Genomic DNA, 57671 nt, shown 5'->3' on the forward strand with positions numbered 1-57671 from the left:
ATGAGCCAATAAAAAAGGAACATGTCGCACTTTCCAAGGCCAGCGATCCACCATCACGCAGACAAGTTGGGTCACAAGAAGGCCCATAAAGAAATACATCCACGGTCCATGATAGATTATTTTTTGTGCATATTCTGAATCAAATTTAGCTTCGTAAATCGTGCCGATGGCTGACAAAAGACCCAGAATGAGGATGACAAAAACGGCAAGCTTGACTGAAATAAAAAGCTTAAATATTCGATATAAAAAATTTATCATAAATCGTTCCTTGTACCCACTCTTAAAACTCCGGAAGCGCTAAGTAAACCAATTTTACAGCTTCTGAGAGCTTACTCCGAACTTCCTGCAAATTTCCTTGCTTTATTTTTTTGCTCACTTCATCCATATATATGGACCTATTCAATTCAACCTGTATAACGTGCTGACCCTTTTCAGGGCAACCGTAAGACTGAGTGATGCGCCCACCAAGATACGGCCAATTGACAGAAACTGAAAAACCCGCTGCCGTATAAGAGCTCACGACAAGATCTCGAAACCATGAACCACAGCTTTTGCCGTTCACATCACTGATAACAACTTGAGCCCTCTCTTCTCCTTTATCGCGGTGGGCTTCTGTCCCCCGGCTCGGCATACTGTGCGCATCAATATGATAAACATCAGCAGCACCCGCCTCACGAAATCTCCCATAAATAGACTTCAAATCTCGATGAAAGGGATTAAAAAACTTTTCCACCATCACGTCGTGCAATTCATTGGAAATGGGCTCCTTCATCAATCTAATTCCCGCAGTCGTCTTAACCCAATGAAACCCATGCGTGAAGGCACCTTTTGGGTGATCTGATCCAATCAGACTTTCTTCATCCACATCTGAAGGTAATCGATTGAGATCCACCACATACCGATGCCAAGTCGCAACAACCCAAGGAATCTTCAGGCTTTCCACAATGGGGCGATAAAGTAGGTCCACGTAACGATCCACATCAAACATCAACAATGGCTCCGCCAAACCTTCAAGCCACGGAGTTTCCTTGGGAACCTGTTCTCCAGAATGGGGGATAGAAATAAAAAAAGCGCGCAAAAAGGCCTCCTCTTTCTCTTTCTGGATATCATGGCAGAAATAGATGCCCTGACAACTTCTATTTATTACTCGACTCATCGATTCTGGAAAGCTGTTGGCTGAAGAGGCCTTTTTGTGGTTAGATGTCGCGATGACAACAAAAATCTATACCGGTCGCGGAGACCTGGGACAAACATCTCTCGTCAGCGGAAAAAGGGTTTCAAAATCCCACACACGCATTGCGGCCTACGGAACAATTGATGAGCTGAATAGTTCCCTGGGACTAGTGGGAGCTGAACTGCAATCTTTGAGTAACCTCGCGAACCTTGCCGGTTTTGTTAGACAGGGTCTTGATGAAATTCAAAACCTTCAAAACCAACTTTTTTCTGTCGGCAGTCATCTCGCTTGTGATGAGGAATCATTTAGCCACCGTTTACCCATTCTTGGTCCGGGAATGTCTGAACATCTTGAAAGACAAATCGACGAATGGACCAAACAACTCCCCGCGCTCACTGAGTTTATCTTGCCAGGAGGGTGCAAAGCTTCGGCATTTCTCCACCTTTCACGCACTATATGCCGACGCGCCGAACGCTTAGTGACTCAGCTCATCGAAGAGGGAGGGCAAGTGGAGCCCTTTATTCTGGTCTTTCTCAATCGGATGAGTGATTATCTTTTTGTTTTTGCTCGGTACACTAATTTGCAGATGGGCTTCTCTGATTTAACCTGGAAAAAATAATGCGTTTGGTGCGAGCGACACTCGAAGACAACGAAAAATTGACTGCCTATTTTAAAAGTGCCTCACTTCCTGGGGCTGTGGACCTTTCGTTCGAGAGAAAGACCTCATTTTTTAACCAATACAGATTGCAATCGGATGATTTTACCACCTACGTGCTGCTTGGTGATCAAGGGACACCTGAAGCCATGGCTTCACTTGTCTTTCGCCGTGCTCGCATCGAAGGAAACATGGAAACGATCTGTATTGCAACCGATCTAAGGGTATCTCCCTCGCGCGGAGCCGTACTCAGCTGGTCTCAACACTTCCTGCCCATCCTAGAAAGGGAAAAAGAGAAGCGCCAGTGCCGTTATGTTTTTTCCGTGGTCGCACAAAATCAAAAGCAGGCCTACAATGCATTCGTTCGCCCCCGCTCAATGAAAAGAAAGCTGCCTCGCTATTTCCTCTTTCGTCGCTTTCAAATCGTGAGTCTCCATGGCATGTGGCCCTTGCGACCAAAGCCATTGCCGTCAATTAAGATATCTTCTTTCCAAGAATCTGATCGCGATGCTCTCGTTGACTATTTGCTCAAGAAAAAAACGATAAAGCCCCTCTGCTTTTCTCCTGAGCCAGAAAATGTTGTCCAGTACATTGACCGTTGGGAAGGCTTGAAATGGGATCATTTTATCTTGGCTAAAGACAATCGCAAAAATAGTCTCGGCGGCACGGCAAAATGGTCCCCGTCTAGAATTCAAACGATTCTTCCTGCCAATTATTCCCCTCATGCCACTACCTTAAAAGAGGGACTTCATTTGCTCTCCTTTTTCGGATTGGCAAAACGAATGCCTCCTATTGGGAGGCCTCTCGAGTTTTCGTTCCTGACCCACCTGTTCGCAGAAAATCCGGATATTTTTATTCACTTTTAGAAAATAGCTATCGTTCAACTGCTGGCAACGAGATCCTTGTTTACACCCACTTTGACAATTACTGGCTGACAACGCCGCCCCGAGGCTTCATCTCCGCCACAATTCCGGGCGGTTTCTATTGTATGCTCTCTCCTGAACAGTCAGTTCCCGATTTTCTCAAGCCAACGCATCTTTATGAGCCACCAGATTTTGAGCTCGCCTACTGGTGACTCCGTAAAGCCTCTTATTGAGCGAGTGCCAATTCACGATGACGAAGCCCCTGCCAAAACCAGCTCAGCATGGGATCGAGATCTATTGATTCAAGCACTTGAATGTCGGCCAAGCGCAAATCCCCTTCCAAATTAGAGTAAAGCAAATTTCCAGGACCAAAATTGACGAAGCGACGAACTCCGTAGTCACCCACCAGAGCCGTAATGATGCGGGAAGGATCGATTTTATCCACCGGAAGATCTTCTCTCAATACCTCTCCTCTCACGTCCTTTGATTCAAATATCGCACCGTATTGGGTGAGGGATATTCCGCTCAAATAAGGAGTAGGCTCTTGAAACGACATCGGAACCAGGGGGCGAGTGACTTTCAAGGCAGGACTCGTTGAAATCATTTCGCTAAAGCTCATTTTTCCGGATGTCACGAGCATAGCAGAATCCCCATTCGTATTTCCGACAAAAATGCTGGGTCTCTGGTGGAATCGCAGATAACGATCAAAGAGACCCACCTGAACAATTGCAGAGGCCATACTCTTAAGACGAATATTGCCCAAAAAAACTCGATCCTCCGAAGCAATAAAATTGCAAAGATCGAGAGAATTCGCTCCGCTCGCATCCCAACTTTTTTGAGCCTCTGAAATTCGTTTTGTCACTTCTGGAATTCGAACCACGTTGGCACGAATATCGATAAAATCCAATGCATTTAGCCCCTGAAAGACCACTGCTTCAGACACAAATACCCCCCGAGTTCACGGTTTTCAAAAAAACACTGCCTAGTTTTTAAAAAACCTTTTGAACTTTCCCTTTACGAAAGGGTCCCCCAATACTAGACACCCATGGGATGAGTATCCAAACCTAGCTATCAGCAAGTGCCATGCCGAGACCAAAAAATGACCACGATTCAATCAGATTCGATCCTAGCAAAATGCCGCATCTCCCCTTTGACGAATTTTGATGAAATATTTATGTGTAACCATGAAAAAATAGGATAGCTTTTTTTCCCTTTGGACCAAAAACTGACTTGTGACTTTGGTCTGGTCCAGGTTAGATTTTGATGAAGCGGTTTTCTGTAATCAGTAAAGTCCTCTGAATCATTAAAAAAAATGAGATTCCTTTAGCCTAATCATCCCTCCATTTGCTAAGATTTCATCCAATGAGGTGGCTTGGGGGCAAAGGAACATTTTTTGATTCGGTGAAGGGTGGCGGTCGGCCTCCCTTCGAAGCCGTCTATGTCTATTTGTTTGCCGCCTTTCTTGGATATATTCTCAGTGATCTTTCGATTCTGTCCTACCGTCCATCGATGCTCCCAACTGAGGCTCCTCCAGCTAAGGTCACCGGGCCCACCCGTGTTCGACAGGCCAATAAACTCGACTATGAATCGATCGCCGACCGCAACCTCTTTAATTCAGACGGCAAGATTCCTCCCCCCATGTCGGCAGAAGGAGGCGGTGAGGGAGAAGCTGACCGCCCGGCCATTCTCTCCCAACTGCCCCTCAAACTCGAGGGAACGATTGTTCATGCTGACACAAAGAAATCGGTGGCTTCGATCAACTTGAAGAATAAAAATGAAACCCAGGTTTTGCGACTCGATGAAGAAATTGATGGAATTGCGCGAATTACCAAGATCGAACGACGCAGAGTGACTTTTCGTAATCTTGCCAACAGCCGTCTCGAATACATCGAAATTCCAAAAGATGAGAAAATCAACTTTGGCCTCAAGTCACCGCGAGCCTCTGGCGGAAGCGAAGTTGAAAAACGTGGGGAATATGATTTTTCGCTCAGACGCGAAGATCTCTCTAAATACACGGCCAACCTCTCTGAAATCCTAAATCAAGCTCGGATGGTTCCAAATATTGTTCCAGGCTCGGGAGGACGGGTGGAGGGTTTTCGTTTCGTATCAATCAACCCTGGCAGTATTTTTGAAAAACTTGGATTTAAAACCATGGACGTCATCAAATCAGTGAACGGCGAAATGGTGAATAGTCCCACTCGGGCCATGGAGTTTTACAATACCCTGAAGTCAGCAAACAATATCCAACTGGGCGTCGAACGCAATGGAAGAGATGAAAGTTTCAGCTACACAGTGACAGAATAATTGCAGATTGAGCGATGAGATTTGAAATGAGAATTATTTTTTGAAAAACGAAAGAAGAAGTGAGAAGGAAGGATCCCCATGAAAGCGACAATAACTCTGATTGCGACATTTGCCGTCCTTTGCCTTGTTCTCATGATCCCATTGACGCAATTTCATGAGGCCAAGGCCCAGACAGAAAGTGCCGCGGGAGCGCTGGAAAACAGCCCCGGACAAGCTCAGCCTGCGCCCACAGACAAACCAAGTCCCGACGAAAAAGATCCTAAGAAAAAGGCCTTCGCGTTCGCTAATCCAGAAGATATCACGAACGAAAATTTTCCAGATTTAATTGAAAGTTTCGATTATCCTAATGCTGAAATTTCGGACGTCATTAAGGCCATTTCTGAACTGACAGGAAAAAACTTTATCGTCGACCCTCAGGTCCGAGGTAAAATCACAATTATCGCCCCAACTCAAGTCTCTGTCGCCGAGGCCTACAAAGCATTTTTGTCAGCTCTGGCGATCAACGGTTACACCGTGGTTCCCTCAGGAAAATTTTTGAAGATCAAAGCCGCTCGAAACGCCCAACGCGATAGCATCGAAACCTACTCTGGAAACTACTTCCCAAACTCAGATCAACTCATCACACGAATCATTAAACTCAAGTATATTAATGCAGCGGACGTCAACAAGGAGCTCCGCATTCTCCCTTCCAAAGATGGAGAAATGGTCCCGTATGCGCCAACCAACTCCATCATTATTTCTGACTATGGCTCGAACATAGAGCGGGTCATGAATATCATCAATCAACTCGACGTGCCTGGATTCGAAGAGCAATTGACTGTTATCCGTATCCGTTACGCCAAAGCCAAAGACGTGGCCGACCTTCTCGATCAGATCATCAACAAGGGTGAAAAACGTGGTTCAAACAGGTTTTCTTCGGGAGTGCCTCAATTTCGGCGCAGTTCTGGCAGTGAAACAGGTGGCGGTTCGGGTGCCGAATCCTATTCTCTTGTTGTGAACGACGATCGGACCAATTCCATTATCGTTGTCGGAAACAAAGCGGGTATTGCCAAAATTCATCAGCTGATCGCAAAGCTTGACTTTAAACTCCGTCCCGAGGACCAGGGGGGAGTTTTTGTTTATTATGTCCGACACAGCGAAGCAGAACAGATCGAAAAGGTCCTCAATGGAATCGCGGCTGAAGCAAAAAAAGCAGGCGGCGCAGGAGCCGGAGGCGGGGCGCCGAACAATCCCACTGGTATAGCGAATCCCCTTTCGCAGGGAGCTCGCGTCTTCGGAGGCGAAGTTCAAGTTGCTGCCGACAAGAACACAAACAGCCTGATCGTCACGGCCAGCAAGCAAGATTATGAAATCGTCAAAAATATCTTGTCAAAAATTGATATCGCCAGGGATCAAGTCTTTGTGAAAGCCATCATCATGGAAATGAATTCTACCAACGGCCAGAACTGGGGGGTTGATTACTACGCCTTTGACCGAAGCAGCAATGGAATTGGACGGATGGGTTTTCGATCCGGCGAGTCCATCGGCTCACTCATCGATCCCGCCGGTGATTTGGGAGGAATTCTGGGTTTTGGCAGTGGACAAACCTTTGAGCTCAAAACAGCAGGTGGAACGGCAACTGTGTCCAGTCTCGTTGGCCTCGTCAAATTCATTAAAAGTTCTGCCGGTGGCAATATTCTATCGACTCCCCAAATCATGGCTCTCGACAACGAAGAAGCGACGATCGAGGTGGGAGAAAAAATTCCAGTTAACCTCAGCCAAAATCAATCGGCAGTGGGGGGGAACGTCTCCACAACTGCCAATCGTGAAGATGTCACAATAAAGTTAATCATCACGCCCTTTATTAGCCCCGACACTGAATCAGTCAAAATGAAAATAGAACAACATGTGGCTCAGCTCTCTCAAACAGAGGTCAAGGGCGACCTTGGGAAAGCAGCGGTCGCAACCACCAAGCGACTCATCAAAACGCAGATTGTCGTCAACTCAGGAGACACGGCGGTTCTCGGGGGGCTCATGTCGGACTCTGAAACCGAGAAAGTCACAAAGATTCCGGTACTGGGAGACATCCCCATTCTGGGTTGGCTTTTCAAAGGAAAAAATAGCCAAAAAAGCAAAGCAAATTTGGTGGTGTTTATCACTCCTCAAATTGTCCGAGACTCTCAGGATAACGCTGATATACTCAACTTCAAAATCAATGAGCGAATTGATTTTATAAAGAATTCTATGGGCGGCAGAGATCCCCATGGGGAGATCATTGACAAGCTCCCACGACGCGCAAGCAACAGTCGATCGAGTTCAAGAAAGCGTTCGAGCGGAGCCGTGAAGCAGCTCCCCCCTGAAAACCCAGATGAGATTTCGGTCGCACCGGAACCAGAACCGGGAGAAATTCCTGAGCCTTTGGAGGAGCCGGCCGTTGAATCCTTTTAAAGAGGGGCCCCTTGCTGTAAGCCTCGAATCTGGATACGATAGCGGGGAATATGGCGACTCATAACTACGAAACGCTTCTTATTAAAGGTACGGGCATTACGGCGGAACAACTCCCGTCTTTGCTCAAGCTATTGGATAAAAACGGACGATCCCTCAAAGAGGTGCTCGAAACGAAGGCCTACAACAATCCCGAGGAAGCCCTTGCTGATCTTTGCGACTTTTTGGAAGTGGCATTTATCAAAGAAATTCCCTACGGAGATATACCCGTCGATTTGATTCGGGATATTCCCATCAACTATGCCAAGAACAACGAGGTTCTCCCTTTTCGGCTCGAGACAGATAATCTCGTCGTTTTGACCTCAAATCCTATTAATCTCAAGGTATTGGATGACCTCCGTGTTTTGTTTTCCAAACGCATAGAAGTGAAAGTCACGACAAGTGCGAAGCTCCAGGAGGCGATCAACCGAGTCTATGAAAAGAGCACCGCGGCTCTTGAAGGCCTCGATGATATCGAAAGCGAGGAGTACGACCTCGATGACCCAGTTATTGATCTCCTGGAGGCCGGAGATGACGATGCTCCCGTGATTAAATTGGTCAATACCTTGCTCTTTCGATCGGTGAAAGAAAAGGCTTCCGATATTCATTTGGAGCCTTACGAAAAAGACATGGTTGTTCGATTTCGTATTGACGGGATTCTTTTCGATATCTTTAAGCCGCCAAAAAAACTGCAAAACTCAATCACTTCTCGAATAAAAGTGATGGCCAATTTGAATATTGCCGAGAAACGCCTCCCGCAAGATGGCCGGATTCCTTTGAAGCTGGCTGGAAAAGACATTGATGTGAGGGTAAGTTCAGTCCCCACGGCTTTCGGAGAGCGACTTGTCCTTCGTCTTCAGGATCGATCGAATGTTGTGCTCGAATTGGAGCAATTGGGATTTTCTGAAGATAGTCTTAAAAATATCAGTCACCTTCTCTCGAAGACGTATGGGATTTTTCTGGTTACGGGACCAACAGGAAGCGGAAAATCAACGACACTCTATGCCTGTCTCACAAAAATTAACTCAATTGATAAGAATATTATTACGGTCGAAGATCCGGTGGAGCAGCGAATTCATGGAATCGGGCAGATACAGGTCAATTCGAAAATCGGGCTCACCTTCTCGACGGGATTGAGATCGATTTTGCGACAAGACCCGAACGTCATCATGGTCGGTGAGATTCGAGATCTCGAAACCGCAGACATCGCGATCAACGCCTCACTCACGGGCCACTTGGTTCTTTCAACGATTCATACCAACGATTCTGCTGGAGTCTTTCCGCGACTCATTGACATGGGCTGTGAGCCTTTTTTAATTGCGACTTCTTTGCTTGGAGTGATAGCGCAAAGACTTGTGAGGATTTTGTGTCCTCACTGCAAACAAACTTATGAACCCACGGATGTTGAATTGGCAAGCCTGGATCTAACGAGAAGCCAAGTTCGCGGCGCCAATATTTGTCGGCCTGTGGGCTGCAATGAGTGCAATCAAAAAGGTTATATCGGACGAACTGTCATTCAAGAGTTACTTCTCATCACCGAAGAAATTCGGACCCTTATCATGCAGAGGCAGGACGGCGGTACGATAAAAAAGGCCGCTCTTCGTGATGGAATGAAAACCTTTCGCGAGCACGGCATCCAAAAAGTTTTAAAGGGAATTTCAAGTATCGAAGAGGTCCTTACAAATACTCAGGTTGATGCCTAAATGATCAATTATAAGGGCGGTCCTAGTCATGCCACTCTTTGAATACAAGGGCCTCAATAAGGCCGGAAAAAATTTGCGTGGAACCCTCGACGCCGAAAATGCTCGCACGGCTCGCGCCAAACTCAAAAAGGATGGCGTTTTTGTCATCGATCTGAAGGATAAATCAAAAGCCGTCAAAAAAGGAAAAGTCAAGAAAGCCGGACACAACAAGGGTGTCAGCGTCAATGATCTCTCTATGATGACTCGACAGTTAGCGACTCTGCTCAAGGCCAATATCCCATTGGTCGATAGTCTCGGGGCCGTGTCTGAGCAGGTTGAAAACGAGATGCTCTCTGAAGTGATTGCAGATATTAAAAATAATGTGAATGAAGGATCTCCTTTTCACAAGTCCCTCAGGAAATACCCCAAGATCTTTAATGTCATTTTTGTCTCAATGTGTGAAGCCGGAGAAATGTCAGGAACATTAGATGTCATTTTACTTCGACTGGCGGAATTTACAGAATCACAAAATGAACTCAACAGTAAAATCAAATCTGCCATGATCTATCCAGTTCTCATGATGGTCTTTATGTTGGCGATGCTGTCCGTATTATTCGTTTTTGTGATACCAAAAATGGTTCTTGTTTTTGAGTCAAATCCCGAAATGACCTTGCCCTGGTATTCGGTCATGGTGATCGATTTTAGTGGCTTGTTGGTCAATTACTGGCACGTGATTACGGTGATCATATTCGCCGTATTTTTTGTCTTCAAGAGTTGGAAAAACTCCCCCAGTGGCAGCGGACAATGGGATGCGATACTTTTAAAACTTCCGGCCATTGGCAAACTGGCTCGGATGGTGGCGGTTTCTCGTTTTACCCGAATTCTTTCGACTCTGCTCAGAGGAGGGGTTCCGATGTTGACCGCCATGTCCATTGTTCGAAACGTTGTCGACAATGAAGTCTTGGCAACAGCTCTCGATGACGCCCGTGAAAATATCAGTGAAGGAGAATCTATTGCAGGACCCCTTAAAAAGTCAGGTCAGTTTCCTCCTATCGTCATTCACATGATCAATATTGGTGAAAAAACAGGAGAACTGGAAAATATGCTGACGCAGGTCAGCGATGCCTATGACTTCCAAGTTCGGAATGCCGTTGAAGGCCTGACTTCTCTTCTCACTCCTTTGATGCTTATCTTGATGGGTTGCGTTATTGGGGTGATAGTATTTTCCATCATGATCCCAATATTTGAAATGTCTAACATTGGCGGCTAGGATGACCACTCATTGTTGTTAAGCTTTCGGAGGTTGAAATGGTTAACATGATTAAAAAAATTAAGGCGATAAACCCAAATCAAAAAGGCATGACACTGGTCGAAATCATGATCGTGCTATTAATACTTGGGGGATTGGCTTCAATTCTTGCCACGACTGTGATGGGTCGATTAAAGAAGGCCAAAATAGGCGAAGCGAAGTTACAGATCTCAGAACTCGGAAAATCCCTGGATATGTTCTACGCAGACTGCGCGTTCTATCCCTCATCAGATCAAGGTCTTTCGGCCCTGGTGCAAGCTCCGAGTGGAGAGCCCAGCTGCTCAGGCTGGGGACCTGATCCCTACATCAAAAGAGTTCCTCGGGACCCCTGGAACAATGAATATGTCTATGAGGCCCAGGGCAACTCATACGTCTTGAAATCTTTGGGTGGGGATAAACGTGAAGGCGGGACTGGCGAAGACGAAGATATCTCTTCTGAGAATCTCTAGATTCTGTTCCTTGGCAAGGAGGAGCTTGTACCGCCGGGACCAGAATCGGGACGATGCAGGTTTTACGCTCATAGAAGTCATGATTGTCGTCGCAATCATGGCTTCTATCGTTGTCATGGTTCTTCCTCGCATTGGAAACAAAAATAACCAACTCAAAGAAGTGATCAGAAGATTTACCGTCCTCTCTCGCGAAATTCGCCACCGAGCTCGTCTTGAAAACGCAACTTACCGCATCGTGATCGACATGAAGGATGGAGCTGAAAATGGCAAGTCTGAGCATCAGTATTGGATCGAAAAGAGTTCCTCACGAGTTCTTCTCTCGAAGTCTGATCGCTCCGAGGAGGAAAAAGACAAAGATGGAAATCCCATCGATACGGATGGTTTTGCTATTGACGAAACAATTCTAAAAAAGAAGCAAGTTTTGCCCTCTCCCCTTTGGTTCGAAGACATTGAAATCTCTGGCAGTGACCGACCCCTCACCTCCGGCCGCGCTTTTATTCACTTTTTTCCAGAAGGTCTCGTCCAGGAAGCAGCCATCCATTTTCGAATCGCGGAGGGAGAAACTTGGACCTTTGTCATTAACCCATTGACCGGAAAAGGTGAGGTTGTCACAAAACGCTTGGAATTAAAGGAACTACGAGACCAGTGAAAAACACTCATCAACTTTCTGTGCGTGGCTTCACCTTACTTGAAGTCCTTCTCGCAATAGCTATTCTGACGGGAGTTATTATAACCGTCTCACAGACCTGGTCAGGAAACTTTAACCGCGTTCGCAAGATCACTCTGTCCAACAACGTCGCCACATTGCTTGAAAGAAAAATGACAGAAATCGAAGCGAAATATCAGAAAGCCCCTGTATCAGAGATTCCCGAAGAGGAAGAGGGAGACTTTGGAGCCGATCTTCCTAATTACCGTTGGAAACTCAAGTCTCAGAAGTTTCAAATGCCAGACCTCTCGGCCCTCCTCACTTCAAAGGATGGCGGCGCAAACGAAATGCTCATCACGATGATCAAGCAGCTCTCCGAGTTTGTTTCAAAGGCCGTAAAAGAAGTCACCGTTAGCGTGCTTCTTAAATCAGGAAGCAAAACTACAACCTACGATGCGACCACATATTTCGTCGACTGGGATCAAGAAATTGCCATGCCTGGGGGAGGAGGCGAAATCCCGACAGGAGGTGCTCCAGGGGGTGATCCAAATGAGCCTCAGCCAAATGGAAGTGGAATAACCAAATGAAGAGAACCTCCACTCTTTCACAAAGCGGTATGACTCTCATGGAAGTGATGATTGCCACAGCCATTCTGGCTGTCATCGCTGCTTACACAGCAGAAACTGTTCAGAGAGCTGTGAAATCAAAAATCAAAGTTGAAGGTGACATTGATCGCAAATCAACGGTGAGGGACGCCTTGCGCATTATCGAGCGTGATGTAAACCTCGCATTCCATTACCGCGACATTGGTGTTCAACTCTATAATATATCCGAAAAGGAACGCCTGGAGCGTCTGAAAAAAGGAACAAAAACACCAGAAGACCCCCAAAAGAAAGACCCACCCCCTTCAGGGGACCCTCCTCCGCCACCTCCGAGTCCGACTGAACCTACCAAGCCCTTTAAACCAAAAAAACAAAAAATATTTACACATTTTATGGGCGAAGAGAACCGAATGGATTTCACAACGCTCAATTATGCGCGTATCCGAGAAGACGATCGGTCCAGTGATCAAGCTGAAATCGGGTATTTCTTGCGAGATTGCCGCAACCGCTACGATAAGACAAAATCAAGCCAGTGCCTTTGGAGACGCATTGATCCGCTGATCGATGATGATGTGACAAAGGGGGGTACCGAAACCGTTTTACTGGAGCATGTGCTGCGTTTTGAGCTTCGCTACTTGGGACCGGGCAAAGAGGAGGAATGGACCAAACAGTGGAAAACAAACAAGGGAGGGGATGCCAACTCGGAAAATAATTTTCCCTACGCGGTTGAAATCACCCTTGAATACCACAACAAGACAATTCCTTCAGAAAAGCCCGTGAGCATGACTCTCGTCGCAGCAGTCCGATTTCCTAACAACCCAACCAAAGAGGAAAAGAATGCCGAAGCGAAAAACCCGACTGACGAAAATCCTGACCCCGCTCAGTAATTCTCGTGGTGTCGCTTTGATGATGGCGATTTTCATCATGACCATTCTGACTTTTTTGGCCGTCGAAGTCTCCTATCGTACCAGCATTGAAAACAATATTGCAACTCAAGGTGTTTCAAGAATTCGGGCCTATTATGCCGCTCGCGCGGCTATCGAACTAAGTCTGTTTCGAATACACTTGTACAAGAAAGCCTTAGCCGCTTTTGGCGATAAACTCGGCGAAGCACGATTTATGCTTGACCCCCTTTGGCAGTTTCCTTTCATGTGGCCCCCCGTGCTACCTGACGAGATTCACGGTGTTGATAGGGCTCAGATTGAATCTGTGGTCAAAGAATCCTCCATGAAGGCCTCTTATTCGGTTGCAATTGAATCCGAGGGGGGAAGAATAGACATCAATGACCTAGGAGCTGACTCGAAAGATTTGGTGAAGGCCACTCGCCAACAAATCCTTCAAGTCTTTCAAGCTGAAGTTGACTCTAACGAAAAATTTGCCAAACGCTACGGTTCTTTTAATTTCGAAGAACTCGTCAACAATATGATTGACTGGGTTGATGATGACAGCCAGAGCCTCAATGGCGGAGCAGAGAAGGGTTACTATCCTGATTTTAAAAGCGACGCCGTTCCACCAAGCGCTCCCTTCAAAACCCTCAAAGAAATGCATATGGTTGCGGGAATGACGGACGAACTCTTCGAGGTCTTGGCAAGACGTGTGACGGTCTACGGATCTAAAGGCATCAACGTCAATTATTCTGCGAAGGAAGTTCTTAAATCTCTTGACCCTCAGTTGACCGACGAGATCGTCGACAAAATCATGAAACGGCGTTCAAACTCAAATGAGGGAGGTCCCTTTCAATCAACTGATGATTTTTACAGATTTATCGAGTCCTTGGGAGTCCGCACAACTTCATTCAACCCAGCGAAAATCCCGCTGACATTTGATGCGGAGCTTAACTTTCGCATCAGAGCCACAGGTGTCTTCGGCCGAGTCTCGAGAGATATCGAGGTTGTGACTTTTGATTTCGACAACATCAAGGAAAGGTATATCGAAATCTTGACCAAAGCCGAGAAAGACGAACAGGAACCCGCTGGTGGCGGCGGTGGCGGCGGCGGCAGTGGTGACCCCACACCCAGTGGGGCCGAAGATAAATCAAAGCCTCCAGATGACAAAAAGCCATCCAAAACAAAATTAAATGCGCCGAAGGGTCGGCCCACTATAGTATATTGGAATGAGAACTGATAGCATACGAATGCGAATCGTATGAAGAATCAGAGCTTTTAGAGGATGGAGATCTCTCGCATGAGAAGTGTTGGTATTGATATCGGCCGATTCAGCGTGAAAATCGCAGAAGTCGAGGCCACTCAACGCTCCTTCACCCTCACCCGTCTCGAGGAATTTCCCTTGAGCACGGATCCCACCAAAGATACAGAAATCGAAGTTCTCGATATTTTACGCACGATCAGCAGCCAGTACAACGATCACTCTTCGACTCTTTTTGTCTTTGGTTTGCCCCAAGAACAAGTCATTGTCAGACTTCGTGAGTTTCCGTTTAGAGAACGTCATAAAATTCTAAAGAGCATCCCCTTTGAGCTAGAGGACGACATTCCTTTTTCAAGTGATGGAGCCATTTTGATGGCAAGGTCACTCGGTACAAAGGCCTGGCTGCCGAAGTTCTTGCCTGCACAACTCCTTTGGCTCGAGTCAAGGCCCAAATTCAGAAGGCCCACGACGGGGGCATCGACCCCAGTATTATTTGCCCAGAGGGAATCGCCTTTGCTAATCTGTTTGAAGACTGGAGTGAACCTCCGATCCAAGAGCCAGCCCCTCTTGCGGCAGAGGCAGACGTTTCTCCATCTGCTCCCCATGCTGCTCAGGCCATACTCAATATTGGACACAAATCGACCTTCCTTATTGTTCGCTCTCAAAATCGGCTGGTAGCTATTCGTACCCTGGACTGGGGAGGGACGGATATCGCCAATGCTCTCGCAAAAAAATACCAGATTCATATTGTCGAGGCGCTCAAAGAATTACGTAAAAAGGGATTTATTCTCACCTCGGACGTAGGAGCCACCAATGATCAGATTTCCTTTTCTGATACGATCAAGGATGTGGTTGATGGATTGGCCCACGAACTGCATCTCACTCTCCTTGAAATTGAATCCGACCAAAATATCCGTATAGAAAAGGCATTTTTGTGTGAAGGGGCTTGTCAGCTCCAAAACTTAGGGCCCTATCTGACTCAAAAGTTAGAGATTCCGTTTAATCGACTGAAAGAAATCTCAGGTAATGCCTCACTTAATTTTGAAAGCAACAGTGCAGGTGAAGTTTCGGGAGCCGTGGCCATCTCTTTGGCGATCGAAGGACTCAAGCGCCCCAGAAATCCAGCGGTTAATTTGCTTCGTGGAGTCCTCGCAAAGCAGAGTCAAACCTTCAAGCGTGTCATGGAGAAGTGGGGACATACACTCACAATCGCTGCCGTGAGCTTTGCCGCTCTCCTCATTTGGTCCATATTACGCGAGTCCTTCTCTGAAACTATGACAGAGAACGCTCTTGAGCAGTTAAAAGTACAAGCACAAAACATCACCGGCGGAGAGCTAAAAGGGGCACGAGCCAATTCGTCAAATATTCGAAAGTACATTCAAGAAAAGGAAAATGAAGCAAAAAATCGCAAACTGGCTGAAAAAGTTCATAGCATCTCTTCTGCCTTGGATGTCCTGAAATCGATCACTGAGTCGACACCAAGCAAGAAGAAAATCGTGGTTGATGTGGCGTCCGTCCGAGTCGACAACGACCAGGTCGAAATTCAAGGCTCCGTCGCTTCACCCTCTCAAGTAGATGCTCTGGTTGCCTCTTGGAAGGGACTTTCTCTCGATGGAAAAATTGAAAAATTTAATCCGACAGTGAAAATTCAAAGTGGAAAATCTACATTTGGTTTGCGTTTTCGCGTTGAACGAATAAAGGGCAGTTAAGTGCTAAATCTCGATGATATCAAAGATAGAGTGACCGAAATGTTAAATACGGTCAAAGACGCCATCGAAGAGAGCTCCTATTACAATAATCTCCGAGAAAAATTCGAGATTCTTCCGGCGAAGACTCAACGTGGAATCATCATTGGATCTTTGATCTTTCTTCTCATTATTTTGTTAAGCATCCCATTTTCGTTTTTATCTTCTTCAAGGAACTTTGTCTCAGAGTTTGAGGAACACCGCGGTCTCATTCGTGCCTTATTAAGAACTCGTAGCCTAGCGAGCGGCCCGCCTCTGCCACAGGGCTTAGATAGCAGCGAAATGGAATCTAAGGCCAAAGCAAGCCTTTCACAGGCCGGACTACTAGAAACCCAAATAGGTCAATTGGAGAGTCTTCCCGAGGGAGATCCTGAGAATACCTTGGCCCCGAAAACCGTTCAACAGCAAGGATTGAAAGTCCAACTCAAAAAACTCAATCTTCGCCAGGTGATTGATTTGGGTTATCAGTTGCAAAACCTCGATAGCAGCGTCAAAATGACCGGCCTCGAGATAGCCGCTTCTTCTGAAGACCCTCACTATTTTGACACAGTATTCAAGCTGATTAGCTATTCACTTCCTCAGCCCGAAAAGAAACCTGAATCCGAGGGGCCTCGCGCAAGAAAAAGGGGAGAGAAGTAACAAATGACTTTCATTGCTCGTATCGCTGAATTCTTAAAAAAATACTTAAGTACCATAAAAAAAAGATTTTGCTTGTTTTTATCAGTTCCAGTTTATTCACTTTGATTTTATTTCCCTATGATGACCTCGCTGACGTGGTCACAATCCAAGTCAGTAAGCTTTCTGACAACCAGGTCTTTATCCAGTTCGACCATTTGGGAATTGATTTCTTTCCCACACCTGGAATCAATCTTGAAAAAGTTGAAGTTCAGACTCCACAGCTCCCAACGATTAGGGCCGATGAATTGACTCTGTCGCCCTCCATTGCCGGACTGCTCACCTTCAAGCCAGGCCTTGTGGCCAGAGCTGAAGGTTTTCTTGAGGGGAATGTCAGTTTGAAGTTCAAGTCCGGCGAGAAGGTGGAGGACGGGGTCTATAGAAAGGACATTGAATTGCGAGTGACCCAGCTTGAATTGAGTCATCTCAAGGAACTCGTCGAAATTCCCGTCAAATTGACAGGAAAGGCGAATCTCAATACATCTTTTGATGTAGATCCGACCTTTCGCGATCAGCCCCAAGGAGAAATAGAATTCAACACGGGAGAAATCAAACTCCCTCCCTCAACAATTCCAACCTATTATGGACCACTGAGTCTTCCGGCATTTAATTGGACACAGATGATGATGAAGGGACGGATGGTGGGAGGTAAATTTATTATTGAAATGGCTGAGCTTGGCGGTCCTAAAGATGCCTTTAATGGACAGCTCAAAGGCTCCATTGATGTCACAATGAGCTCCCGCGGGGGCGGGTTAGTTCCTCAGTTCGGCGCCTATGAATTGAAATTAAAGCTCAATGTCACAAAGGCGGCCCAAGAAAGCTTGTCGCTAGCCAGTTATGCCGTCCGGATTTCGGGCTCGCGGTTTGGGGTCAATCCGTCCTTTTCTGCATTGGCCGCCTTTTGATTGATGCCTCATGTTATGCTCCCTCAATAAGAACGTCCCTCCGCAAGACGGGTTGCAAGGCTTTCACAAATAAGCCATAAGATGCTGACACACACTTTATAAGGGGAATTGGAATGTCTGGAGTGAACAAGGTCATTCTCGTCGGTCGCCTGGGTACAGATCCCGAAGTTAAAACTATCTCTTCTGGAAATACTGTGGCTCGATTGAGTCTCGCCACAAGTGAAAATTGGAAAGACCGCGATGGTCAGCGCCAGGAACGAACAGAATGGCATCGAATTGTTCTCTGGGGCAAACAGGCAGAGTTGGCTGGAAAATATCTCGTGAAAGGTCGTCAAGTTTATATAGAAGGCCGACTGCAAACACGTTCGTGGGAAGATCAACAGGGACAGAAAAAATACACGACTGAAATTGTCGCCAACGTCATTCAATTTTTGGGCGGAGGCAATCAGTCCGAAGCAGGGCGTGGGAACATTGATGACATGGGATCTCAGGATTTCGGACCCGAACCAAAATTTGATGCTGATGAGGAAATACCATTTTAGTGATCGGCTCTCCTTTTCCTGGACCCTTTTTAAGTCCCAATTTGTCCGCTCCGATTTAGAATGAAATCAAAAGGCGGATAATGGAATGATAGGCTGGTACTGTGTCCGTATTTACGGGCTGCTTCTCCCTCTCTTGCTGGTCTCTCTTTCTCTACCCAATTCAGGTTGCAGCGTTTGGCAATCGGAAGGAAGAGAATTCCTTGAAAAGCAGGGATTAGAATTTGCAGCCCAACATGTTCAGAGTTTTATTCAATACAAGAACGAAGACTGCTCCCCTCAGCCACTTTTTGATCCACATCAGCTGAGCCTCACTGGAATTTTTGAATTCCGTGTGGAGGAAACAATCTGGACGATGAAAACTTATAGTTCGAATGAAGGTCTAGGGTTTATGAAACATCTCATCAGCTTGGACAGCAATGAAGGGCAGGATATCCTGTATTGCCATCCTCTCTCAATTCCTCTGGCCAAGACTACCCTGCTCATTCAGGACGTCCTCCCCCTATTTTTTGCGCGCCCCGAAGATCCAAGGTCCTGAAACAGGCCTATATAAGCCTTTCTTTTTGCGTCAAGACAGCGATTTTCCTAAGATAGAGAGAGTGCAGGAGTGAAAATATGAACCTGATCATTAAAATTGTCGCATCGTTGGCCACTATCATTTGTATGGTTCTCTCTTCGTCTCCAGCCTGGGCTGCAAAGGTGAGCAAGGTTAAGGGGAAAAAATTACTGATTGAACTTGAGGGCGAAACTGCAGAAAAGGGCCAAGCCTTCTACATTGTAGGTTCAGGCGGTAAAAAAAAGGGAATCTTAAAAATCGTTTCCATTAAAGCTGATAAAGCTATCGCAAGCCTAGGAAAAGGTAAAGCCGCAGAGGGAGATACACTTCTCGCTCGTGAATCGAGCGGATCTTCTGGCAGCTCAAAGGCTAAGTCGTCATCTTCTGCTCGCGAACACAAGTCTTCATCGACATCCACCATGGCATGGGGAATTTTACTTGGGATGGGAATGAACTCCATGTCGGTTGATTTAGATATTACACCAACCCAGACGGCGAGTCTTGCGGGATCAGGAATCAGTTACAAAGCGCTGTTCGACTACGCCCTTTTTGAAAAGATCTGGTTTCGCGGCACTCTTGGAATGGAAAACTTCTCGGCCGAAGGGGACGTCGTTTCAACGGCCTGCGGAAACGCCATTTGCAAAGTCAATATTCAGTATCTCACTCTCGATTTTTGGGCCCGCTACCTTTTCTCGCTCAAATCCTTTCGTTCCTGGCTTGGAGCCGGATTTACACTTTGGTTCCCAATGTCTAAGGAAACCACGGCTCTTGAGGAAAGCTCTATCACTAACACGAGCGTGATGGCCATCGGGGGAGGATTTGATTGGTATATGAATGATAAATTTTTTGTGCCTTTTCAAGTTGAGTATGGATTGCTACCTGCGAGTGAACAGGTATCCGCAACCACTATTGCTATCAGACTTGGCATTGGGATGAATTTCTAGAACTCTACTCAAAGTCCGCGCATTTGCTATTCCGAAAGCAGTTCTGAGTTTCACGATGAAATCGGCCTAATTTCAAATCAAAGTCTAAAAAAATACGATTATTCAACCAGGGCTCTCGGATAGATTCACGTAGGGTAAAATCAAATCGAGGCTGCTCCTCAACTGGAAACTTTCTATATTCTGAAATTTTTTTCTCCAAAGAATCTCGAAAATGATTCACTCGCCCAATCTCCCAATCAACACGATGTCGAATTTCCCTATCAAGATGGCGATCTAACTCAGGATTAAATTCCAACATCAGACTTCCTCTGTTCCTTACAGAACGATTTTCGAAATAAGTCCTTCCCAAACTAAAATATCCCTCTCGCCGGGGCGTAACCCGATCAATTTCATGACTCGCCTGAGGATCTTCGTTCGCTCCACTGTCCTTTGCCAGTTGCACCAGATTAAAATTAAATCCCAAAATATCGGAAGTAACCAGAAGAGAAGGAAAATCAAATAAACCAAGAATTTCTCGAACACGAGATCTTGCGGAGTCAAAATTGAGCAAAATTGTGGAAAAGAAAATTGGCTCATACTTTTCCTGCCTCTGCAGGCCGGTATACAGTCCGGCCTCAAAGGGACTTATCTGAGTCAGCTTCAAAAACCCACGGTGCTCCTCAATGATATCATCGGCCGAAAATAAACTCTGACCCCCATCTGTCATCTCGCTGCTCTCCAGTCGATAGAGACTCACCATACTTGAAATTCGCTCCTCCCATCCCGCAACTCGAGAACCATTCAAATTCCAGTTAAGGATTGGTCTGTGCACACGAAAAATAAGCCGCATTCCACTCTTTACGAATTCTTCCTCCGTGTCCGTGAATAACAAGTACTTTTCCTCAGACGGACGACCAGCCTCAATCTCAGAGATCATTGAATTTCCAAAGTTCATTTGCACGTTCGGAGCAATCGCTTCTATTGTTTCTCTTTCAGTTTTCAGGCCCTCGCTGATATAGCGGCCAATGCGAACCAACAAATCCAGGCGGTGGTATAAGTATCCATTTTCGTCTATTTTATCCAGACCAGGAAAATCCTCCGGTAGCCCCTTAAAAACATACTTTTTTCTTATTTCCTGGTCCCGGAGGATCTTGTCCCCTCCTTGACGTCTCAACGCCCTAATATCCCTATACACCTGCCGGAGGTAAGCCTGCTCTGCCTTTATCACCTCATTTTGAATTTCTTCTTCCTTCGTTACCAAAGGTCGTAAGCACCGGCCTGTTTCCTGATACCTTATCGAAGCCTCAGCCAGATAGTCCCGGCGAAGCTTGGTCACCTCATTTATCCAGGCATCAATTTTCGAAGTTCTCTTGGAGATCTCCCCTGACTTGATGCCCATTGGACCCCTCAAGTAGCTCTCGTAAGACGCTTTCATGGCTCTCGCCATTCTTAAGGCCGATTCCAAATCTATTCGCAACTTCTCAACAGACTCCGAAAATGTCACATCCATAAAATTTAAACCTTGGCTCTCTTTCGCCAAACTCCCGCCGCCAACCCCCGAAGTTCCGCTCTTGCTCGACAATCGCATCAATACTGGATTAATCAAATTACCAAAATAGGGAGAGTTCGCCACTTCGGAAAAATAAAAACGACGGTGCTCAGGTGCGGAGCCACCGAACTCATGGCAGATATTCCGAAATATGCTATAACTTGGAGCTTGCTGGAAGCGCTGCCGAATGGCATTTAAACTCCTGCGAACATATTCGACATTATTCTCTCCAAATCGCTGAACAGCATCCGCAATAAACTGATCTGGATCGATCCCAGAAAGGCCAAATAGATTTGTTCGCAAGGCAAAATCAAAGGCATAAAACATTTCGAGGCTGGAAATCTTAGCTTTGTCCAAAGAATAGTTGAAAAGTGGAGGGAAATCACCACGATAAAGATAGCTCATGAGATCTGAAGAATAAAGAGTCTTAGAATACGATGGCATTTGCAAATGTACTTCAAAATTCTTTTTTGATAAAATATAAAAAAGAATCATCATGTGCGGATAGACGGCGACTAACTTAATGCTTTTATCAATTTCTCCAAACAAGGATTGATTCCTTTTCGCTGAAGAATCACCGTCGCTTCCCCCCCTTGCTATGGCGACAGAAAGCTTTTCGAGAGGTCCCAGATTCGCCCTCAAATCGCTCCAAACTTTACCAATTGCGCTGCTTTCGCTGATCGCATTCCAGAGCAAACGTTCGCTCTCAACAGGAGCACTGAAAATTTTATCCTTAGCCAACAACGTGGCTTTATAAAGGGAGAATAGAAATTGAATCCGTGCATAATTGTGAATTGCTGAAAACAGCTGACTTTGATCACGTTTCGTTGCCAAAAATAGTTCAGTTCCCAAAGCAACCGAAATTTTTTGATTAAAAACGCGATCAACAATAAAGATATTCTCATCAAAACGATCAATTGGAGAAAATCCCACAGCCTTGGGCAAAAAGACCCTTTGGCTAGACAACAAATTCTGCCGTTCCTTAAAACCATCTTTCTCAGTCAATTCTTCATTGATAATGGATGTCATCTCAGAACGTAATTTCCCTGATGACTCATATAAAAAATCTGAAGAAGACATAAGTTTTATCAGTGCTCCCCTTGCGACTTCACTCAATCCAAAACTGTCTCGAAAAATCAAATTCAAAGCTCCAAGCTTTTCCAAAAATTCTCTATTTTCAGATTTTGATCTCGAAGACATCTGCAGATTTGATAAGGAAAATTCAACCACAGACTTCAGTAAAGCACGATGATCCTCTGAAATCATTTTTCCTCTTCCCTCCGAAAATCGGTAAGCCAGCATTTCCAATAGTTCTGGGTCAAACTGCTGATTTTTTAGCGCCAGTGCCAGAGCCAGGCGCCGATAGTAGTCTGTCACGTCCACAGCCCTTTTTGCTGCGATCTTCAAAACCTCAGCCGAACTCGGACTGCGTCGGAAATTGCGAATTCCCGGACAACTCATGACAATCTGCTCGCAAGAGACGTTGACAGATGCAACATACTCCCCGATAAGGCGCTGAACTTCACTTGACGAAGGATTTTTGCGGCTTCCTTTAGCAAGAGTCTATTGAATAGATCTAAACTACGAACCCAACCCGTCTGGGAATAGAATTTAGGAGACTCGATTTCCTTTTGATTCAAAATCCTCAGGGCCAGAGGGGACAAAATCTCAGAAATGACATCGCTTGCCATCGTCGCCTTCGCCTCAATTTCGGCCAAATCTGAAAATCGGTCAGAAGCAGAAATCTCTCCCCCATCTCCCGCTGACTCTGCTCTCTGTCGCCCATCTCCACGAGCTCCCTCATGAGGGCGAATTGGGCGTCCTTTTTCAGTACAAGCCGAAATCAAAATCCCTATGAATGTAGTTCTCACAATATTCCACATAGATAGGTGCCTCAAAACAAATAGGACAGAGTTAACTTTAACAACCGGCGATATGCATCGATGTACCAGAGATCAACATAGCCATCGTCAGTAAAACCCCCATTTTCGTAGCTTAGACCCGTTGAAAGTTGGCCCCACTTCGCAGAGATGCCGTATTTATTCGAATAAGAATAACTCAAATAATCATCTAGATATTGAGTCATCTTAAAGCCAAAGGTGTAATTCAGCGCCAATGATTTCATAAACGAAAGACTGTTACTGAAGGAGTAATTGTAATACAAGTTTGGATTGGCACTTCCTTCAGTAGAATATTCAAATGTATTCGCCATCTCCGAGATAACAAAACTATGCCCCATCACAAGACCCACATCGGAAAAAACTAAATTCATTTCTGTTCCCACCGAAAAAAGCCCAAGATAACCCTCAAGCCGACTGCTCTCATCCAGAAACACATCGAAGCCCCCAAAAAACTTGAGCGAATTATTTCCAAAAAACAAAAACTCATAGTTCAGAACGATTCCGGCCTCAGGATCTATTCTCTCCCCTTTCGACTGCTGAGGTGCCTTATATATTTGATCTCCCACAGTTCCTGCCCTAAAACTGACATCGCCACCCAATGACCAAGAGGAATTGAAAGAATACTCAAGACTTCCCAAGAAGCCGTGGGTGTATGAGCGAGGATTCACCTCCTGAGCAAGATCAGTTAAAACGCTGTATCTTATAACTCCCGACCAAGCGCTTTCTCCTACCCTCTTAGAAGACGTGTCCACGACATTAGCAGACGCAAGCCCAAAACTAAATATCACAAAAAAGCCCGTCACGACTCCCGGAAGGACTCTCAGAAGGACAGAATAAATATTGGAACTTAAGCAGTTCATCCTGCCAACTCCATCATTTCACTTTGAGAACGGATCTGGTTTGATAAAAATCATCTGTTTGCTGAACAAAGCTCTTTTTGATGATTTGTAAATTTTCAAGCTTTTGCCTATCTACCAGATTCAGACTTCCCCCCTTGTTCCACCAAAATACGGGAGCTTTGTCCTCCAGATAGAAGGACTGCTTTAATCGAGGATAAAGATCGATCAGGTTCTTCTCGGGCAGCTCCAACTCGCCAATTCTATCAAATATCTCCTGAACCCGTGTCAGGACATGATGGGCCCTCGATCCATACCGCAACCGAACGGCATCTCGAACTTCAGATCCTGGTGGAAAAATAAAAACTCCCAAATTATTCAATGTGCGTGCAAACGAAGTCGCCTCGACAATTGGTCCAGTCCACCGATTTGGATTGACACCCTTTCCTTTGTTATCGATTCGAATCCCAGCCGTCTCATAAATGCTATTCATGAGACCGTAAAAAAGAGGAAGTCTCGCAAGTGAGGTCTTTTCAAAAATCCAATCTTCAAAAAACTCCTTCGGCATTTTTCCTTCGATTCCAAAGTCCTGAGCATTTTCGATATCGAGTTCATTTAGGGTATAACTTCCCAAAACTCGCAGATACATCTCTATCAAGTCATCAGCAGAGACCACCGAAGAGTCAGAACATTTTTCACTTTTCTCTGAACACGATTCATGCTTAGATCTATTTCCTCCTATCAGATAGAGCTCAACGAGCGTTTCCAAATATTTCTTCATATCCGACCCTGAGGCAATCTGAGCATTCCATTCGACAAATGCATCCCCCTTTGAATTAAAGACAGCCATCCCTTGCTTGATAAAATCAGCCCTCTGCATTCCCAAGCGATATGAAATTGAGAGGCTTGTTCCTTTCGACACCAAATCCTCTCTGTCGAGGCCGACTGGCATATAAACCTCCACAGACCGAGGTCTCAGGAGACGAGAAAGATCCTCCCCGTATATTTGCTTTTCTCTTTCGGATGGAGTCATAAAGATATCGTTTTCAATACTCCTCTTTATTCTTGTCAAAAGATCAAACTTGGACATTCTGTAAGTCAAACCATCAATCCGATCAAACCTGTAGCCATTTTCAACATTGCGAAAATACATTTCATTGATGTATTTGGCTCTCTTGCCAAATTCAATTTCATTTTTTTCTTCTCCAAGGGGAGATATCAGATCGTATATTCTTCCTAAGTGCTGACGTTCCTCTTCGTAGATCCTGTTCATCCTTCTCTGTTCAATTTCACCGAGTGTCAAAAAGCAATCGAGATATTTTCGATGATTGGAGATAAAAAAATTCATGAATCGCTTTTTTAGAGATTCTAGATTAACGAGATACTCGCGGACCTTTACCAAATCCGGATGACTATCGCCTCTTTTTCCAATTTTCTTTGAGCGCAATAAATCAGCCTCAATCAAATCGACCATAGTCAATAGGTGACTTATCCTTTGATCTATGACAGTGCGAATTGAATTTGCCGGTTTAAAAGCTCCACCTAGAAACTCCAATAACATATCATTAATGCCATTTCTTCCGGCACCCGAGTAGGTGTAACGACCGAGATTAAGAAAATTTATCATCAAGTGCGGAGTTCTTCCTCTCCCTTTTGTATCAACCTCGTATTGGCAAACTTGCTTAACTTCATTAAACATTTCACTTCCGATCGTGTCCCTCTCGAATTTAAGCACATCATCGTTTAATTCACGGAGTCCTTCATCAAGGTATTTTGTAAAAATGAGATCGAAGAATTTGCTCCGATTTGAGCCCGTTGATCCGTTCGAGCTGTTTGATCCATTTGAGCCGTTTAAGCCGTTTAAGCTGTCTTCTTTTGCCACAAAGGTATTGAGAGTATTCGTGCTCATCATATACTGAAATGAGTAAAGGATCATTTCCTTACTCAAAACCTCAGCGTCAACCCCAAATCGAAACCACAAATCGACCATTCTCCCTTCAAATAGCTCTTCTAAAATTGTGTCCGCGGGAATATCGATTGTCTTTCCCCACCATGTCTGTGCCTTCACTGCGCCTCTCATCTTGGCCAAATAATAGGTCATCACGATCATATTTGGATACACAGAAAAGTAATGCACATTCCGATTAACGGACTGTAACATTTTAGACGTTTCCAAATAAGATATCGAAGAAGTGTTTTGCCCCTTGAAATAACTGCCGAGAAACTTATCCATTACATCAATTCGAGACTGCAGACTCAACCATCGACTAGAGATATCTCTCGACTTCAAAACAGCCTCTTGAAATACCTGATCACTGCCAACCGAATTTGAATTATAAATATCATTCATAAACTTGTTCGTCTCAACAATCATATAGACCAAATACATCCGAACATAAATGCTGACGATCTCTGGCAATTTATCTAGAGCCCTTGATCTGTTGGCATTACCGAGGACTCTTTGAATCTGGGTGTGATTCAAATGGTCACGAAACAATCTATCAACAATGAAGAAGAATTCATTAAAAAATTCTGGATCCTTTTCTAAAATCCTGCGTGCGTCCTTTTCTATTCCCAAATTCTGAAAAATCTCAAATCCGGCACTCTTTTGAATATCAACAACTATTTGAGAAAATGAGGGACCAAATCCATCTGCTTCCTTCTGTCCCTCTTCGATCGCCTGGACCACGGAGGGATTCAGCTTTTTCTTGTCTGAGTCCTGATAAAGGCAACAGCGAGCACCTAAATCAAACATGATTTGGGTGCCATACCTAAATAGGTCTGCCGATCTGTTCGAGTAAGTCCATGGATTAAAATATTCGACAAATTCTCTAAACTCTGGATCATTAAGGCTTCTCGGTTTATAGCCTGAAATGAGAATTTCAAATATTTTTCCATGAACTGAATTCAAATAACTCAGCGACATTCCTCCATGACCCTTTTCAGCGCCGAGAGAGGATTCTCCTCGCGATTTGTCCTGCCACCAGTCCATCAAAAGAGCATAGATTCGAGAATACTTCAGATAGGAAAAGGAAAAATCTTCATCTTTCAACTTATTCCTTTTTGTCGCAGTGGCCATCGCCAATCGTCGATACCTTTCTTCGACCAATGTTCGGCAGAGTTCACTGCCATTGATGCAGTCACGTGGAGTCTTCATTTTTATTAATTCTTGGCGGATTTTCTCATCAAGGTCAGTCGCTAGTATGACTAATATTTTGGAGGTTCGACTGTCCGAGGAAAAAATATTTTTATTAGTGCAATCCTCGCGCAGATCCCGTGAGCAACCGGAGAAAACTGTCGCATAATACAAATCTTTAATCTTTTCTATTTCGGCCTGGTTGTCGCCATCTTTCTTCTCAGTGAGAAGAATCAACAGACCTTTGTTAAAAAGGGCCAACATTTCGGAAATCCGATGAAAGTACTCTGGAGATTCAATATAGGTCCGGTTAAGCACAAATCGAGATAAAGGTTTGACAATCTTTTCAAGAAGGTCGACAGATTCGGGCGCAGCCAAATCCTTATAAGCTTTTGCCAAATCATAAGCATAGAATTCTTTTGCTTCAACCGAGAGATCCTGAGGGGTTTCACTTGGAATCCACTCTCGTTTTGGTTCGTGCACAAAACGAGGACCACTCTTTGGAACACAGCTTGAGAATAGAAATAGGCCCATGAGGATGGAAACAAGGTGAATTTTCGTCAAGATCTTCACAACTCCTCCCTCATTTCACTAAAAATTCTGGGGTGATTTTTAGCCAATATCCGTTGATGATGGCTGCGGACGCAAGAATTTGCCCAACTCCCCTGATCGACTCATCACAGAGAGAACGCATGTTTTTCTGAGCAAAGCTTGAGGGCACTTTCCCTTTCACCTTTTCCTCGTACTTTGAGAACTCCCTTTCGATGGAATCATAAAATAATCCCAATTTTTCCTTTCCCGTTTCACTGGACAAGCCGGGAGGTATATAAAATCCCTCGAAATCTTGGTTGGAATTGTCAAAATAGTGTGTCAAACCGCTACCGGAAAATCCATCTACGCAAATTGATGCTATCTGATCGTGTAACTCTGTCATTGAGAACTTCACGCTGTCCTCAAGCAATCGATCTCCTACTTCAAAATCATAATCTACCTTATAGGCAATCACATAGGAGCTCGAACCCTCATAAAACTTCATTTTAGTTATCGGAAAGATGAACATCCCATTGGCGCGCACGAAAACATTGCCTTGTGGTAGGACAAAAACGTCTCTGGCCGTGGAGCTCTTTCCAGTAAAATAATCAAAAATCGTGGCTGTAAACTTCTTATAGTGGTCGGCCTTTACACCGGAATTTACATCTGGTGTGGTGGCAGATATGAGAACAGCTACCATACTCAATCGAAACTCAGTCTGTTGATTCAGCGTTTCATTGTATGATCGAGGCAGCTTCTGAGAATCATTACTATAATTAATAGATCCAGGAACCATATAACCGGCAGCCAATACGGAACGCCCCATGGCGGTGACGTCGTCGCGTCCAGTTGCAGAAAACCGAAGATTGGATTTTACCGTGTCAGCAACCAACTTGGTGTACTCGCGAGGATAGAGGGTTCGATACAAATAGCGGTCATCTGAATTGTCATAATACGGATTCGAACTGAACCCACTGTCTAGCATCAAGTAAGGACTTGCAGTCGTTAGGGTATGAAGGGAGCTAATCTTCAGTGGTAGGTTAGCCAACTGGTACCATGAACCAAACATGTGCCCCCAGTCGCGACTCACATCTCCAGCCAAGTATCCACCACTGACATATCGATTTTGGTGATCAACTCGAGTGTAATCCCCCTCAGGAAGGTTAACGAAAAATTTGAACTCCTTGAGGGCCAAGTTATTTGCACGGCACAGATCAACCATTTGATCTGAAGCAAATAGTTCTCGTAGAGTTTTGTTTTTGACCTGTTCCGAATCTGTAGGATCGGCTTTTTCGCAGGCCTGGGAAAATTCAAACAGCCCCTCTTGATCGTTTTTTAATTGATTCCAAAGCGGTCGGAGAGTCTCGTCGCTCCGCAACCGCCTTCTCATTTCATCGTAAAACAGGCGAACTCGCGAAAATGTATCCAAGGCCATCCACCAAAGACGGGATTCTGCTTGCCACTCATTTCCAGAACCTCCAACCATCGAATAGAGGTTCGCGATCAAATTGTCAGAAATTCCAGAAAAATAGGATGAAACTATGTCCACAGCCTGACTACCTCGGTCCCAACGATTGCAAAAAGGGTCCGCTCCTAGCGAGGCTTCATAGTCATTGCAAGCAGGAAAATAAGAAACTGGAAGGCGGACTTTCGCTTTTCCCGCATCGACTTCGGTGAAACCTGGTATTTTTCCGCTCACAGGCAATTGAACAAAGCGAAAATCATCTTTTGATTGGTCAAAAACTGAGTACTCCCCCCTATAGAGATAACGCAAAACCAGTTCATCGTGTATCTGTGGTTTGAGCTCACTGGCAGGCAAAATCATTTCGGTTCGTGGGTTTCGATACCCCATGACAGTCGACATGTTTGTGAATCCGCTTTTGGCGTTTGCTCGCAAGGAGAGTTCCTTTACGTAGCGGGAAGGCACTGTTCCCGCTTTAGGAAGAATATTCTCCTTAAACTGATGTCCCAATCCGAGCAAATGGCCAACCTCATGAAGAGCGAGATCCATCACGACGGAATCCAACATCTCACGATAGGTACGTACTCCGTGGGCTTCCGATTGACTCCAGGGCCCCGCAAGATTTTGCACGGTTAGGTCTCGCTCAACGAAAAGTGCCGCCGCCCGAGGCAGAAATAAGCGCAAACTCTCCAAGCGACGCTTTTCGTTTTTGTCCTTTAGCATCTCCACTATGTTCTGCTTTTCCTCACCCTTAAAACTCTGCCGGATATCGCCTTGTTTAACCTGAGATCCAAATCCCATTTGATCGATGAGATTGAACTGCTTGAAATATTGATTCGTAGACTCAATTTCACTTTTCGCTTGCAAAATAAGATCAGAGGCCACGCGCTGAAGACCCGATGAATTTGTCTTTAGACTTTCAAGTTGAGTTTTCAAATTTTCGATGTCGTCCTGAACGGAGGATTTTCCATTGTAGTTCTTAGCTTCTCTGTTTCGAACTTGTTCCGCCAAGCGTTCAATTTCGCTCCCGACAAACTGACGGTGACCAGTTGACAATCCCTCGACCACTTGTGACCGAAGATTAAAATCCATGCTTTTCACGGCGGGAATTGATTCCAGTCTTTGCGGAATTGGCGAGGCAAGAGATCCAATTGGGAAAATTCGGCTCATTGCCTGATTTTCGTTCGATGAGGATGTGACTGGGGAATAGGAATTGACATATTTTTCGAGCATACCTCCATAGAGAACGACGCCGCCCCAAATGATTTTTCCGTTGCGAACATCAGCGTGAGCCATTCCAATGCCCAAAGGTGAGTTCAGAGAAATTCTCTGATCGCTGATCCAGGTAATACCTGGATATCGTAAGTCAAAAGGATGTTTTAAATTGGCCACAACCGGTTCAAATGCATTGAAATCAGGAGCGACTGCACCAATATTTTGGAAAGCCTTATTCCACTTTTTTACGACTTCTTTGACTGTGGATTCATGTTCTGCGGGAACCCCGTTCAAATAGATCTTGGTTTGTTTTCGCAAATCCCAGCGAGCCGCATAGAGTTCTGGCTCAATGCCCTCTATCCTTCGACCCATCACATGCAGGATGTTCAGATATTTGGAATTCTCTTGATGATAGGGAATGCGTTTAAAACTTTCATCATGGTCAAATTTCAAGAAATTAACTCGAATTTTCGTCTGCATCTCAGAACTCATCAAACTACTCACAACATTCATTGAAAACCCAAGAAAATTACTATCTTTGTCCCACTCAATTTCTTCGACATTGGTGGTTCGATGTGGTCCTCCCCATAAAAAATCCAAGATCTCTATTGAGGCCAGATCGAGAGTCATCATAGGTCGAGCTGACCAGTGGCTTCGACTGCTGTTTTCCACAAATTCATTGGTTTCCCGACCGTAGGAGTCCTTGTTTTTTTCGTAATAATAATGTTTTGTAATGGGGATTTTGAGCGCCTCTTGCCAACGGTTCCTGTCGTCCGGAAAGCTCGGATGAACGATTTTTCCGACTAAATAACGCTCAGTTACTTCAAATTCGATATTGCAATGAGGTGAGTTATTCACCATTAATGTAACGTACTCACCCACCCAACCACGTCCCATCTCTGGGGCCCAAGCACAGAGAAAAGTCTTGGGTTTTCCTGAGGGATCAACAAAAAAACTCTTTTCAATTCTCTCCTCAGAAGGAGGAGGGGTTTCTGTTGCCCTGTCCTTAAACAATTTTCCACGAATCAATGAGTTACAACTACTCGAAGTTAACAAGAGAATAAAAAGCGTCCCGTAATAAAGACTCCTAGAAGGTCTTAGGTTGCAGAAGGATCTTTTATTGGGCACTAAGGCCTCCAAAATTTCTAGGGTCGAAGTTTTCAATTTCCTCCCCTTTAGGGCTTATTCTGCTCCTTATTGAGCATTGATTGTGCCAGACTGGGAACCGTCAGATTAGAGCCAAGACCGTTCTGTCTGGAGATTTAGGCCCATTTATGTCACTTTAAACCGCATCCGTTACCTAAATGGTCTACTTAAGTTCCTCAATCATTTTAGCGATTTCTGCGCGCACAAATTCAATCAGATCTTCAAGATCCTTGCGAACTTTGAGTTGGTCAGGATTATCTGGATCTAGGAGCGCTATTGAGGACTCAGCTAATTCGACAAATTTGTCTTCAATCTTTTCGAGTTGCTGAGACAGTTTTTTGCTCGCCTCGTCAGACAATATGACTGATAAAATATCCACAATTTTCCAGAGCGATTTAATATATTTTTCTATTCTTTCAATAATTTTGTTGGCCTTCTCCACCACTCCAAAGGAATTGAGGTCACACCTCTCATCTGAATTATTGATTTGAAGGCAATCGATTCCAAGGTCTAACGACTGATCAATGAGCTCCAGCTCCTGCGCCTGCGACTGTTCATTGAGCGATCCCGAATTTTGCTTGTTAGATACAAACCCAGCTTGGCAACCAAAAATAAAAAGTAGACATGTTGCCGAAATAAATCTGAGGATCAAGGCACCTGAATATCCTGCATTTCTCTTCATATGTGTTCTCCTATGAAATGATAGGAATTCAAGACTCGTTCCAATTTTATCTCATTTTAAATTCGGTGCCTTCGCAGCAAATCTGAGAAAAGCGTGCAAAATCAAAAACTTGGATTGATGATCAGGATGGTGCACGAATGACTTGATTCAGCAGTTTGAAGAGTGACACTTCTCAGGATCCACCTGTCAACGAAATGAACAGCGAAGAGATTCGAAATTCATTGGATGTTAATTCTATGAAGATCAATTTGTATTCAAAAATTATCGATTGCCTCGATAGGACTCGATAGGACTCGATAGGACTCGAATTCCTACCCCATTTTGAATTGCTTTTGGAACGATATTTTTGGGTATTGTGATCCCTCTTTTATGTGTCTCTTGTTCTAGCCGCAGGACTGGCGAAGCTTCCACACCTTCGATAGCTTCAATCCGCGAATACTTTGAATGCTTTAAAAAATTGATCTTGATTCTACAGTCTTTGAATTTATGAATGTGTGATACGAGTCACGCCGATGATTCCCTTGAGCTTCATAAGGGCACTCATCACGTCACTCAGCTGATTTGTATTTCGAACACTCAGATCGAAAACGCATATGGCCTTGCGATCCTTTGTCGTGCGAGCCTGGGCATTATGGATGTTGACTCCAGCGATAGAGAACACTTCCGTCATGTTTTTCAATAGACCAGGAATATCCTGACTCACCACTCTCACTCGAACCAGTCTTCCTTCGTCCTGACCCTTATCCCCGCTCCATTCGACATCAATTCGTCGCGCCTGATCTAGATCAAAGGATTTGTCACAATCAGCTCGATGAACAGTGATCCCTCTCCCCCGTGTGATAAATCCAATAATTGGATCACCAGGGATCGGAGTGCAGCATTTTCCAAATCGTACCAAAAGATCGTCCATACCTTCGACTTTAATCGGTGAGGCTGATTTCTTACGCTTGTTTACTGCTGACTTAAAGGCTTTTGCCAAAAAGGAGCTCTCTTCATCCTTCTCAGAAGAGGGACTTTGCTCGTTCGTATCAGGAACGAGCCGCTCAAATACGTGGGCTGGGATTAACTTTCCATAGCCAATCCGAATCAGCAAATCCTCTACGGTATTCGCTCCGTTTTCTTTGAGCAACTTTTCGTATTCGATGCCCTGAGCGTATTTCACGTAGCTTGAGCCATGTCGGCGAAATGTCTTTTCAAGAAGTTGATGCCCAATTTCGGCCGCTCTCTTGCGTTGTTCCGCCTTGACGTGCGCCCTAATTTTTGCCTTTGCCTTTGTCGTTACACAGTATTTCAACCAATCTTTTGAAGGAGTCTGACTCTTGCTGCTTATGACTTCGACAGAATCTCCGTTTTTAAGTTGGTACTTCAATGAGACCAATCGTCCATTTACACGTGCGGCTACAATTCGGTGGCCAATGTCCGTGTGCACGCTGTAGGCAAAATCAATCGGAGTCGCCCCTTCAGGAAGCTCTTTTACTTCCCCCTTTGGAGTAAAAACATAAATTTCGGAATCAAAAAGATCAGTTTTAACGCTCTCTAAAAACTCATCAGGATTGTGAGTTTGCTGATGCAAATTCACTAACTCGCGAAGCCAATTGAACTTTTCGGCTACTTCGTCAGAAACTCCCTCATTGCCCTGACCTTCTTCCTTGTACTGCCAATGTGCCGCGATTCCCCGCTCCGCCACCAAATGCATTTCGTTGGTTCGTATCTGAATCTCAATGCGCTCACCCCCAGGCCCAATCACAGTTGTGTGAAGACTCTGATAGTTATTGACCTTAGGCATCGCTATAAAATCCTTAAATCGGCCGGGAATGGGCTTCCACAATGAATGAACAAGTCCCAAAACTTCATAACATTCTGGCATTGAATTCACGCACACCCGAAAAGCCAAAACATCAAAAACCTGCTCGTAATCGATATTTCGTTCCTGCATCTTTCGCCAGATCGAATAGAGATGTTTCGATCTACCCGTTATCTCGAATTTTGTTCTGGTTCTTTTACCGAATTCATTTATGAGAACTTTCTTAACCTCTTCAATATACTTCTCACGTTCACGCTTTTTCTTGGCAACCTTTTGAGCGAGAGCATAATAACTCTCAGGGAACGCATAGCGAAAGCTCAGATCCTCAAGCTCGACTTTGAGACTGCTAATTCCCAAACGGCTCGCCAAGGGAGCGTAAATATCAAGTGTCTCAGTTGCAATGCGGGCCTGCTTTTCATACGACATATGGTTGAGCGTACGCATATTGTGCAGGCGATCGGCCAATTTAACCAAAACAACCCGCACGTCCTTCCCCATAGCTACAATCATCTTACGGATATTCTCAGCCTGCTTTTCATGGGTATTCCGAAATTTCATACGAGAAATTTTTGTCACACCATCAACGAGCAGGCCTATCACCTTGCCAAATTCCTTCTCAATGTCAGAGATAGTGACCGAGGTATCTTCCACTGTGTCGTGAAGTAAACCCGTCGCAATGGTAGCCAAATCCAGGCGCAACTCAACCAGAATGGCAGCAACACCTAAGGGGTGAAATATGTACGGCTCGCCACTTCGCCTTATTTGTCCAGCATGGGCCTTCTCAGAAAACTTGTAGGCGCGTTCAATGAGGCTCAGGTTTGCACCTGGGTAAAAAAGTTGAATCTGTTGAAGGAGGTCATCCAAACTTTGTGGTGAGTCGTCTTTTATCGCTTCTGGGGTCGTCGTTTCACTCATGACTAAGTCGTCTTCCCTCATCTTCTTTTTCGGAAAAACAGAGCCATCCCTAAAGTAGAAACTCTCATTCAAAATCCATCAGGCCAGAGGGAAGAAACAACCCGGCCCGCTGCTAGCGATTAAGATCCCGAACAATCTGAGCCTCAGAACTACCCTCGGTCTCGTCAATATCAAAAAATACATTTCCCGAGGCCACTTCTCTCAAAGCCACAACCACAGTTTTATTGCTCTTCATCCCCAAAGTAGCCTGAGAACCCTTCATGAGTTGCTTTGCCCTCTTGGAGACCAACAATACCAAAGCAAAACGATTATGGACCTTTGTCAGACAATCTTCCACCGTTACACGAGCCACTCTTAGTCTCCCTTTTCAGATTAGCGTCAAGAGCCCTGCAGACTAACGGGCTTTTAGAGTTTCTTCAATTAGTTTCTTGAGTTCTTTATAGGAAGCCTCGAGGTCTCGGTTCACCAGCTGATAGTTGCATTCGCTGGCTAAGGATATCTCCCTTTGAGCATTTTTCATTCTCACCTCTAAATCTGAGGTCACAGAACCTTCTCTCTTGATCACTCTCTGACGCAGTTCATCAATTGAGGGTGGATGGATGAATACTGTCACTGCCTGAGGATATTCGCGGGCCATCGCTCGAGCTCCCTGAATATCTAGGTCCATGATCACCCCCAGTCCCTTCTTCCATGCCTCCTCAATTTGGGCTCTGGGAGTTCCATAAAGGTTGCCGTGCACCTCAGCCCACTCAATGAAGAATTTCTCATCTATCAAACTCAAAAACTTATCTCGAGTCACAAAATGGTAAGGTGAGCCCTCTCTTTCTCCAGTCCTCTTCTTACGAGACGTAAAGGTCACAATGTCACAAATATTGCCGAAGTCTTTTAAGACCCTATCAAGAAATGTGGATTTACCCACTCCACTCGGCCCAACAAGAATAAAAAATAGATTTTTAGCCATGTTATCCTTCATCTCAACTGACCCTTGCCTGTTAAGCGGCTATTCAACATTCTGAACTTGTTCCCTGATCTTTTCGATACGAGTCTTCGCATCTACAACCAGATGGGTCAATTGTATCACTTGCGATTTCGACCCAATCGTATTGACCTCTCGGAGTAATTCCTGGGAATAGAAATCCAGCTTCTTCCCTTCACATCCCTGTCGCTCGACCTCTTCAGTAAACGCAATCAAATGCTCCCTCAATCGGGTGATCTCTTCACCAATGTCCGCACGATCAACAATGATCGCTACCTCTTGAGAGAGCCGAACTTCGTCGACCTGCCCTGTCAGGTTGGCCTGTTTAAGCCGAAACTCCATTTTCTTAAGAAGTTCACCATTGGCTTCAAGCCTCATTTTTTCCATCTCACGCGCCAGACCCTCTAAACCTTTCAGGTGCTTTTCGATGTCCGCTTTCAAGGCAAGGCCTTCCCGTTGGCGCTCCTTTTCCAAATTTTGCAAGCATCTCTTCAATTGAGAAAAGAGGAGCAATTTCTCCTTCGAATTCACGTCACTTGCCCCCTCCATTTGCAACACATTTGGAATTGCTGCCAGTGTTTCCAAACCGACCAAGCCTGAGACTCCCGCTGCTTGAGCCAAATCCTGGTAGGCCTTCATCCACCTACCTACCAACTTCCGGTTTACAACAATTTTCACTCCAGATGCAGAGTCGATAACTCGGCGCTGTACATAGATATCCAGACTTCCCCTTCGAATACGTTTAACTATTTCCTTTTTCATTTCTGCTTCGAAGCAAAAATACTCTCGAGGGAGGTGAAAACGAGCGTCGAAAAACCGACCGTTAATGGACTTGATGGATATCTCCAAATTCAGGAAGGAGTTACTCCCCGAAGATGTCCCAAATCCCGTCATGCTTTTCATATCATTCCTATCTCAATGTAAATTGAATTTCAGCTTAAGCAGGAAGGGTAGTCAAGGTAGACCACTCTTCAGAAAACCCCTACCAAAACTTCTGGCCTTTAGCCACTCGGTTTCGACATCAAACCATCGAATATCTTTGTCGCGACGAAACCAAGTTCTTTGTCGCTTTGCTAGTTGCATGCTGTTTGCAGTAATTGCAGTTATCAGCTGAGCACGATCCCCCAGTTCACCACGCAAGTAGGACAAAGTCTCTTTATAGCCCACGCTCCTCATAGGTGCCCAGTCTGAGAGTTGATCAGCAAGAAGAGTCTCCACCTCTTCGATTAGACCAGCTTCGATCATCTGACCCGCCCTTCTTTGAAGGCGTTCTCTCAATTGGCTGCGATTGATCTGTAAGCCCAATGTTGCAAATCTATAAGGAAATGCAATGTCGCTATTCTTCTGAAATTCGATCTGAATCTCAGTCAGAGTTTTTCCATGAGTTCTTAACAGACCTAGCCCTCTCAATATGCGATAAGTATCAGTTGGACCCACCTTCAACGCCAACTCATGATCTCGCGCAAGCAACTCCTCAAATAGAGGGGCGAGTCCCCTCTGTGCGAGCTCCTGTTCAAGCGAAAGACGAACGGACTCCGATACCTTGCTGACTTCGTACATTCCTTTTTGAAGTGCCTGAATATAGAATCCACTCCCCCCAACCATTATAACGGGAGTGGAGGGAACCAAATTCTCTAAAACCGAAAGCGCTTCGCGCCGAAACTCCCCGGCCGTAAACTCATTGGGAGGAGAAATTATATCAAACAAATGATGAGGGACTGAATTCATTTCCTCGAGAGAGGGCTTTGCCGTACCGATATTCACTCGGCTGTAAACCTGCACACTGTCGCAATTGACTATTGGCAAATGAAGTTCATTTGCCAATTCTAGGGCCAGACGAGATTTCCCGGATCCAGTAGGACCTACCACAAATAAAATTGGATTTGACGAGACTGACGCGCTTGACATGAAAAAATTAGCCCAATCTCCCAAATTCCTTCTCTATTTTTCGAAAGGGATACTCGATAAATACGGGTCGACCATGCGGGCAAAAACTTGAAAAAGGGAACTCATCCATTTGCTCTAACAAGCTTTTCATTTCGCCAGTACCCAAAACTTGACCAGCTCTGATGGCCGAATGACAGGCCATTGTCGCAAAAAAATCGCCCACAACTTTCTCAAAAGCAAAACTTCCACCCTTACTAACAAGGTCCTCCCCCAACCATCTCAGGGCTTTCTCAACCGCAGATTCTTTGAGTATAACAGGACAACTATTCACAGCCAAACTTTCAGGACCGGATTGTTCTACCCCTATTCCCAACTTCTCAAGATCTGACACCCGACTCATAATGGCCTCAAGGTAATCCGCCTCAATTCCTAAGCTCAATGGCAGGAGGAAATTCTGAACCGCCTTTCGTCCAGTGTTCCAAGAATTCATCAAAGTTTCAAAGAGAACACGCTCATGAGCAGCATGCTGGTCGATCAAAAAAAGAGATTCGGACGATTGAGAGATAATGTAAGTCAGACGAGCCTGCCCAAGGATCTGCAGGGAAGACCACTGGGCGGTCACCTTCTGATCTCTCAAGGGGGGACGTTGTTCCGACACCGATTCCAGAATAGGAAAATTCCCATTGTCTGGACAGGACAATGGAGTCGGTCGAAGACTTATTTCCTGTAAGGTATCCGTCGAAGGATCAGGCAAATGATGATCTGGCTCTCTCACTTGGAGAATTTGCTCTCCCCTCACCCAATTTTCTCTATCGGAATATTGAGTGCGCACCAATTCCTGATCTGAAAATGAAAAACTTGAAGATGGTGCCAAGTGCGCCTCTCGCACTTTTTGATCCTTTAGTATTTCTTCAAGCCAAGGTGACCCGGCAAGGGCGGGTCTTAAGACATGGAGGACGGAACGAAAGACTCGAGAGCTATCCAGAAACTTTACCTGTGATTTTGTTGGATGAATGTTTACATCAACTTCGTCGGGGAAGATCTATCCACAATCCAACAATGGGATATTCGCCGTGCATGAGAAGATTTCTATAGGATTCCATAACCGCTGCCGTCAGGCCTCGATCCGTCACCCACCGACCTCTGACAAAAATCCAAATCTGTCGGTTGTTTGCAACAACCTGATGAGGAGCGCCAAAAGCTACTTTGACTTCAATTCCATTCTCCGAACCCTCCGCATAAAAAAGCGGCTTAGACTCCAAAACCTGCTCTGCCCTTTCCTTCAACGAACCTGATGAAGGCCAAAAGTGAAGCAATTTCCCTTTTCCTCGAACGCGAAAACTAACCTGAGGCGAAGACATTGCCATCGCCTTCAAAACCAGCCTGATTTGGGTAATTTCTGCTGTATCCGATTTCAAGAACTTCAGTCTTGCGGGTGTATTGCCAAAAAGATGATTTACAGAAACGGATGTGCCGCACTTTCCACCCACCTCGACCGGATCTCCAATCTTGCCATAATGGCATTTGAGTTCCTGAGCCATGGCTGCACCGGTCGGACGCGAGACCAAGGATAATTCGCTCACCGCACTGATGCTCGCCAAAGCCTCACCCCGAAACCCATAGGTTGCAAGAGCCCAAAGATCATCGGCCACCTGGATTTTACTCGTTGCGTGACGAGCCAAGCACTGAACTAAGTCCTGTCGCTCCATTCCCTTTCCGTTGTCGCGAACCAAAACTTGGCGCCCTCCACTATCGATTTCAACTTCGATTTCAGTGGCTCCCGCGTCGAGACTGTTTTCGACCAGTTCCTTGACGAGGTGAGCAGGCCGCTCAACAACTTCACCAGCCGAAATCTGATCAATCACTTCGGGACTCAAAATTTTTATGTGCCTTATATCTTCCGTAAATTCTCTCTTTCGGGCCCACCGCCGACCCAACTTCCGATTTTGCTAAAAAGTTGCCAACACATTGATCGTGGGCGTTCCTTCAAAAACCCCCGAGTAAACAAAGCAGTCATTCCAGAAGCTTCGATCTCCGTGTTGGCTTGAAGTATCCGATTTGTTCTCTTTACCTATTCTTGCGCTGATTTTTCCAATCTGATATCCCATGGCAATACCCAGCGGGTAGTCGCTGGCCCAATGAACTCCGTTGTTAATCATTTGCAATCCCAACAAAGTGAGCCAACCAATTTCAATGGGAACAATCCAATCAATGTATTCAGGATAATTCTCTCCCAACACAGTAAACGTCAAGGTTGCTGTCATGATATGCCCACTGGGAAAGGCGTCATAGCGAGAGGTGTGCTCGTTATAGGCCTTAATACTAGGGAATGGTCGCCACGCTCCTCTGTCCTCCGTGAGCTCGGTCGGACTTTCTCGTCCAGTTGCTCGCTTCAATGCCTGACTAAAAAAAGTAGACACGGTCATCCCATGGACCAATTGAATCCCGGTGTTCCAAGCTCTCGTGTTACCTCCAATATGTCCCCCGGCAAGAAGCCCTGCGGCTGTGCCCATGTGAATCCAGCCATCTCCGAAAAAATACAAGAGCGAGCCCGTATCCGTAGGCAGCCGAAGAATGGGATAAGGGCCTACCCGCCACATAGTTTTCGTATTGTCCTGATTTCCAACCCCTGATTTGCGACCAAAATATTGAATATTGTCCAGTATTTCTTGATCGTAATGGAAAGCAATGGCCGTACTCAATAGGATTCCCGCCCAGGGGCCAATGGTCGCTTTAGTAAAAGACTCCTGAAGGGTCACTTCACTTGTCTTCGGGATTTCTGTCACTATCGAATACAGGTCCAGCTTCTCTTTAAAAACAGGAGCAGTGTCACCGAACGAAACACCTTGACCGGCGAAAAATAGGAAAATCAGCGATATGTTCAATGTCCAATTTAGAAAAGACCCCATGAAGACCCCTCAAGAATGGCAATCCCCTTCAACGAAGAGGTGAAATTTATGCCAGATCATTCCCATAACGGGAAGAAGAATCCTTAAATCCAATAGGATTGCGCCAATTCGATACGGTTGTACCTTGTAAGGATTTTCATGGAATCCTCATATTGTCATAACAATCTCTTGGTAATCTAGAATCCAAGAAGCGGCATGTAAAAGGGGGAGATATGAAAAAGAAACTAATCAGAACCGGCAATTCGGCAGCTCTGGTGATTGAGAAGTCCACGATGGAAGCAATGGGTCTTGATGCAAATTCCCAAGTTGTGGTCCATTTTGACGGCGAAAAGCTCACCGTTCAGCCGGCCCCGGCGATGAGGGAGCTGATATCAAAATTAATTGAGATTGAACAAGCCAATCACGCGATTCTCAAAAATCTGATGGATCTGCTTGGCAAGAAATGATCAGGGGTTGGTTTTAGAGCTTCGGTTAATATTTGTGCATGATCGTGGCAAAATACCCGGTATAGTCTGTTTTCTCGTAGTAATATTTAGCCTCAAGGCGAACTGCAAACTTCCCAAATCGATAAGTAAATCCCAGTTGGGCCGCCAGCCCAATCCTGGCCTCTTGCGAATCAAAAATTGTATTTTTAACCAGCAAATTAAACCGCGTGTAGGTCCCCATAAGTCCGAGCCCCCAGCTGACCAAAGCATTGCTTGTCTGAAGAAAAGGGTAGGGCATAAAAACATCGCTGATCAAAAAAAATCCTGACGGATTGCCCTCCGCAATTCTCTCGGAATAATAAGTCGGCGCACCAGAATGAAACAAGAGGGAGAAATCGAGTGGCAAACCATCAACCAATGCGCCAGGACCCGACAATCTTAATCCAAAAACCGCCTCACTTGAACTCAATCGGTTTCCCGAAAACTTCTCAGCATAATTGACGGAACCCAGAATTCCACCCATATACCGGGTAAAAAAAATCGGCACTTGGTCAAGGTCCTCTGCTTGAGGGCTTCGAGAAAAGGGGTTCTTTTGAATCGCCGCGATACTCCTTCCACTCGACCTCGCCTTGTGTTCAGATACAACATCAACGTCAGCTATATATCCAAATGCCTTTTCGGATATTTTTACTTTATAAAAGGTACCGAACCCCCCAATTCCCTGAAAAATTTTCTGTGAAATTCGTACCTTTCTTCCCGACTCAAGGTATTCCAATACAGGAGAATCAAAATTAGGAAATTTATACGCGGCTGCTCCATCAGTCTGAACCACGGCCCACTGACCTTTTGCATCTCCTTTTGAATTCTTGGCTTTGCTCTTTTTCTTCTTGGATTGCTTGGCTTTAGATTGCTCACCTCCTCCTTTTGCCCTATTGGACTCTCCCGATTTTGACTGGGGAGAACTCAGCCTTTTAGGAGGATTGGAGATGAGAGGGAGGGACTCTGCCCGAGGCGCCTTATCCTCTTTCTCTGGCTTCTCATCTTTACCGACTGGCTTGCTTTCACCACCGCTCTTTGGCTCGGTTTTGGCCTCAGCCTCGCTCTCGTAACTTGAAGGTGAGGCCGATTCCGCCGAAGCAGGAGAAGCGCCATCTGACCTTTCCTCATTCTCACCAAATGCGGGGATTGCGAGAAATAGGCTCAGGACAAAATAAATGACTTTCATCCCTTCCCTTTTACGGACAATACTTGAAAGCGTATCCACCAGACCCGGTATAAGGCCTCCAAAACTATGCGACCTGACATCTTGCTTTTCCCCTCTCTGCGTTCATCAAAGGTTATCGGCACTTCAATTCCGCGAAATCCACAGGAGCTCGCCCGATATTTTAACTCTATCTGAAAACTATATCCCTCTGAATAGATCTCATCGAGGCCTATTTCTTTTAAAACTCTCGAACGCCAGGCATTGAACCCACCTGTCCAATCACGAATGGGATAGCCCAAAATAAATCGAGAATAAATACTCCCTCCGATACTGATCAATTTTCTCCAAATACTCCAATTCAGAGTTCTTCCTTGGCGAACCCACCTGGATCCGATGGCAAAATCATGGCCCCCAAGAGCAGCAAGAAGATTTGCCAAGTCAGATGGCCTGTGGGAAAAGTCTGCGTCCATCTCAACTAAAATATCATAGTTGCGCTCAAGCCCCCAACGAAAGCCCGCAATATAGGCTCGACCTAAACCCTGTTTTCCTGGGCGGCGCAAGACATGGACCGCTTCCGCATACTCACTCTTGCCACCAAGAGCTTCAACTCGATCGGCAGTCCCATCAGGGGAATTATCATCAACCACCAAGATATGGACATGAGGACTCCTTTGACGAATCTCCTTTATCAAATCGACAACATTTTCTGCTTCGTTATAGGTGGGAATAATTATTAAAGTTTTTTCCAACATGCCAAATACCACTCGCTGCCAAGTCAAACCGGGCTTGCCTCTGAAGAACTATTTTATTACCGAAAACCCTCGCACCATCAATATGATCATAATGATGATAATAGAAACTAAAAAGGAGGTAACGTCAAATCGACTCAGATTGCAAGCTTGCAGTTATACTTCGACCTTGGAACTGAATGAATCTTCTGTTGCGCTGTGACTTTGCGGCCTAACAGATATTTTCTCAAGGTAAGTCCAGGGGTTATGGGCTGAAAGCAGCGCAGGGCTGTTCCTGCTTTCTTCAAGCTTTTTCTTAACCTTCACCGTCGCCTGAGCGGGGCTGCGAAGATAAAGAACCGGATCAAATCCACAAAATGGGCATGACAATGTTAACCGCCAACGAACCTGAATAAATATCTCCGCAACTGAAAGAAAAATAACAAAAAAGAGAAGCGCTCGGGCATCTGCGTTCTCCCAGAAGATAGCCATGCTGAGAGCGCTCACGAAAAATGAGAGAAGGACATTTATCATGGAGATATGCTTTTTTTCGATAAACGCGCCTTTCGAGACGACAGAAAGCACACAAACATTTGTCTGGTTTTAGGCCCATCATCCACACCTTTACTTGTTCGTTCCTCCTATTCTCACCGCTGTTCTGAGATTTGCAAAGACGAGTTTTTTACAATTTCCCAAAGCTTTGCTACACTGGCAAAGAAAGCGGGGAAACCTGATGTCTTTATTTGAATTCCATTTTAGAGCTTCTTTTCTTCTTCATCAGGTGGCAAGGATGGCCTTTATGTTTCCAGTTGCTCTAGTAAGTCTCGCGCCTGCAAGCCTTTCTTGGGCCCAGACAGATGAAGACTCCTACCTCAATTATGATTCCATTGTGAAGGGCCTCAACTCCTCACAATTGAGACACAGAGAATCTGACACCGACCCACTGGCCAACGTCCAGATTCACGGAGGCGTTGGACTTGTCACAAGTCTACTTTCACTCAAAAATTCAAAAGGAACAAAACTATCAGGATTTCAGAATGGAGTTGAGGCAAGTCTTGGCATTGATCTGTTTTCTCTCAACTGGATGGCAGAGGGTTCGATCAGAAGATATTCAGATGCCGAGTTCGATCGGACAGTCTCTACGACTCTCCAAGAATTCGACCTGAGCCTCATCTACCGGACGCCTCTGTCTCCTTCAGTCAAATTGCATTTTGGCTTTGGTCTAGCAGCACGCTTTCTCGAGCTAAAGACAAGGATGGCAAATCAGGTTGAAACACAAGAATATTCAACTCCGTCGTCCATTTTCTCTCTGAGCGTCGATACCCCTATTACCCGTGAGCTTTCATTGGGCGCTGGTCTCAGCTATCGTTCGGCTATGGTAACCGATAGTGCTGACCGCTCCGCACTTGACGCTTCCCTAAAGGTCGGAGCCCATTTTTGAGGAGTTTCAGATCCGGATCTTATGATCTATTGACCAGGCCCCTAGCCGTTTGTTTGCCATTTCTCTTGCCGACTCACCGACGAAATGGTTCCATTAGAATATGCAGAAAGAACAACCATTGGATTGGATAAATTTAAAACTAAAAGCAAAGGAAATTTTGATTTTCCTTTTGAATTATTTTAAAAATCCCGTCATTGGAATTCGCAACATTCCTGAATGGGATTGGCCCACAATTATCGTCATTCAGGGATCTCTTAGTTCTCTTTGCGGGATGCTTTCAGGTTTTGTTGCCCAGAGTGTGTCTGGTGTTTTTCTGGGTCTTATTTTTTTTCCCATCTCCTCAATCGCGTGTCACTTTATCATCTCTGGTTTTTTCTATTATACGTTCTTGTTTTTCTATCAGGCCGAAGTTCAATTTCGTAAACTCTATGTTCTGACCGTAATGGCCAACCTTCCTTTTATCGTAATGATCATCTTGTCTCCGCTTCTAAAGCCCATTGGCCTCATAGGATTAGCGGTCACAGGAATTCTCTTGCTGATTGGTTTTGTTGAACATTTTCGGCTCCCCAGGCGCTCGCTGAGTCGATTCTTAATCACACTTTATTGTGGCTATGTCGTCTTATGGATTTTCAGCACTCTCAGTCTTACAAAAAAAGAAAGTGCCTTCCGCAAAATGGCAACTCCCGAGAGCCTTGATATCCTTGAAAAGGAATTTAAAGACAAGTAGACCTTCAGGTTCAAATGGTGAAAAATTTATAGAACATTCAAAATATTGAATCAGCTGTTCGCTTTTTGGGGTACAAGGGGGAATCTACAAGATTGGACCTATGATCCACACTTCAAACATTCTGTTCTCAGATCTTAAACTTATCCCTCAGATTCAGCTCTCTATTAAGGAAGCTGGATACAAAATCCCAACTCCCATTCAGCAGCTTGCCATCCCATTGATATTAGAGGGTCATGACCTTTTGGGAATTGCCCAGACTGGGACAGGAAAAACGGCGGCCTTTTGCCTTCCAATTCTCAACCACTTTTTCAATCGGCAAGTTCGTCCTGTCCCCCGCAGCCCCCGCGCTTTGATTCTGACCCCAACTCGAGAACTGGCAAGCCAAATTCAAAAAACCTGGTCACCTACGGAAAGTATTTGCGACTGAAATACACTGCCATTTTTGGCGGCGTGGGGCAGGGGAACCAAGTTCGAGATCTCGCTCAAGGTGTCGACGTTCTTGTTGCGACTCCTGGCCGACTTCTGGACCTTATTGACCAAAGGCATCTTCGGCTGGACCGCATCGAAATATTTGTGCTCGATGAAGCAGATCGCATGTTGGATATGGGTTTCTTAAGGGACGTCAGGAAAATCATTCCTCTGCTTCCAGCCAGGAGACATAATTTGTTTTTTTCGGCAACGATGCCAGCTGAAATTCAGAGTCTTGCCCAGTCTATTTTGCGAAACCCCCAAAAGGTGGAAGTCACACCTCCTGCGACGACCGTTGAGCGGATCAAACAATCCGTCATGTTTGTTGAGAAAAAGGACAAACCAAATCTTTTGGTACATGTCCTAAAAGGCAACGAGCTTCATAAAGTCCTGGTTTTTGTTGCAATGAAGCATGTAGCAGACAGAGTGTCTGAAAAACTGCAGACGAATGGGATTTCAGCGGCTGCAATTCACGGCAATAAATCACAGAGCGCGCGTCAACGAGCGCTTGGAGACTTCGACCGTGATCAGGTCCGCGTTCTTGTCGCAACAGATATCGCATCTCGTGGGATCGATGTCGAAGGCATTACTCATGTCATCAATTATGAATTGCCCATTGTTCCCGAAGACTATGTGCATCGAATCGGACGCACGGCCCGAGCAGGTGCGGACGGTGACGCTATTTCTTTTTGTACGGCAGAGGAGAAGTCCTTTCTCTTTGCGATCGAGAAGAAAATAAGCCATCAGATCGATATTGTAATTGATCAACCATATCACTCAGAAGAGGCCTCCCAAGCTCGCATCATGAGCCCAGGAAAGGCAAAGGCCCTTATCGAAAGCCGCCGTGAAGGCCGAAAATCTCGTTTTTCTCAGAGTGGTCGCCAATCCCGCGGCCGAAGAAGAAATCCTTAAGCTCCCCCCTTTCGCAAATGTCCAACACCTGGCGATTTGCGTTATTTTGTTTCATCCCTTCAGATCAAAGATCATTTGAGTCAGACTAGATTAGCAGCTCAAAGGAGGGTCTAAACCTTTGAATCAACAGCTTCGGCAAAATGTCAGCTCAAGTTATGGCGATGCTCTTTTTCAGAATCTCATGGTTGGGTCAGGGGAAACCTATTTGGCGGCCTTCGTCTTGGCGTTGGGATACTCCGATCTCTCGGCTGGGTGGATCACTTCCTTCCCCTTGCTTGCGGGAGGCCTTTTGCAGATGGTTTCACCTTTGATGATGAGAAAAATGAAATCCATGAAACAGTGGGTTGTGTTGACGTCATTCGCGCAGGCCGTTGTTCTGTTCATGCTTTCCTTGCAAGCGTATTTTGAGCTTCTCTCTCTGAATCTCATTTTTCTCCTTGCCTCTCTCTACTGGGCAACGGGTATGGCCAACGGACCCGCGTGGAATGCCTGGATGGGAACAATCATTCCCGTCAAAATACGGACTCCATTTTTTGCAACCCGCAACGTGATCAGTCAGGGGGCTGTGTTGGCGGGAATTCTTCTCGGAGGATGGTGGCTTGGTATTTCAAAATCACAAGATGTCCCTGTGAATTCAAGCTTCTTTTTTCTCTTTCTTGTGGCTGGAATTTTTCGAATCATCTCGGCTTATCACCTCTCCAACCAGTCGGCAGGAGGAATTCCAATCGAAGTATCGCATTCACTTCAATACCGATCCATCATTCAGCAAATACGTGGACAGGTAACCGGAAAACTTTTTTTATTTATGTTCATTCTTGGAATAGGCGTTCATGTGGGCGCCGTTTTTTTTAATCCACTCATGTTGAAGGGGCTTGGAATGAGCTACGGAAAATACATGAGCATGCTCAGCACCTCCATCGTAGCCAGAGTGCTCACTCTCTTTTTCCTCAGGCGCTATCTAAGAAAATGGAAATCTGAGCGAGTCTTACTTTTTGCGGTCCTGGGCGTTATTCCGCTCCCGATGCTCTGGAATGTCTCCCACAATTTTGGATATTTGCTTTGTTTGCAGGTGCTCAGTGGCACCGCGTGGGGCACCTATGAGCTTGTTACATTCCTGCTGCTCTTTAATGGAATCCGGTCTCAAGACAAGACTCCTGTTCTCACTCTGTTCAATTTCATGCAAACTTTTTCCATTTTGATTGGATCCGCAAGTGGAGGCTGGTACCTTTACCAACACGGACAAAGCCTCTCCGCCTACGAAAGTCTTTTCAATTGGTCAACCTCCTTACGTCTGTGCGCTCTCTTCTTTTTTCCTGGAATTCTTCTCTCACAGATCTCTGTGCGCCAATGGCTATTCACTCGTCCTCTCGCGATCCGACCCAGCCTTGGAGCAATGGAACGCCCTGTGGTCGCATCCATCGATTCTTCTGACTCAGACACAGACTTCAACAAAATCAAATAGAGATCTCAAGGAGAGAGACTTAAAGAAATCTCTCTCTGTCGCCGATAAGGACATGAGCGAGATATATAGAGGTCAATTATGGGACGTTGGTTGGATCAAAAATGGCTGCCTGCCTTCGGCGGAATCTTGTTCACCCTTTTCTCATTTTCGTCCTGCCTGAATGTCTACAATACAATACAGGGAAACATGGGCAACGACGACGGCTCATCGGTCAAACTCAAAGCCTCAGGTCCAAACTCTCTGACATTTGTAAACGGCCAATATCAAATTGATATAACCGGCGGTCAGCCGCCTTATTCGGCCTCAGTCTTGGAAGGAGATGCCAGCTTTGATCTCGCAAGCCGAATGGTTCAGTTCGGCTCAATGAGTTCGCGGGTGCTGCTCAGAATAGTGGACAGTCTAGGTATTTCAACCCAACTTGAGCTATCGCCATTTCCAGAAGAATTCGGTTCTGAGAACCCCTACTCCTGGACTTTCCAGCTTTCGGCTGGCAATCAATACCTGATTTATGAGACAGATCTTGCCGGCGGCTCCTTCGGCGAAATTTACAGCCAAAATCTTTCAACACGGACAATAATAAAGCTCAGTCAGCTTGCGGACACGAGCCACACGTTGTTCGGGTCCCAACTGACTCCGGACAAGACTCGCATTATTTATGCCGCCAACAGCACAACTGACGGGACCGCCATCTATTCAGTATTTCCAGATGGAAGCGACCATCGAAGAATAAGTGCTCCGATTTTGGGATCCTCGATGATTCCGCACTTCAGCCATTTCTATGTCTCTCCGGATTCGACGAAAGTGGCCTTTGTGGCTGATGGCGATGGAAACGGATTCAACGACCTCATCCTTGCTCCCGTCTTGGGGGGTCCCAATATCACTGTAAGTGATCGTCAAGTGAGTACTCCCATTACTGCACCACAATTCACTTCAGATTCCCAATTTATTGTCTACATGGCCAGAAAAGATATAATGACACCCTTTGACTTTTTGTATTCCTCTAACCTCGTCGCTCAAGGAAGCGTTCAACTTCATCCCGATTTAATATTTAGCGGTGAAATCAAATCCTTCTCGGTTGTGCCTGGAACTCAAAAGGTCATTTACGTAGCAGAACAAGACGATTGGGACAACACTGAGCTCTTTTTGGCAACGGCGAATCTTGCTGCGAGCAGCGTGAAACTTCACGCCGATTTGAGCGGAACCAATAAAAACGTCAGACCCCTTTTTCGAGATTTCAAATAATGCAAACTATGTTGTCTTTATTGCCGACCTCTCAGTCGAGGGAGTGTTCGAATATTTTTCATTCGATATTTCGGGCGTACCCGGCTCACCCGTCCGTTTGAACCCCCCATTTGCCAGCTCTGAAATGGGCCCGTGTTGCTTTGAGGTCATCAGTCCTGATTCGAGCAAGGTCCTTTACAGGGCTGATGTCGATTTGAATGGCGAAGCCGAACTGTATTTGGTGCCTATTGGCGGTGGTGGAGCTGTGAAACTAAGTCCTGATCCCGTCACCGGTGGCGGATTTTACTATCCTGCCTCGTTTACCCCAGATAGCTCCCGGGTTTTGTTTGTTGGCGATTTTCATACAGACGATAAAAAGGAATTATATTCCATACCTGCTGCAGGAGGAACGCCCGTCCGCTTGAGCGGAACAGACATGATAGATAACGGTGATGTTTATGGGTTTGAAATATCTCCTGATGGCAGCCATGTTTCTTTTGTCGCCGATAGAGAGCAGGATGGAAAAGCCCCTTGTTGGGTCACAAACCCTAGCGGCACGATGCCACCGAAAGTTGCCTATTTGACCAGCTCCTCAGAGACGCTTGTTTCCGAGTGCAAGTTTGGCCGAGTTCCTAACGAACTTTTCATTGTTGGAAACTTGGTCAACTCCTCCTTGAATCGAGCCTTTTTTGTCAAATATTGAAAGGCGGTGTCCTCGACACCTAAGATTCAATGACATTGAATGCGAATCAAAAACTCAGTCCCTGGCAAAGTGCATCCATTTGAAAATATTAACCAATTCTGTAATTCTGTGAAAATACTTAATCTTGTGCGTCTCAGATGTGCTATCCACCTCCCTCCCTTCGAATCCTAAAGAGAGAGCTTCGCATCTTCGACTTAGCGAGTCTTGATTTTGGAACTTTGTAAAAGAGAGAATGATGAGGATTTCTGGTCCGGGGGGGCAAAGGGACATGTTCGCAACCTACGTGAAATTCACCGCACGATTGTTTTCGTTTGTTGTTTGTCTTTTGTTTCAGTTTCAGCAGCTCTGCTTTGCCAATTCAAAAGTTGAAATTTTCGAGCCTGTCACTCAATTTTCCTTCGGATCCTGCAACAAGGAGACTCTCCCTCAGCCGCTTTGGCCCGCTCTCACTGCCATCAAACCGCAGTTTTATATTTGGATGGGAGACGCCATTTACGGAGACACTCGAAATCCCCAGTTGCTCAAAGAAAAATTTCAAATTCAACTTCAACAGCCAGACTACGCGCAATTTGTACAGAAAACGCCGATTATCGGAACCTGGGACGATCACGATTATGGAAAGAATAATGCCGGTCGCAAGTGGAAGCTCAAGGATATTGCTCAGCAATATTTTTTAGATTTCATTGGTGAGCCGCCAGTCAGTTCCCGTCGGCAACAGAAGGGCTTATACACGTCTTACCTCATGGGCCCTCCAGGACAACAGATTAAAATTATTTTGCTCGATACTCGGTATCACAAGTCCGACGCGGACGACATTCCTGATGATATTTTGGGAGAACAGCAATGGCACTGGCTCGAAAGCGAGCTAAAGACAAGTCCGGCACAAGCCAATTTTCTCGTCAGCAGTTTTTCGGTGCTCTCTCCTAGCTTGGCCGGAGGCGAGCAGTGGATTGATTTTTCCAATTCCTGGGAACGCTTCAATGCAATTCTCAAACGCACTCATCCCAAGGGTTTTGCCATTCTAACGGGAGATCGACATTTTGGTGGAATGCTCACTCGAAAGCTTGAGGATGGCTATATTTATTACGAACTGATGTCGAGCGGACTGACTCATGTCGCAAAGTCCGTCGTCAGATCTGTTTTGCAGCAAATCTACGGAAAAGAGAACGCTTTGTTCGAACGAAATTTTGGAAGAATCAAAATTGACTGGGGACAATCGGGACGAATCAAGCAAATGGAATTTTCTCTTCATTCAGACAGCACAATGTCTCAGCCCGCTTGGAATCGAATCTTCGCAATAAACAATGACAAATGGGTTCTTCAACAATAACAGGATGTAGTTGTTTTCGATTAGACCTACGTCCAGTTTTTTAAACTCATTCTTTTCCCTTATTTTTTTCATTGATCAAATTCAAGGCATAACTAGACTTGTGTCTGTCCTGGAACATTCTCTGTTTTCTCATTTTAACAAGGACCAGTTTAAAAAGGGGATTTAGCATGTTGCGATCAGAAATTCGAAAGGTACTGGGTTTTAGTTTACTCATAGCTCTGCAAGCTCAAAGTGCCCCTGTTTTCGATAATCCCCGCTCCTATTACGGTGAAGATTTCTACAACGAACTCGCCCAAGGAAAGCTCAACAACCAAGATCTAAAAGATAAGCTCAATGCCATCCTAAAAAAGGTTCATATTGGACATCCAGATGACTACGATGAAATTTCTGAAAGCTGTCCCAGCAAATCAAAGTGCACTCAATTTCGAAAATTCACGTATAACGAAGCCAGGCAATTTTTGTTTGGGCAGCTCCATCTTGAAGTCAGCCCCAAAGGGGGCTATCAACTGCGCACGATCTATTGCGAAGAAACTATTGATTCTTCTAGCTATGGTAGAAAAGGTGGCCCGGGCCCTGGTCGTATTCCTGATTCCTCTTTGGTAAATACTGAACACGCCTGGCCTCAAAGCAAATTCAATCGAGGCGAAACCATTAATACCCAGAAGACAGATCTCCATATTCTTTATCCAGTCCTCACTCATGTGAACGCGATTCGCGGCAACCACCCCTACGGCGAAGTTCAGAATCCCCTTCCTTCTCCATGCCTAGAAGTTAAGGTGGGTCGAATATCTGAAGATCCTTCAAATATTTACTTTGAGCCGGCGGCAAAAGAGCGAGGTAATTTGGCCAGAGCATTATTCTATTTCTCTGTTCGCTATAATAACTCCATCGACAAAATCCAAGAAGCCTTTCTGAGAAAGTGGAATCGCGAAGATCCTGTTTCGGAAGAGGAAAAGGATAGAAATGACAAGGTTTTTGACTTTCAAGGAACTCGAAATCCCTTTGTCGACCACCCTTACCTCTCAGATCTCATTTCCGATTTCTAGTTGGCTAGAAGAGGCTCTTGCACGCAAGGTAACTACGGGTCAGAGCCTCAGAAAGTTCGGGGGCGAAGATTCGATGTTCAATCAGGGTTCGTGTTTTTAGGGCTGCATTGAAACACGAGTGTTCCTCTTGGGCCCGATCCAGAATGGCAAAATTTTTCTTGTTGCACATTTCACAAGGCCGATCCTGATCCCATTCAAAGCCTTCAATGATATCAGTTTGAATGCACACCCGACGGGGAAAGGCTTCATGATCTATGCAAATCATTTCAGCCATCACTCGAGAGGAGAGATTCTTCCCAAGTCGGATTCTCTGACAAAAATAGTTTGCAGCAGAATTGCAAAGGCTCTCTTTTTCCGACTGATCGAGCTTGGAGAGTTCCTCAATCAATTTGTCCGAATAGATTTCATGAGGACTTTCAATACCCCCCTGCCAACGTCCACAATTTTGGAATAATCCCAAAAGTACAAAAAAAATAGTGCCACACAAAAAAATGAGACGAAGGTTTTTGGGAGAGAGTAAGGACTGAAGACGAGACCCTATTGTCATCACACAAATCTACCATTGTCTGGTCCTGATGACAATTTGTTGAAGTCCAGAAAGGAAAATGATTAGAATGATTGAAGCGAAAGACATAAGAAATCTGATTTATATCCAACTTATAAAGAGAAGTGGGGATTCCCTTGAAAACTAAGATCGAAGACATCATGGCCACCGAGGTTATTACAGTGAGGCCCGAAAGCAATATTCGAGAGACTTCTATTTTAATGGCTTCCCACAAGATCGGGGCAGTTCTCGTCATGAAGGATAAATCTTTAGTTGGAATGTTTTCAGAGAGAGACCTTCTCAACAGAGTTGTATCTAAAAACCTCGACCCTGATTTGACTCTCATAAAGGAAATCATGTCCTCTCCCGTCACGACCATCACAGTCGGGGCTAGCATCAACGATGCCCTTTATGTCATGACGGTCAAACACATAAGGCACCTTCCCGTGGTAGATGCTCAAGGCGAACTAAAAGGAATGCTGGGGATTCGCGATCTTCTTGAATCTGTTTTAAATGAGACCATTGACGAATTCGTCACAAAAAAGACGAACAACTGAACAAGGCCATTGTCGAGCTAGCCGGGATCTGCCATTGGGACATTTTCGCAATTCAAACGGCTCCGCAAAATTGGCCCCGCAAAATTGAGTTCATGCACATAGAGGTGTTGAGTCTTAGATTCGAGAGTTTCCACCCACATCAGATCAAAGCCGCTGTCCCAACTTTGAGGCCGAAAACAATCCAATAAAATTCTATTTCCATCAAAATACTGGGTCGCCTCAGAGCTTGAGCATGGATACTCCGCGATTTTCTCTAGGCCAGCTGGACCCTCAAAAAAAAGCATCCCCTTGGTTTCAGATGCACCAGAAGACACCAAGTAAACCCTCCATCCAGGCTCTGCTCCCTCCGGCTCACCGCACACGACCCCCCAACGATTCTCGTCATCGGCCTCTCCAAACGAAAGGAAAAAGGAGATTAAAACAGCAAGGCCTTTGAGGAACAGCAATATTAAACCCTTCCGACTGGGGGATCAGTTTCCTTCTGTTCCATGTCCCATACATTCAGGACAACTCTCATTGTCGATCAAACATACTCTTGCCCTCAGAGCTTGGATCCAACTCCGCTGGCGATGCCAGATCACGCAAAACTCTCAGTTCATCCATTGCCATTCGTGGCATGCGAATATCGCCACTTCCCGAGAATTCGATATGCAGATTTTGTTCGAGTCGCCGATAGCATCCCACCGCAACTTTGGTGTGAGGTGATCTCTTGATACAAGCCTTGTAGTAAAATTGGTTTGCGTCTCCCTCACCCATCTCTGAAATAACCTCATATGATTCACCCAATAAATTGAGGGCCTGAGCTTGCTCAAATGAGGATGATTCAGTTCGTAGAAAATCATGGAGAAGCGCTGAAGCACGCAAGTAATGAATGTAGGACCCGCGATCCCCCCAATAGTCTTCATTCTTACGAGCCTCTTTCAAGATCTGTTGGGCTTGTGCGAGTGGACTCAATGTTGACTTCTTTTCCTTTGAGTCCTTCCAGGAGAGAATCGCCTTTTTCCATTCTTCAACATTTGTTTTCTGGTAAGACGGCAAATTGGAATTTGACAATATGGTGTTTACAATTCGCTCTGCGACAACTGGATCTTGTTTTGATCGCACCGCCACATTCAGAGCCGAATTTCCGGCTTTAACCCAGGACTCGGCCTCGGTGGCCGCAAGTTGGTTGTCCGATAAAACAACTTCGTATTGCTGAATTGCCTGATCGTAATGGCGCACAGCAGCCAAGAGATCTCCCTTCTCTATCGGATTGAGGCGCTGAAATGAAGCCTCTTTTTGCCAATCCACAAACTCAGGACCCCATTGTCCTCGCGAGTGGCAGCGCACGCACATGCCAGTTGCATTTTTCAGAATCACCCGAGAGAAATCCCTTTTTCCTGACTTCAGCCCTTCAACTGCCAACCTGATTTCTCGATCCAGAGTGCTCGAAATCACTGACAGGTAGGGATCTTTATCCAATTTCTTGCCCAGATCAGTTTTTCCTCTTTCCTTGTTAACACTATGCGCAAGGCTCGCCATTTTTGTCAGGCTCTCTTGAATTTTAATGCGATTCTCTGGAGCATTAAATTCTCTAGAGCTAACTACGTAAGGATAAATCTCGACAAGAGTTTGACCCATTTCCTGCATCTGCCCCTTCCAGGCATCACTCGGTGGATCCCCCTTCTTCGTTCCGGGAGAACAGGCTCCCAAAGAAAGTGCCACCAACGCAAAACCCAGGACATTTATACCTAGAGCATTTAATAGGAACCGAGAGTCAATTAGACGCTTCATTTTGATGTCTCCCAACAAAGGCCATATCCATAAAAATCAGATCACAAAAAAATTAGATCATATTCTGAGTACAATGCTAACGATGACATAAAGAAAGCTGAGGATTCCAAAAACCACCCACGTGTTTCTCTGGCGGTCCACTGTGACCTCGAAACTGTTCACCGACACATTTTCCAGAAAATATCCAATCGAACGATCATACTGAAAAATACTGGAAACGTAAATGCACAAAAATGTAGCGTCAAAGATACCGGCCGTTACATGCTCAACACCCAAATACGCACCATAGGCCAACCTGCCAACCACTATGAGGATTAACATCCCCATAATTAGCCGAATCCAAAAACGAATCTGCACCATACCTTCTCTGACCCTTGAATCCGAAAATCGCTCAATAATGCGGCGATCTCGATGTAGGTTTCGACGATCTGACATTTTGACTCTCCTTACCGGCGAGTCTCAATTTTAAGCAAATATGTCTCAAATAGTCAGTAAAGATTCCACCAGTGGCCGGTGGAATCCCGTAACTGGACCAAAGAAGTGGTTATCGCAAAGTACGAAATGCGATGGGACCGCTAAAAGAAGGATCTCCTTCTATGGCAGAAAATACTCTGATTGAATAAAGGGTGTTGGCCGCCAACCCACTGAGCGCAACTGTATGATTAAGAACGCCTGTTACGATCACTGGCGTCTTCCATTTTTGACCAGTGAGACTTTCTGTCACTTCAACCTGCGAGGACGAGAACAAATCTGTTGTCCATGTCACTTGGGCAGAAACTGAGGTGATGTTCTCAACCTTCACTTTGGTGATGACGACTGGAATGGTTTCTGGGTTTTGGCTCGGCTTCAAACAGTAACTGATATACACTTCTGAGTTCTCAAGCCCTGCATACCCAGTCAAATGCAGCTCTGAAACCAGAGGCTCAAATTTAAAGGGAACCCCAATCCCATCAACCTCAGCCTGAATTGTGTTTTCATCAATTTCGCGACCTCGATTATCCAACGGATATTCCGTGATTAAGTTCAATTTTTTGGTCACTAAACTTCCGATCTGGGCCAATCCCTCATACACACGGCCTCCAGCAAGATCCACCATCAAACCATTGTTGGCCCTGATAATGTCAGTGTAACCATATGCAATTTCATTTTCGCCGTCGGCAGGAAATTTTGATTCCTCGAAGTAGATAATGCCAGACACAAGCAAAGGACGCTGCCCCTGGTGATCTCGAATTTTCAAATAGGTACTCTCTGGAGTGAGTTGTTGGCAATATTTGTTAAAAGCAGGTATTTCTTTGCGGTCTGGATCATAGACGGGAGTTACGCCCTCCGGATAGCGAGCACAAATATCGTTCTCATCAGCAACAAAGACGAGGGACAAAGCAGCATCTTCTCTAAAGAAACCAAGCCCCTTAGACTCAACTAACTTATCGGAATCCAAAGCTCGCGACAAAGAATAAAGACCAACTTCTCCACCATCCGTTTCGTTCTCTGTGGCGACATTTGCCATTCGCTGACGAAGAATTGCGCGGATATCAGACAAAGCCATCGTCTCGGTATCAAGGACAAAAGGTCCCACCTCATTGTAACGATAAAGCTTTCCCGACCAAGCACCAGCGTGCGCCAACATGATTCCGATTCTCACATTCGCATCCGAAGGCAAGGCCCCCACAAAGGCATCTACTCCATCTCCGATAGCTGTCCGCTCTACACTCAATGAGCCCGATGTATCAACCATAAACAACACATCAATATTTTTAGTGATCTCAGCCTTTGGCTGATACTGAGTAAAGGAAAAACAACTGTCCGGAGGAAATTTCCGAACAAGATCTGGAGGGTTATGCTCCGGAGGCGTATTGACCGACGCATCGAGAGCCCCCTGTTCCATTTCATTTAGGGGGCACCCGGTAGAAAAAAGGACAATAGACGCAAGACAAAATAAGCCAACCAATCCATGTAAATGTCTCATATTGAACTCCTCAGGACAGCAAACGTTTCAACTTTTTTCCTGATACCGGAGACAACTTACATGCAATGACTCTTCCCGGATCCAACCATGACCAGATTCAGATTCAGATTCAGATTCAGATTACAATGAAGAGTCCTTAAAATAAATTGCAAATACTTAGACATTTTTTCGAAGTTTCCCAGATTGAAACGGCCAGTGATCGCCGTTGGATCACCAATTACTTATATCTTTGAAAAACGCCCAACAATTAAACGACAAATCATTTTTAAATTTCTCTGAAAACTGACTTCTTATGATTCAGCGAACCACAATGAGAGGTTTTGTCTCATTTCAACGAGACAAAAATGAGATATAATGAGGCATAGAAGAGGCCGGTCGCCCTTGACGACCGACCATATTTAAAATCAATAGGCTCTTTGAAACGCTGCCGTCTATTTGGCAATTTCGGCGGTCTTGATGTAGTCCATTTCTGGGAACGAATCCTTCAGGTAGCTGTTACCTCTGCTCTGAATAGCCCCCTGGTCAGGTCTTTCGCCATATGCACTGTAAAGCTTTTTAACAACGTCCATGCCTTCAACGA

Annotated in this window: 52 protein-coding genes and 2 pseudogenes (2 of these 54 cut by a window edge); 27 read left to right on the forward strand and 27 right to left on the reverse strand. The window is 45.3% G+C overall.

What is annotated here, in order from left to right; all coding sequences use genetic code 11:
- On the reverse strand, positions 1–258 hold the 5' portion of the coding sequence (locus tag IPJ71_05160; protein MBK7843073.1) for a hypothetical protein. 651 nt of this gene lie to the left of the window's left edge; only the first 258 of its 909 coding nucleotides appear in the window; the start codon lies at positions 256–258; its stop codon lies beyond the left edge, outside the window.
- Positions 259–280: 22 nt separating this feature from the next.
- Positions 281–1156 carry an N-formylglutamate amidohydrolase gene (locus IPJ71_05165; protein MBK7843074.1) on the reverse strand — a complete coding sequence of 292 codons (876 nt, stop codon included), beginning with the start codon at positions 1154–1156 and terminating at the stop codon, positions 281–283.
- Between the two features lie 52 nt (positions 1157–1208).
- Here IPJ71_05165 and IPJ71_05170 point away from each other — a divergent pair, with 52 nt between their 5' ends.
- Together IPJ71_05170 and IPJ71_05175 are read left to right on the forward strand one after the other, a co-directional pair.
- Positions 1209–1793, forward strand: a complete 585-nt coding sequence (locus IPJ71_05170; protein MBK7843075.1) for a cob(I)yrinic acid a,c-diamide adenosyltransferase — start codon at positions 1209–1211, stop codon at positions 1791–1793.
- The gene (locus IPJ71_05175; protein MBK7843076.1) at positions 1793–2695 is read left to right on the forward strand and encodes a hypothetical protein; all 903 of its coding nucleotides are present in this window, start codon (positions 1793–1795) and stop codon (positions 2693–2695) included. Before IPJ71_05170 ends, IPJ71_05175 begins: the two co-directional genes overlap by 1 nt.
- 223 nt (positions 2696–2918) lie before the next feature.
- Here IPJ71_05175 and IPJ71_05180 read toward each other — a convergent pair whose 3' ends face one another.
- Positions 2919–3635 (reverse strand): hypothetical protein, encoded by a 717-nt coding sequence (locus IPJ71_05180; GenBank protein ID MBK7843077.1) that lies wholly within the window; start codon positions 3633–3635, stop codon positions 2919–2921.
- Between the two features lie 419 nt (positions 3636–4054).
- Here IPJ71_05180 and IPJ71_05185 point away from each other — a divergent pair, with 419 nt between their 5' ends.
- From IPJ71_05185 to IPJ71_05255, 15 genes are all read left to right on the forward strand, one after another.
- Complete coding sequence (locus IPJ71_05185; GenBank protein ID MBK7843078.1) at positions 4055–4996, forward strand: general secretion pathway protein GspC; 942 nt, start codon at positions 4055–4057, stop codon at positions 4994–4996.
- A gap of 78 nt (positions 4997–5074) precedes the next feature.
- The gene (gene gspD / locus IPJ71_05190) at positions 5075–7423 is read left to right on the forward strand and encodes a type II secretion system secretin GspD (GenBank protein ID MBK7843079.1); all 2349 of its coding nucleotides are present in this window, start codon (positions 5075–5077) and stop codon (positions 7421–7423) included.
- Between the two features lie 50 nt (positions 7424–7473).
- On the forward strand, positions 7474–9162 hold the full coding sequence (gene gspE / locus IPJ71_05195) for a type II secretion system ATPase GspE (protein MBK7843080.1): 1689 nt from the start codon (positions 7474–7476) through the stop codon (positions 9160–9162).
- 28 nt (positions 9163–9190) lie between these two features.
- The gene (gene gspF, locus IPJ71_05200; protein MBK7843081.1) at positions 9191–10411 is read left to right on the forward strand and encodes a type II secretion system inner membrane protein GspF; all 1221 of its coding nucleotides are present in this window, start codon (positions 9191–9193) and stop codon (positions 10409–10411) included.
- A gap of 38 nt (positions 10412–10449) precedes the next feature.
- Positions 10450–10899, forward strand: coding sequence for a type II secretion system major pseudopilin GspG (gene gspG / locus IPJ71_05205; protein MBK7843082.1), 450 nt, complete (start codon positions 10450–10452; stop codon positions 10897–10899).
- Positions 10850–11548: a type II secretion system protein gene (locus tag IPJ71_05210; protein MBK7843083.1), complete on the forward strand. Its 699-nt coding sequence runs from the start codon at positions 10850–10852 to the stop codon at positions 11546–11548. The genes gspG and IPJ71_05210 overlap by 50 nt, the downstream gene beginning before the upstream one ends.
- Complete coding sequence (locus IPJ71_05215) at positions 11545–12132, forward strand: type II secretion system protein (GenBank protein ID MBK7843084.1); 588 nt, start codon at positions 11545–11547, stop codon at positions 12130–12132. Before IPJ71_05210 ends, IPJ71_05215 begins: the two co-directional genes overlap by 4 nt.
- Complete coding sequence (locus IPJ71_05220; protein ID MBK7843085.1) at positions 12129–13034, forward strand: prepilin-type N-terminal cleavage/methylation domain-containing protein; 906 nt, start codon at positions 12129–12131, stop codon at positions 13032–13034. Before IPJ71_05215 ends, IPJ71_05220 begins: the two co-directional genes overlap by 4 nt.
- The gene (locus IPJ71_05225; protein MBK7843086.1) at positions 12985–14271 is read left to right on the forward strand and encodes a general secretion pathway protein GspK; all 1287 of its coding nucleotides are present in this window, start codon (positions 12985–12987) and stop codon (positions 14269–14271) included. The genes IPJ71_05220 and IPJ71_05225 overlap by 50 nt, the downstream gene beginning before the upstream one ends.
- A 452-nt stretch (positions 14272–14723) precedes the next feature.
- Entirely contained in the window at positions 14724–16001 is a 1278-nt protein-coding gene (locus IPJ71_05230) for a pilus assembly protein PilM (protein ID MBK7843087.1), read from the forward strand.
- Positions 16002–16676, forward strand: a complete 675-nt coding sequence (locus IPJ71_05235; GenBank protein ID MBK7843088.1) for a hypothetical protein — start codon at positions 16002–16004, stop codon at positions 16674–16676. It begins immediately after the preceding gene.
- A gap of 68 nt (positions 16677–16744) precedes the next feature.
- Positions 16745–17617: a type II secretion system protein GspN gene (gene gspN, locus IPJ71_05240; protein MBK7843089.1), complete on the forward strand. Its 873-nt coding sequence runs from the start codon at positions 16745–16747 to the stop codon at positions 17615–17617.
- Positions 17618–17724: 107 nt separating this feature from the next.
- Complete coding sequence (locus IPJ71_05245; GenBank protein MBK7843090.1) at positions 17725–18159, forward strand: single-stranded DNA-binding protein; 435 nt, start codon at positions 17725–17727, stop codon at positions 18157–18159.
- An 85-nt stretch (positions 18160–18244) separates the two neighbouring features.
- Positions 18245–18694, forward strand: a complete 450-nt coding sequence (locus IPJ71_05250) for a hypothetical protein (GenBank protein ID MBK7843091.1) — start codon at positions 18245–18247, stop codon at positions 18692–18694.
- Positions 18695–18771: 77 nt separating this feature from the next.
- Positions 18772–19656 carry a hypothetical protein gene (locus IPJ71_05255; GenBank protein ID MBK7843092.1) on the forward strand — a complete coding sequence of 295 codons (885 nt, stop codon included), beginning with the start codon at positions 18772–18774 and terminating at the stop codon, positions 19654–19656.
- A gap of 4 nt (positions 19657–19660) precedes the next feature.
- Here the strand turns inward: IPJ71_05255 and IPJ71_05260 are convergent, their stop codons facing one another.
- The 15 genes and pseudogenes from IPJ71_05260 to IPJ71_05330 form a co-directional block, all read right to left on the reverse strand.
- On the reverse strand, positions 19661–22645 hold the full coding sequence (locus IPJ71_05260) for a hypothetical protein (protein ID MBK7843093.1): 2985 nt from the start codon (positions 22643–22645) through the stop codon (positions 19661–19663).
- Positions 22642–23067, reverse strand: coding sequence for a hypothetical protein (locus tag IPJ71_05265; GenBank protein MBK7843094.1), 426 nt, complete (start codon positions 23065–23067; stop codon positions 22642–22644). The genes IPJ71_05260 and IPJ71_05265 overlap by 4 nt, the downstream gene beginning before the upstream one ends.
- Positions 23068–23078: 11 nt before the next feature.
- Positions 23079–23945: a hypothetical protein gene (locus tag IPJ71_05270; protein MBK7843095.1), complete on the reverse strand. Its 867-nt coding sequence runs from the start codon at positions 23943–23945 to the stop codon at positions 23079–23081.
- Positions 23946–23958: 13 nt separating this feature from the next.
- Positions 23959–27630 carry a hypothetical protein gene (locus IPJ71_05275; GenBank protein MBK7843096.1) on the reverse strand — a complete coding sequence of 1224 codons (3672 nt, stop codon included), beginning with the start codon at positions 27628–27630 and terminating at the stop codon, positions 23959–23961.
- A 10-nt stretch (positions 27631–27640) separates the two neighbouring features.
- Positions 27641–31393, reverse strand: coding sequence for a hypothetical protein (locus tag IPJ71_05280; protein ID MBK7843097.1), 3753 nt, complete (start codon positions 31391–31393; stop codon positions 27641–27643).
- Positions 31394–31574: 181 nt separating this feature from the next.
- Positions 31575–32093 (reverse strand): hypothetical protein, encoded by a 519-nt coding sequence (locus tag IPJ71_05285; GenBank protein ID MBK7843098.1) that lies wholly within the window; start codon positions 32091–32093, stop codon positions 31575–31577.
- A gap of 484 nt (positions 32094–32577) precedes the next feature.
- The gene (locus IPJ71_05290; protein MBK7843099.1) at positions 32578–34812 is read right to left on the reverse strand and encodes a bifunctional (p)ppGpp synthetase/guanosine-3',5'-bis(diphosphate) 3'-pyrophosphohydrolase; all 2235 of its coding nucleotides are present in this window, start codon (positions 34810–34812) and stop codon (positions 32578–32580) included.
- A gap of 112 nt (positions 34813–34924) precedes the next feature.
- On the reverse strand, positions 34925–35164 hold the full coding sequence (locus IPJ71_05295) for a DNA-directed RNA polymerase subunit omega (protein ID MBK7843100.1): 240 nt from the start codon (positions 35162–35164) through the stop codon (positions 34925–34927).
- A 42-nt stretch (positions 35165–35206) separates the two neighbouring features.
- Positions 35207–35773 (reverse strand): guanylate kinase, encoded by a 567-nt coding sequence (gmk, locus tag IPJ71_05300; protein MBK7843101.1) that lies wholly within the window; start codon positions 35771–35773, stop codon positions 35207–35209.
- 39 nt (positions 35774–35812) lie between these two features.
- Positions 35813–36691 carry a YicC family protein gene (locus tag IPJ71_05305; protein MBK7843102.1) on the reverse strand — a complete coding sequence of 293 codons (879 nt, stop codon included), beginning with the start codon at positions 36689–36691 and terminating at the stop codon, positions 35813–35815.
- Between the two features lie 51 nt (positions 36692–36742).
- Positions 36743–37696, reverse strand: coding sequence for a tRNA (adenosine(37)-N6)-dimethylallyltransferase MiaA (miaA, locus tag IPJ71_05310; protein MBK7843103.1), 954 nt, complete (start codon positions 37694–37696; stop codon positions 36743–36745).
- Between the two features lie 7 nt (positions 37697–37703).
- Positions 37704–38549, reverse strand: a complete 846-nt coding sequence (locus IPJ71_05315) for a hypothetical protein (protein MBK7843104.1) — start codon at positions 38547–38549, stop codon at positions 37704–37706.
- Positions 38550–38606: 57 nt separating this feature from the next.
- Positions 38607–38717, reverse strand: a pseudogene (locus tag IPJ71_05320) (hypothetical protein).
- A complete protein-coding gene (locus tag IPJ71_05325; GenBank protein MBK7843105.1) occupies positions 38698–39540 on the reverse strand; it encodes an ATP-binding protein in 843 nt (280 codons plus the stop codon). Before IPJ71_05325 ends, IPJ71_05320 begins: the two are co-directional and overlap by 20 nt.
- Before the next feature lie 84 nt (positions 39541–39624).
- Positions 39625–40584, reverse strand: a complete 960-nt coding sequence (locus tag IPJ71_05330; GenBank protein ID MBK7843106.1) for a phosphatase PAP2 family protein — start codon at positions 40582–40584, stop codon at positions 39625–39627.
- Positions 40585–40796: 212 nt separating this feature from the next.
- On the opposite strand from IPJ71_05330, the gene IPJ71_05335 reads away from it, so the two are divergent.
- Positions 40797–41030 (forward strand): hypothetical protein, encoded by a 234-nt coding sequence (locus tag IPJ71_05335; protein MBK7843107.1) that lies wholly within the window; start codon positions 40797–40799, stop codon positions 41028–41030.
- A gap of 25 nt (positions 41031–41055) precedes the next feature.
- Here IPJ71_05335 and IPJ71_05340 read toward each other — a convergent pair whose 3' ends face one another.
- From IPJ71_05340 to IPJ71_05350, 3 genes are all read right to left on the reverse strand, one after another.
- Entirely contained in the window at positions 41056–42234 is a 1179-nt protein-coding gene (locus IPJ71_05340) for a hypothetical protein (protein ID MBK7843108.1), read from the reverse strand.
- Complete coding sequence (locus IPJ71_05345; GenBank protein ID MBK7843109.1) at positions 42231–42965, reverse strand: polyprenol monophosphomannose synthase; 735 nt, start codon at positions 42963–42965, stop codon at positions 42231–42233. The genes IPJ71_05340 and IPJ71_05345 overlap by 4 nt, the downstream gene beginning before the upstream one ends.
- A 153-nt stretch (positions 42966–43118) precedes the next feature.
- Complete coding sequence (locus IPJ71_05350; GenBank protein ID MBK7843110.1) at positions 43119–43433, reverse strand: hypothetical protein; 315 nt, start codon at positions 43431–43433, stop codon at positions 43119–43121.
- Between the two features lie 241 nt (positions 43434–43674).
- On the opposite strand from IPJ71_05350, the gene IPJ71_05355 reads away from it, so the two are divergent.
- From IPJ71_05355 to IPJ71_05390, 8 genes and pseudogenes are all read left to right on the forward strand, one after another.
- Positions 43675–44382, forward strand: a complete 708-nt coding sequence (locus tag IPJ71_05355; GenBank protein MBK7843111.1) for a hypothetical protein — start codon at positions 43675–43677, stop codon at positions 44380–44382.
- 100 nt (positions 44383–44482) lie between these two features.
- A complete protein-coding gene (locus IPJ71_05360; GenBank protein ID MBK7843112.1) occupies positions 44483–45109 on the forward strand; it encodes a hypothetical protein in 627 nt (208 codons plus the stop codon).
- A gap of 100 nt (positions 45110–45209) precedes the next feature.
- Positions 45210–46489 (forward strand): annotated as a pseudogene (locus IPJ71_05365) (DEAD/DEAH box helicase).
- Positions 46490–46607: 118 nt separating this feature from the next.
- On the forward strand, positions 46608–47951 hold the full coding sequence (locus IPJ71_05370) for an MFS transporter (protein MBK7843113.1): 1344 nt from the start codon (positions 46608–46610) through the stop codon (positions 47949–47951).
- Positions 47952–48029: 78 nt separating this feature from the next.
- The gene (locus IPJ71_05375; protein ID MBK7843114.1) at positions 48030–49193 is read left to right on the forward strand and encodes a hypothetical protein; all 1164 of its coding nucleotides are present in this window, start codon (positions 48030–48032) and stop codon (positions 49191–49193) included.
- Positions 49194–49236: 43 nt separating this feature from the next.
- On the forward strand, positions 49237–49875 hold the full coding sequence (locus tag IPJ71_05380) for a hypothetical protein (protein ID MBK7843115.1): 639 nt from the start codon (positions 49237–49239) through the stop codon (positions 49873–49875).
- 268 nt (positions 49876–50143) lie between these two features.
- The gene (locus IPJ71_05385; GenBank protein ID MBK7843116.1) at positions 50144–51205 is read left to right on the forward strand and encodes an alkaline phosphatase family protein; all 1062 of its coding nucleotides are present in this window, start codon (positions 50144–50146) and stop codon (positions 51203–51205) included.
- Between the two features lie 167 nt (positions 51206–51372).
- Entirely contained in the window at positions 51373–52251 is an 879-nt protein-coding gene (locus tag IPJ71_05390) for an endonuclease (protein MBK7843117.1), read from the forward strand.
- Between the two features lie 4 nt (positions 52252–52255).
- Here the strand turns inward: IPJ71_05390 and IPJ71_05395 are convergent, their stop codons facing one another.
- On the reverse strand, positions 52256–52798 hold the full coding sequence (locus IPJ71_05395; protein ID MBK7843118.1) for a hypothetical protein: 543 nt from the start codon (positions 52796–52798) through the stop codon (positions 52256–52258).
- Positions 52799–52932: 134 nt separating this feature from the next.
- Here IPJ71_05395 and IPJ71_05400 point away from each other — a divergent pair, with 134 nt between their 5' ends.
- Positions 52933–53352, forward strand: coding sequence for a CBS domain-containing protein (locus IPJ71_05400; GenBank protein MBK7843119.1), 420 nt, complete (start codon positions 52933–52935; stop codon positions 53350–53352).
- Positions 53353–53369: 17 nt separating this feature from the next.
- Here IPJ71_05400 and IPJ71_05405 read toward each other — a convergent pair whose 3' ends face one another.
- The 5 genes from IPJ71_05405 to IPJ71_05425 form a co-directional block, all read right to left on the reverse strand.
- Positions 53370–53798: a hypothetical protein gene (locus IPJ71_05405; GenBank protein MBK7843120.1), complete on the reverse strand. Its 429-nt coding sequence runs from the start codon at positions 53796–53798 to the stop codon at positions 53370–53372.
- Positions 53799–53865: 67 nt separating this feature from the next.
- Positions 53866–55125 (reverse strand): hypothetical protein, encoded by a 1260-nt coding sequence (locus IPJ71_05410; protein MBK7843121.1) that lies wholly within the window; start codon positions 55123–55125, stop codon positions 53866–53868.
- A gap of 57 nt (positions 55126–55182) precedes the next feature.
- Positions 55183–55560, reverse strand: coding sequence for a hypothetical protein (locus IPJ71_05415; protein ID MBK7843122.1), 378 nt, complete (start codon positions 55558–55560; stop codon positions 55183–55185).
- Between the two features lie 109 nt (positions 55561–55669).
- On the reverse strand, positions 55670–57091 hold the full coding sequence (locus tag IPJ71_05420; GenBank protein MBK7843123.1) for a fibronectin type III domain-containing protein: 1422 nt from the start codon (positions 57089–57091) through the stop codon (positions 55670–55672).
- 431 nt (positions 57092–57522) lie between these two features.
- On the reverse strand, positions 57523–57671 hold the 3' end of the coding sequence (locus IPJ71_05425) for a peptidylprolyl isomerase (GenBank protein ID MBK7843124.1). Its footprint extends 568 nt past the window's final position; the window shows 149 of its 717 coding nt (coding positions 569–717); its start codon lies off the right edge, out of view; it ends in the stop codon at positions 57523–57525.

It is taken from the genome of Bdellovibrionales bacterium, from assembly GCA_016714165.1.
GTDB lineage: Bacteria > Bdellovibrionota > Bdellovibrionia > Bdellovibrionales > UBA1609 > JADJVA01.

Excerpts from the sequence above, each read along its gene's own strand:
- IPJ71_05305 (MBK7843102.1), bottom strand. The coding sequence starts at position 36,691 with ATGAAAAGCATGACGGGATTTGGGACATCTTCGGGGAGTAACTCCTTC.
- gmk (MBK7843101.1), bottom strand. The coding sequence starts at position 35,773 with ATGGCTAAAAATCTATTTTTTATTCTTGTTGGGCCGAGTGGAGTGGGT.
- IPJ71_05415 (MBK7843122.1), bottom strand. The coding sequence starts at position 55,560 with ATGTCAGATCGTCGAAACCTACATCGAGATCGCCGCATTATTGAGCGA.
- IPJ71_05335 (MBK7843107.1), top strand. The coding sequence starts at position 40,797 with ATGAAAAAGAAACTAATCAGAACCGGCAATTCGGCAGCTCTGGTGATT.
- IPJ71_05350 (MBK7843110.1), bottom strand. The coding sequence starts at position 43,433 with ATGGCTATCTTCTGGGAGAACGCAGATGCCCGAGCGCTTCTCTTTTTT.
- IPJ71_05185 (MBK7843078.1), top strand. The coding sequence starts at position 4,055 with ATGAGGTGGCTTGGGGGCAAAGGAACATTTTTTGATTCGGTGAAGGGT.
- IPJ71_05175 (MBK7843076.1), top strand. The coding sequence starts at position 1,793 with ATGCGTTTGGTGCGAGCGACACTCGAAGACAACGAAAAATTGACTGCC.
- IPJ71_05225 (MBK7843086.1), top strand. The coding sequence starts at position 12,985 with ATGCCGAAGCGAAAAACCCGACTGACGAAAATCCTGACCCCGCTCAGT.
- IPJ71_05340 (MBK7843108.1), bottom strand. The coding sequence starts at position 42,234 with ATGAAAGTCATTTATTTTGTCCTGAGCCTATTTCTCGCAATCCCCGCA.
- IPJ71_05170 (MBK7843075.1), top strand. The coding sequence starts at position 1,209 with ATGACAACAAAAATCTATACCGGTCGCGGAGACCTGGGACAAACATCT.
- IPJ71_05250 (MBK7843091.1), top strand. The coding sequence starts at position 18,245 with ATGATAGGCTGGTACTGTGTCCGTATTTACGGGCTGCTTCTCCCTCTC.
- IPJ71_05360 (MBK7843112.1), top strand. The coding sequence starts at position 44,483 with ATGCAGAAAGAACAACCATTGGATTGGATAAATTTAAAACTAAAAGCA.
- miaA (MBK7843103.1), bottom strand. The coding sequence starts at position 37,696 with ATGTCAAGCGCGTCAGTCTCGTCAAATCCAATTTTATTTGTGGTAGGT.
- IPJ71_05355 (MBK7843111.1), top strand. The coding sequence starts at position 43,675 with ATGTCTTTATTTGAATTCCATTTTAGAGCTTCTTTTCTTCTTCATCAG.
- IPJ71_05330 (MBK7843106.1), bottom strand. The coding sequence starts at position 40,584 with ATGGGGTCTTTTCTAAATTGGACATTGAACATATCGCTGATTTTCCTA.
- IPJ71_05270 (MBK7843095.1), bottom strand. The coding sequence starts at position 23,945 with ATGAACTGCTTAAGTTCCAATATTTATTCTGTCCTTCTGAGAGTCCTT.
- IPJ71_05220 (MBK7843085.1), top strand. The coding sequence starts at position 12,129 with ATGAAGAGAACCTCCACTCTTTCACAAAGCGGTATGACTCTCATGGAA.
- IPJ71_05345 (MBK7843109.1), bottom strand. The coding sequence starts at position 42,965 with ATGTTGGAAAAAACTTTAATAATTATTCCCACCTATAACGAAGCAGAA.
- IPJ71_05260 (MBK7843093.1), bottom strand. The coding sequence starts at position 22,645 with ATGAGTTGTCCGGGAATTCGCAATTTCCGACGCAGTCCGAGTTCGGCT.
- IPJ71_05390 (MBK7843117.1), top strand. The coding sequence starts at position 51,373 with ATGTTGCGATCAGAAATTCGAAAGGTACTGGGTTTTAGTTTACTCATA.
- gspF (MBK7843081.1), top strand. The coding sequence starts at position 9,191 with ATGCCACTCTTTGAATACAAGGGCCTCAATAAGGCCGGAAAAAATTTG.
- IPJ71_05395 (MBK7843118.1), bottom strand. The coding sequence starts at position 52,798 with ATGACAATAGGGTCTCGTCTTCAGTCCTTACTCTCTCCCAAAAACCTT.
- IPJ71_05375 (MBK7843114.1), top strand. The coding sequence starts at position 48,030 with ATGGGACGTTGGTTGGATCAAAAATGGCTGCCTGCCTTCGGCGGAATC.
- IPJ71_05385 (MBK7843116.1), top strand. The coding sequence starts at position 50,144 with ATGTTCGCAACCTACGTGAAATTCACCGCACGATTGTTTTCGTTTGTT.
- IPJ71_05420 (MBK7843123.1), bottom strand. The coding sequence starts at position 57,091 with ATGAGACATTTACATGGATTGGTTGGCTTATTTTGTCTTGCGTCTATT.
- IPJ71_05290 (MBK7843099.1), bottom strand. The coding sequence starts at position 34,812 with ATGAGTGAAACGACGACCCCAGAAGCGATAAAAGACGACTCACCACAA.
- IPJ71_05410 (MBK7843121.1), bottom strand. The coding sequence starts at position 55,125 with ATGAAGCGTCTAATTGACTCTCGGTTCCTATTAAATGCTCTAGGTATA.
- gspD (MBK7843079.1), top strand. The coding sequence starts at position 5,075 with ATGAAAGCGACAATAACTCTGATTGCGACATTTGCCGTCCTTTGCCTT.
- IPJ71_05255 (MBK7843092.1), top strand. The coding sequence starts at position 18,772 with ATGAACCTGATCATTAAAATTGTCGCATCGTTGGCCACTATCATTTGT.
- IPJ71_05165 (MBK7843074.1), bottom strand. The coding sequence starts at position 1,156 with ATGAGTCGAGTAATAAATAGAAGTTGTCAGGGCATCTATTTCTGCCAT.
- gspG (MBK7843082.1), top strand. The coding sequence starts at position 10,450 with ATGGTTAACATGATTAAAAAAATTAAGGCGATAAACCCAAATCAAAAA.
- IPJ71_05285 (MBK7843098.1), bottom strand. The coding sequence starts at position 32,093 with ATGAAGAGAAATGCAGGATATTCAGGTGCCTTGATCCTCAGATTTATT.
- IPJ71_05265 (MBK7843094.1), bottom strand. The coding sequence starts at position 23,067 with ATGTGGAATATTGTGAGAACTACATTCATAGGGATTTTGATTTCGGCT.
- gspE (MBK7843080.1), top strand. The coding sequence starts at position 7,474 with ATGGCGACTCATAACTACGAAACGCTTCTTATTAAAGGTACGGGCATT.